Source organism: Paenibacillus marchantiae (assembly GCF_028771845.1).
In the GTDB taxonomy this organism is placed as follows: Bacteria; Bacillota; Bacilli; order Paenibacillales; family Paenibacillaceae; genus Paenibacillus; species Paenibacillus marchantiae.
Genome location: NZ_CP118270.1, coordinates 5,132,763 through 5,190,433, shown reverse-complemented (window position 1 = coordinate 5,190,433; position 57,671 = coordinate 5,132,763). Strand labels below are relative to the sequence as shown.

Genomic DNA, 57,671 nt, shown 5'->3' with positions numbered 1-57,671 from the left:
ATGTTTGGGTGAAGTGACAAGAACAAGTTTCTCATTGATGACTTTGTCCTGCGTGAGATCTGCGTGTTCTATCGGACCGGAAACAAAAGCTCCATGCAGTTCATAATGCAGAACTCCATGAAGCAGCTTTTCTGTTGGCCCTGTAACTAAAGAGAAATCAACATTCGGATATTTCAAATGATATTGCGCAAAAACGGAAGGCAGCCGGACCGCTGCAGTTGTTTCCATAGAACCGATAACCAGAGGACCTGAAGGAATGGAGCTGCTTCCTACTGCGGCTTTGGCTTCGTTAATGGTATGTAGAATCTTTTCGGCGTAACCTACTAAAACTTGTCCAGAAGGAGTAAGTGTAACTCCCTTTTTGTGACGGTAAAATAATGCGGTCTGAAGATCGGCCTCTAACTGTTGAATTTTGTTTGTAACATTGGACTGAGCATAATTTAGTTTTTTCGCTGTTTTGGAAATACTTCCTTCTTGAGCGGTTTGAATGAAAATCTCCAGTAAGTGAATATCCAAGTTGACCCTCCTTTAGAAAACAATCTATCTGAAATCATGATATGTAACATCTGATTTACGGATTATACAAGATGGATAAACTCGATGTAAACTATAAAGAATGGAATCTGAATTGATGGGGAGGAAACCTCGATGTCTATTCAATTAAACAATAAGCTCTGTGAAAGCTTCAATATTCGTTATCCAATCGTTCTTGCGGGGATGGCCGGTATTGCAAACATGGCACCCCTAGTCGCTGCGGTTTCTAATGCAGGTGGGTTAGGGACGTTAGGCGCTGCGTATATGAGTCCTGAGGAACTAAGAGGCGCCATACACGAGATTAAAAAACGGACGCAAGCACCGTTTGCCGTAAATATTTTTGCTCATGTTGGACCGGATCATTATGCGAATTTTGATGCGGTAAACGAAGAGTTGACCCCGATTCGAGAATTCTTGGGTGTGAAGCAGCGTGCTCAAGATGAAATACGTACACCCAATCATTTTGAAGAACAGTTTGACATCTTGTTGGACGAAAAAGTTCCGATTATTAGTACAACGTTTGGATTACTTTCCGAGCATCATATGCAGAAGGCAAAATCGTTAGGCATCAAAATTATGAGTAAGGTCACCACGGTAGAGGAAGCTATTCAAGCGGAGATGCGCGGATGTGATGTCATTGTTGCTCAAGGTAGTGAAGCAGGAGGGCATCGAGGAACTTTTGATGTATCATCTCAGCTCAGTGGAGCAAATATCGGAACCATGGCACTTGTCCCACAAATTGTAGATCATGTCCATATTCCAGTCCTTGCGGCAGGCGGAATTATGGATGGTAGAGGGCTGGTGGCTTCACTTGCTTTGGGAGCACAAGGGGTGCAAATGGGGACTCGTTTCTTGACATCAGTTGAGTCTGGTGCACATGAGGTATATAAACGTGCGTTGCTTGATAGCACAGAGGAAAGCACTGTAATTACAAATGCCTTTTCTGGACGGCCAGCGCGTGGCATCAAGAACGACTTTATACAGCATTGGGAAGCATCCAGTATTAAGCCGCTAACCTTTCCTACCCAAAATACATTAACTCGCGAGATCAGGAATGCTTCTGCTAAGCAAAATAATCCCGAGTATATGGCCCTTTGGGCAGGTCAGGGAACGAGAATGTTAACAGATAACCAATCTGCAAGCGATATCATTAATCAAATGGTAGAAGAAGCCAGAGCTATCATTTAGTAGTGATTATAATTTCACATCCAGCGAATAGCGATCGCGAAGTACTGACAAATGGTGGAGCTCATGTCCAGCCAAAATATAGGCGATCGATCGAGCTGAAGCAGGATTATCACTGACGATCCCTCTACAGAGCCAAGCTTCTGGTGTGAGGCGACGGAGCATAAGAATGGTTGAGCGGCGTGTGACGGCATATTCTTCGTTCAGATCGACTGCGGTATACGCATTGAAGGGTTGGCTCTGCATAAGCACGTCCTGATCGTAGCCAGGATGATTCGCTTTGTCACCTCTGGCGATGCGAAGCAGTCGGCCGCTCATGATACGTTCGTTATCCAAAAGGTGGCCGATGACCTCCTTCACGCTCCATTTGCCTTCGGCGTAACGATAGTTTGCTTGCTCCTCTGTTAATGAAGAAAGCAAAGTTTGTACGATGTTGGCCTGCTGCTCTAACTGTTCGATGATGTTCCCTTCAGGAACAAGCTGGATGTACCCTTCATAAAAAGCTGCATACTCCTCTGTAGTCGGTCTTTCAACCATGTGAATGCCTCCTTTGGGATTCATAGCTCTGGAATATATTGTAGCATATATCTTACTTCCAGCATTGAAATTGGCCCCTCCGCTTTATGGGCGGAAGGGCCGATTTCATGTGATTTGCACAGTTTTATGGTTGGGCTGTTCCACTTTCAATCCGTACGTCGTATCCCTTTTTGTTGAACAAATTTCTCCAAAATCGAAAAATCCTCAGTCACTTCTTTGAATGGTAGCGTGTCCAGCACCTGTTCCCGGTAATTCTTTTTTGCCGCTGCGCTGAGACGGGAGTCGAGTATGCTGAGTATGCCAAGATCCATTTCACTGCGAATCAAGCGTCCCGTTCCTTGCCTTAACCGGAGAAGCATATCCGGTACAAACACCTCCATGAACGAATTCTTCGTTACAGATGCCTTATATTCATAAATAGGGTCCGAAGGAACAGGGAAGGGCAGCCGGAAAATAATGACCTGTGACAGGTCAGAACCCTCGATATTCACGCCCTCCCAGAATACACCTGTACCCAGGAGCACACCTTTGCTTTTCCTGAATTCGGTGATAACACTGTCCTGGGAAGATCCTTCTTTCTGAATATGAACTGCCCATGTATATTCATCAGGCCTTGAAATCAGCTTCTTATGAATGTATTTCATGTCTTCCTTTGCTGAAAAAAGGACGATCGTTCTTCCTAGTGTTAAATCACATAGTTGAACCAATTCGTTGTAGGCTGCTTCAAGATAGTTTTCGCGCTGGTCATGGTGGTAATATGGGACTACGTTCGAGATGTACATCATGGTATGGTTGGTGTAATCAAAAGGGGAGGATTTGCGATCCATAAAATCACCCTTATAACCGAGGGACTGCGTCAAATAAGAGTATTGTTCCTCCAGCGTATCCCCGCCTTGGCACAGCGTTGCCGACGTTAGGATAACAGGCGCTTTGCCATTAAATAAAGCATACTTCAGAAATTGGCTTATATCTTTGGGACAGATGCTGATCGTGGCTACTCCCAAGGGACTGCTTGCCCATATGAGATAGTTATCCTCTATTTCAGCCAAAACATGGATGAGGGTAATAAGCCCGTTTATAGCTTCAAAAGCGTCATCAATCTCCCGTTCGTGACGGGAGGTCAAAATGGAAAGGCGAAGACTAAGATCTTTCAAATCGTTCGAGACTTGGTTTAACGGTATACCTTTGATCTCCGACACTTTTATACGGTCGCTATCCTGCTTGGCATGGTGGAGCAGATCCGCGTTTATCTGTTGGAAGATTCGTTCAATACATTTTTTTATAAGCTTGGATTGTGAGAAGAGACTTTTATCCCCGGACTGCTTCGTTAGAAGCTGTACAGTATTATCCAGAATGCGGCTGATTCCCCGATAAGTGAACTCGAGCGTTCGGGCATCTCGAACTTTTGCTTCCAGATTATGCGCTTCATCAATGACGATCAGAGCCGGCTGTTCTGAGATGATACTCTTGGTTCCTTCTTTTTTCTTCATCAAATCCCGTATGAGCAGGTCCTGGTTCACAATAATAAAATCAATCTCATGAGCCTTTGCATTTAATTTAGCTCTCATATCGTAAAACAAGCACGCATTTTTATGATGGCAACGTTCAAATTTGCAATCATTTACGGAAAAGTTGGACCATTCGGCATCACTAATTCCAGCTTTAATATCAGCTCTTTCATCAATTTCAAAATCTAAAATGCGCTGGGCAAGGGTAGACAGTGAGGAGCTCGGATCATCAGACCTGCTCCATTCCGCGGCCCTACTTCGGCACGCATACTGCCCCATACCTTTCCCAACGACAGAGCGAACTGTTGTGAAGCCCAACCTGCTACCAATGACTCTTAAATCTTTATGTATCTGTTCCGAAAGCTGAATGGAGGATGTAGCTATAATGACCGGTTTCTGGGACATTTGATTCATGAGCAGGCTCGGTATCAGGTAGCCAAAAGACTTACCGATTCCAACACCAGCTTCAATCATGGCGTTATGCCCGTAGATATAAGCATCGGCTATATCGAGAGACATTTCTTGCTGCCCGATTCGCTCTCTAAGACCAATTCGAGGGAACCGATCATAGATTCGGAAGATGGCGTTAACCAAAGATCGTTCGATTTCCTTTTTTGATTCCCGTTTATTTATCTTATAGAGATCATTTAACCAGTTCATAACGAGCGCCCCCCTTCCAAATGAAAGATCCTCTTGTAGGAATTTTTTAGTCAAACTGTAATTATCTTAGATACTGAGATAACAGTCAAGTGTTCATAAGGAAGCGGTGGAAGGTAAGCAACCAGCCAATTGGTCAGATACGAAAAAACATTGGGCCGAATAAGACGAAGACAGTAATATGAAGACAAGGAGAAGAGCGAACAGGGCACACCAGTGCTTTGTTCGCTCTTCTTAATCAACGGTTGGAATTGATTTATTGAAATTCTTATAATAAACCAAATGATCTGTCCACTCATCGTTTTCGTGTATGAAACCTTTGCGAACACATTCAAATTCCATGCCTACACTTTCCGCAAGTTTCATAGAAGGTATATTATCCATATTAATATGGGCTTCTATACGGTGGAATTTCAGTTGTTCAAATGCAATAAGAAGAGCTTCATTCACGGCTTCTTTGCCGTAGCCTTTTCTCCAATACTGATTATGGATGGTATATCCGAAGCTTGCCCATTGAAAATCCGCTCTTGCTAAAGTCGCAATATCAATCATACCCAGATGTGTACCATCTTCCTTTCTAAATACACCAAATACATAAACGGCATCTGTACGCGCTAACTCTTGATGTCGATCTACAAGATGATGAAACCAATCCGGTGTACATTCAGTCATATCCATTTTCCCTTTATCGTGGCGGTGTTGGGAGGGAAAACGGTTTTCAAATGCATTTAACCAATTTTCATAGTCGTCTTTCTTTAAAGGTCTTATTACTAACCGTTCTGTCTCTGAAATATAATCAAATTGTTCTGCATTCAATCCCAAGTGACATCTCCTCTGAATTATCTTTTTTCATTTACATCATTAAGCAATCCAAGTTTATCATAGGATACATCTGTTGAGAACAAGAACGAAAGGGACATCCATTTGATTAGAAATCACAATTAATAGGGCGGCTAGACATCTTTGCAATAAACGGTTTAATGGTAAAATAGTGAAAATGGTTCATGTTGGAGGATGCTCATGTATAAACTGATGATCGTAGAGGATGAACTGCTCATGCGGGTTGGAATTCGTTCCATGCTAAACTGGGAAGACTACAATTTCTATGTTGCGGGAGAAGCGGGGAACGGGAAGGAAGCGTTGGAACTCGCGCTAGAAGTGACCCCTGATCTAATTATTACCGATATCAAGATGCCGATCATGGATGGGTTAGAGCTCATACAAGAGGCATCTTGTTTATTGAAAACCTGTAAATATGTCATCCTGAGCAATTTTGACGAATTCCATTATGTAAAAGAGGCACTGAAGCTTGGGGCTGTAGACTACTTGATTAAAAGTGAGATTACAGAAACCTCTCTAGTTGATCTTCTTATCACCATTGAAGAGAAATTAAAAAGTGAACGTGACACTAAGACCAACGTACCATTTATGACACACGACTATTTCAAGAGCCTGAGACATCTAAAGGATAGCTTTTTCCAAGATGTTGTAAGCGGATTCATAAATGAAAAGGATATGGTTCCCAAAGCTGAAGAAATGCATTTCCGTATACGATCAGACAAGTTGGTCGTCATCCAGTTTATTGTGGACTATTACGAGGAAGCGAAGAGGAAATATGTCGAGAAGGGGGAAAAACTACTTCGATTCTCTATTCTGAATATTATGGAAGAGATCATTCCATCCAAATGGGAGAAAGAGATTTTCGTGGAAAGCTCCTCTGAATATTGGGTTATTGTCAATGTTCTTCCTGGGAGTGAGTCTGTACAAGCTGATCTAAACAAACTATGTAATAAGCTTCTGTCTTCAATCAAAGATTTTATGAATCTGTCACTCTCAGCGGGTGTAAGTACAATCGTTTCCGATTTCCATGGCATAAGACAGGCATGTCGAGAAGCGGAATTCGCCCTAAGGCAAAGTTTCTTTAAAGGCAGCAACCAGATACTGTACTACGCGGACGTGATTCAAGCTCCAGCTCGGAGAGAAGTGAATGGAATGCTCAGTCCGGAGCAAGAACGAGATTTCCTCAAATTATGGGTGAGTAAAGATAACAAAAAGGCGGAGGAATTCCTTGAAGAAATTCGCTCTGATCTGGAGGTGCAACGAGCAGATGAGAGCAGTATTCGCAAGCAATATATCATGGTGATGGAAACCATACACTCCCATCTCTCACGAGTTACTGAAAGAGGCAAGCTTTCATTTACCGAGAGATCGCCTTACGAAATCGTTTTGAGAGGAGAGTATTGGGAGGATATTCACCAAGATATGCTGGCTCATATCGCGTATTACTTTAAAACCGATTCCCAAATCATGCAGGAACGTTCCTACACAGACCTCGCCATTGAGTTAATGGACAAGTATTATGCTGAGGATATTTCGTTGCATAGTATTGCTAGCCAGATCAGTGTCAATCCTTCGTATCTTAGCCGATTGTTTAAGCAGGAAAAAGGAGAGAACTTCATCGCATACCTGACACGAGTTCGGATTGAACATGCCAAGGCTTACCTATTGAGCAGGGAACTGAGAGTATATGAAATCGCTGACAAGGTGGGCTACCATAATTACACGTACTTCAGTAAGATTTTCAAAAAATCGGTAGGATTCACTCCTGAGGAATATCGAGATCGACAGCAGGGACTCATGTAATCCGTGAATAGAGGTGCAGCATATGAAGCATGCCCGGCTCTTACCAATCAAGTACAAAATCATGGTGATATGTATAACTGTCATCATTCTTCCAGTACTTGTGATGACGATTAGTTCGTATTACTCTTCTGAGCGATTACTGGCACAGAATTATACAAATCTGCTCAACGATCTGGCCAAGCAGACGAATATTCGCATTGACGAGTTCCTAAAGGAGATTGAGAAGATCACACTGCTTGCCAGTAATGGACTTAGCGATAATTTATCCGCAACCCATGAAGGAAGCTTTCCGATCCAGGATTTCCTGCGAGAGGGTGATGAACAAAATGAGATTGCCGCATACAATATTTTGATGAATTATATCATGATGAAGGATCGCGTATTTTCCATCTACCTCTATAATTTGAACGGGGGACAAGATCTCTTCGTCAGTCCTAACCAGCCTATTGACCCGGACTTCAAAGTGGCGAACGAATTGTGGTTTAAAAAGTTCATGCATGATAATGATCGAACCATCACGTTGACAACCCGAATCGATGAGCAATTGGAGAATAAAATTCTGGCAGTGTCACACGCTCGTAAAATTCATGATGTGGCTAGCGGGGAACTGCTTGGCGTGATTGTCGTCAGCATTGATATAAAGTTCATCGAAATCGTTAATCGTAACTTGCAGGAAGGGCTACGTTCCAGGTTCATGATTGTCGATGAGAATGACAAAATTGTTTATAACGTAGATGACCGCTTAATCGGTACATTGTTCCGGGACAACGTTCGTCCTCCCGAATCATTAAATGTTGTGGTGACCAGTCCACTTAGTCAGCAGAAATGGACTACTTACTTATACATGCCTTTGGATGAGCTGACTGCCGACGGCAAAATATTAGGGCATAATCTGGTTACACTGTCCATTGTCCTGGTTCTTTTTGCTGCCATTATTTCGATTTTTCTATCTCATGTCATCACCACCCCCATCAAGAAGCTGCTGCGCAATATCTCGTTGGTCGAGAAGGGGCAGTTTGAACAAGTTGAACATATTCGTTCTCGCGATGAGATTGGGCACTTATCAGTTCGATTTAACAAGATGTCACATGAATTGAAGCGTATGGTTGAGCGGATGCAACAGGAAGAAATAGAGAAGGCAAAGGCCGAGATGCGTGCGCTTCACGACCAGATCAAGCCTCATTTTCTGTATAATACTCTGGGTTCAGTGAAATGGATCGCCTCCATGCAGCAGGCTGACAAAATCGTGGAAATGACCGATGCATTAATCTCGATGCTTCGTTATGCAACTAGATCCGATGGAACCCTCGTAACGATACGTGAAGAAATCGATAATATAGCGAATTACGTGACGATCCAGAATGTCAGGTACTACGACTGTATTCAAATGAAATATGAGATTGAGGATAGACTGCTCGATTATCGTATGCCCAAAATGATTCTGCAGCCCATTGTGGAGAATGCAATCTTTCACGGTCTGGCCGAGCTTGAAGAAGACGGAGTCATTACCATTCGGATTCAACCACGGGGCAGAGATATTGTGGTCGAAGTCTGCGATAATGGCATTGGTATGGATCAACATATGATCCAGAACTTTATGGAAGATAGGCTCGAAGCAGACAAAGGAACAGGAATTGGCCTGTCTAATGTGCAGCGGCGTATTCAACTTCATTTTGGTAAGCCTTATGGAATACAGGTGGCTAGTCGAATTGGTGAAGGTACGACTTTTACCATTCTGTTACCTGCCATCAAAGAAACACTGTAGTCATAGAAATTATCATGCACACGTTTACAATGTTAGAACGATTCCAAGTATGTTTCGTAGGTTAAACACACGCAAAGAGCTTGCAGGATTAACTGCAAGCTCTTTTGGTTATCCTTTGACACTACCGAGTACCAAACCCTTGGTAAAGTATTTCTGCAAGAACGGATAAACGAGCAAAATCGGAATGGCACCCAAGAACATTTGAGCAGCGCGTCCAGTTCTGGCGTTCATCATCGATAACAGTTGAGTGTAATCGGAGCCGGATTTCAGCATGATTTGCTCAAAGCTCTGCAGCAGGGTCTGTAGGTAGCTTTGTAATGGATAATTGGCTGGATTGTTCATATAGATAATGCCATCGAACCATGAATTCCAATGGCCGACGATACTGAACAAACCGACCGTAGCGAGAGCGGGCTTGAGGAGCGGCAGTAGAATACGAAGCAATACCTGCACAGGCCCTGCACCGTCGATGATCGCTGATTCTTCTATCTCCTCCGGCAAACCTCTAATGAAATTCATAAGAATAATCATACTAAATACGGGCAGAGCTCCGGGCAGGATCAGAGACCAAATCGAATCAATCAAGCCCATTTTGACGACCACCAGATAGGTAGGAATTAATCCTCCGCTAAATAACATGGTCACAATGAAAAATCCCATATAGATATTACGGCCCATCAATTTTTGTTTGGATTTGGATAGTGGATAGGCGGTGAGCACGATCAGAACCAGATTTACAAACGTTCCGAGAACGGTTCGTTGGATCGCCACCCAGAGAGAGGAGAAAAATGACCCTCCAGATAATGCAAATTCATAAGCCTTAGTTGTGAATTCAACTGGCCAGAACGTAACACTGCCCGCGGATACAGCCGAACTGCTACTGAATGAAACAGCCAACAGGTTGATAAATGGAAGGATACAGAGTAGGGAGATTAGAAGCAATATCATGTAGTTTAGGATATGGAACAAACGCCTGCTCATACTTTTATCATAGATTATAATGAACGTTCCTCCTTAGAAGATACGATAGCCGGCTACCCTGTAAGCCAGGAAATACGATACGGCAACGAGAACACTGGAAATGATGGATTTAAATAATCCGACAGCCGTACCAATCGAATACTGTGCCTGCTGAATTCCTAGACGGTATACATAGGTATCAATAATATCTCCAGTCTGATACACGACAGGGGAATACAGGTTATAGATTTGATCGAATCCGGCATTGAGGACGTTACCAAGTGACAACACAGTCATTAAGACAATCGTTGGCATGAGGAGGGGCAATGTGATGTAGATGGTCTGCTTCCATCGTTTGGCTCCATCAATTACCGCAGCCTCATATAGACCAGGGTCAATACTGGTCAGAGCTGCTAGATATACAACCGTGCCGAATCCGAAGCCTTTCCAGATATCACTCACGATCATCGTCCAAGGGAATATGGACGGTGTGCCCAGAAAAGAGATAGGTGCAATCCCGAATACGCCTAGAAATGTGTTGATGATGCCATCGGAGCTAAGTATATCCAGCATGATGCCAGCCATAATGACCCAAGACAGAAAGTTCGGAATATAAACCAGGGTTTGAAATGTACGTTTGACACCACTGTTCAGCACTTCGTTAAGCAGTAATGCGAAAATAACAGGCACGATAATGCCCCCGATAATCTTAAAGACGGACATATACAGTGTATTCCAGATGGTTCTTACGAAGTTTGGCTGACTAAATACATGGGAAAAATTGTCCCATCCCACCCATGGAGAGTTAAAGCCGAGACCCGGATTGTATTTTTGAAATGCAATAATAAGCCCATAAAAAGGGATGTAGCTAAAGATGAAGACCAAGACTAGGCTTGGGATCAACATGAGATGGTAGGGACTCTGCTGCTTCCATTTTCTCAGCATTCATATTCCTCCGTTCCTGGCAACCGCAATATTATTTTCCGTAGGCATCATTAACTGCCTGGGTTGCTTCATCGCCTCCGGCCGCTCGCCAATTCTGGACGACCACATCGAAATAATCGATACGTTCACTACCCATGATGATCTTGGTGAAGCCTTCCGTCAGGATATCATCCAGCGTTGTACCGTAACTTGACAGCACCTCCGGTGAAACACCCCATAGCGCCGTCTTTGTGTAGTTCTCACTATCGAGTACTTTCTTAGCCAGACCATACGCATTCTTTGGAGCACCCTGTTGCAGATAGTCACCAACTGCTCCCGGTGTTGCATTCTTCATAAACTCAACGCTGTTGTTATATTTCTGCCACATTCCCGAAGTTGTGAGTCCACTGGTATCCTCGGATTGAAGGGCTGCTGATACAGCCTCGAACTGCTCGTAATCTGAATTCGGATTAAGTACACGGAACGCCCCGACCACATGGGCAATATCATTGTCGAGCAAAGCGGATAGTGTTTCTTTGGATTCCTTACCATTGCCTTCATCAACGATATAAGCATAGTCATTCAAAATCTTAATCACTTCTTGAGGGCTCTTAAATCCCTTTTTCATGACAATATAATTGTTGTTGGCGAAGAAGATGGATTGTTTCGCTTCCTTACCATCAATGGTAGGGATGATATACGGATAAAAGATCGCGTCTTTACCCAGATTGGCTACTGTATCAACGCCAGGATTATAACCCCACCACTGGTAATAAGGCTGTACGCCCACTTTGCCGGCTACGATATCCGCGTTCATCGCATTAAAGTCTTTGATTGCAAATTCCGGATCAATGATACCTTGCTTGTACCATTCCGACCACTCAGCCAGTGCATTCTTCATCTCAGGATGGACTGAGCCATACACTAATTTCCCACTGTTATCCTCCATCCACATATCTGGATGCGCATTCCATGCAATGGCGAGCAGGTTGAGGTAATCGAGTGATTGATCTACTGCTATGCCATATCCGCCGTGCTTTTCCATAAATTTCAGTGCAATGTTCTTGATGTCTTCCACCGATTTCGGATCTTGGAGACCCAGTTCTTCTTTCCAATCGTTCCGAATCCAGATGAAATCGGGTTGTTCAATTAATCCCCAGTGCATCTGCGGTATCCCGTACAGTTTGCCGTCCTTTTTACCAGACTCATAGCTATCCGCATCCGTTTCCATATAGCCTTTGAGACGTTCTGAAGCGTGTTGTTCAAAGACATCGGTAAGGTCCATTACCATATCTGCTTCGACTAGCTGCCTTAATTGTGATGGATTAACCCTAAACACGTCGGGGAGATCATTCGATGCTATAGCCAAATTCAATTTGGTATCATACTCATCGCTGACCCAGTCTGTTTTGACATCGATATTAAACTGCTCTTTGTATCGCTTAATCCACACATTGTTTGTGATATCATCTCCCTTTGGATATTTGGCAGAAGTATATTCTGACGTTACGGTGTGGATGGTTGTTATTCCGCCCTCGTTGGCATCCGAATCGGTATTGGATGTACTTTTCTCGGTGCTGCTTCCATTTGTACAGGCGGCGACCAATAAGGTCGACAGGCATAAAGACAACATCAAAGTTTTGGTTTTCTTGTTCATTTCCTTTCCCCCTTAAGCGTCATATTTGAATACGTTTTCTTGAAAATAGTCTAAACGAGAAAGGGAGAACGGGATATAAAGGTTATTGACGAGAATCCACATGTTTTTTTACTTTTGGGTTAAAGCGGAGAAATGATAAAAGTGGGTTGTGCACTTTTTTTACTTTTCACCAAATCTTTTTTTACTCAAGGTCCAATGACGACGACCCAGATATTTTGATTCGATATTATTACATGGCAGCATTATTAACAAAAACAAATAGAATAATCTGGAATTTTGGATTAAGATATATACATCTGAACAAAAAGGAGCGAATTTCAATGACTAACAAGGTGATTGTGCTTTAGGTTCACAGAAGGATATTTGCGGCATGGGGATTCCTTTTGTGGACATTGCAGTGCGGGAAACCGTCCCATCAATGTTTACTGGAGGAGATTATTATTAACTTTAACGAAGCTGTTAACATCAACAATACGCACGTACTCGAATTAGTATCCGAGCTCTTTCATCTGGAGGGTTACAAGATTCAGCTTATTCCACCTCATGAGGGTGGGCGGAATGTCGTTTACACCTGTGAGCAAGAGGGGTATGAATCGCTAATTCTCCGAGTGTCTTTTTTGCCTGACAGAAAGCGGGAAGATTACATTGCCGAGCTGGAATATGTCCAGTATCTGTTTGATCATGGAGCCAGTGTTTCGAATGTAGTGAGTTCCAAGAAGGGCAGTCTGTTAGAAGAGATCACTTATGATCATCATACGTTTTTTGTCAGCCTGTTTAACAAGGCCAAGGGAAAGTTGCTGGTAGAAAATAATTATCAGTACCGAGAAGGTGTTCCACTTACCGAATACTATTATAATAGCGGCAAAGTTCTGGGCAAAATGCATCAGCTATCCAAAAGCTATGTACCCGTCCATCGCCGGCATCATTTTTTTGATAATTACAAAGGTGAATATATCAACAACTTGATACCTGAATCATTCTCGCTGCTTAAGGAGAAGATGTTCGAACTGCTGAATACTTTAAAAGGTTTGGATACAAACCAGGAAACATTCGGAATGATCCATTTCGATTATAACGATGGGAATTACTCGATCGATTTTGATACCGGTCAGATCACGGTGTATGATTTCGATAATTCATGCTTCGGTTGGTATATGTATGATCTAGCAGATCTATGGACACACGGTGTGGGCTGGATACAATTCGAACCTGACGCTGGTAAACGCAAAGCGTTCATGCATGATTATTTTGAAACCGCCCTCGCTGGTTATACTTCCGAAACCAAGATCGAAGATTCGATGTTGGAGAAGCTGCCTTTATTTATTCAAGTTACCCTTTTGGAGAATATCCTAGGTCAATTGGAGGAAATGCAGCATACGGGCGAAGAACCGGAGGATAACGAAGAAGTGTTGTATCTCATTAAATGTCTGGAAGAGGATATACCGTACAGGGGATTTTTCCATGACATGTATTCGAGTGAAGCACCCTTTACGTTATGAGGACCGCTGAAGTGACATACACCTGAAGCATGAATAACCAGTGACTAAACGAAGAGGCAGCCGGCATAGACCGGTTGCCTCTTCGTTTAGCTATGGCACTCTATTCAAATTTGGAAGGAGGCACGTTGTAAAATTTTTTAAATGCTTTGGAGAAGGTGAAGGGATCGGGATAGCCCAGAAATCCGGCAATTTGCTGGACCGTATATTTTTTCTCATACAGATAGTCCCGTGCCCGGTTCATCTTGATTTGATTGATGTACTGTCCTGGTGTAATGCCCAGAATTTTCTTGAACAAAGAAATGAAATATTTCTCAGAGACACCGGCGATGGCTGCAAGTTCGTTAACTCGGATGACACGGTGCAGATTCGCATCCACGTATGGAAATACGTTCTGCAGAACCTCCAGACTTCCTTCCGTTTTCCTCGGTTTTTGGTCTTTTAGAAATTCACCGTAATACAGACCTTGCCCGTGAAGCTCCAAAATTTTTGCAATGACGAGAAGCAGAGAAGCCTTCAAATAAAGTGGACTTCCGGAAGCGCCACTGTCCTGCTTGAACCTTCGATAGGACGAGGTGAACAGTGTTGATTCCTCCCGAACAAGGTTGCCAGGTACGATGCCCGGCAGTTGAAACTCGCCTAGAATTCGCTTTTGCTCGGCAATGCTGAAATCAAAGTGCATGTATATGAATCGGCACAGTTCTCCGGTCGCGGAAGCAAGATAGGGCATATCCGGATAAAAAAACACCACGTCACCCTGGTCCGCTGTATGCGCGATTCCATCAATAGTAATCTGGACGGAGCCTGCTGTAATAAACCACAGATCATAATCGGAATGAGACTTGTGCTCCATCCAATTGCTGTCGTGAGTTTGTTCCAAATAAGAGCTCATGCGAAGTGTTATATACTCCGAAAGTTCGTCCATTATACTCATATTTACTATCCCTGCATGCGTCTGATCCAACTCATCACCCCTCCACTTTATGACATCCTTCATTTTTTAATAATGTAGCAAAGGATTTATCTCTTGTTATCTATCGTACCATATGACATGTTTTGAAAACTATCACACATTCCGATTCCAGCTCACTCACCTATAATGAACTTATATCGTTACGAGGAGGGTTATTGATGAATGCTACAAACACACAGCAACCAAAGGTAGTTGTTATTGGGGCGGGCAGCCTGTTTTTCGGTCGTCAGTCCATCTGGCAGATGGTTCACTCACCATACTTGAACCAGGGAACTTTGGCTTTAGTGGATACGGACGAGGAGCGGCTCTCGAAAATGGTAACACTTGCAGAGAGGGTCGCCCGGGAGAACAATGTATCCTTAAAGATTGAGGGCTCGGTGGACCGAAGACAAGTGCTTCCGGGAGCTGACTTCGTTGTGCTTAGCTTTGCAGAGCAATCAGTCAAATATCGGGGAATTGACTGCCAAGTCTCTCTAAAGTATGGCATTCGTATGTGTTCCGGCGATACGATTGGCCCCGGCGGAATTTTTAGGGCTATGAGAGAGCTTCCGGTTATTATGGAATGCGCCAGAGACATTGAAGAGCTATGTCCTGATGCCTGGGTAATTAATTATATTAACCCGTCTACCGTTCATGGCATCGCATTACATCGCTATGCGCCGAAGCTGAAATCGTTTGCCCTGTGCGATAGTCATCATATGCCGCATAAGAAAGCCTATTACGCTGTAAGAGCTGGAATCATCGAAAAGACAGACGAGTTCACCAATGAGATCGATCAGAAATTCGATTTCCGCATCGCTGGCGTCAATCATTTCACTTGGCTGCTTAAAGCGGAATTCGAAGGGGAAAATGTGATGCCCCTAATCGCGGAAGCCATGCGCAAAATGGCAGGTGATGAGAACAACGGCGGTGATCGCGGAGCAAAAGCTATTTTTAACGATGCGATTACCTACGAACTGTATGATATTTTCGGAATCATCCCCACTTGCACGGCTCATACGAAGGAATACGTTCGGTATTGGCAAGGTCTGGGTAAGACTACAGACGCAATTCCGCCATTATCCATCTGGGAGACAGAGGACAGGTATCAGCGTCACGACGAAATGTGGCGTCAGGTGGATGACTTTCTTGCGGGGAACATCCCGATTGCCGATTACATGAGCACCTTTGGGCCAGACCATGCGACTGATATCATTGAGAACATGGTAGGGAATTTGGGGAAGAAGTTTTTCATCAATACGCTTAATAAAGGCGCGGTAACCAATATGAATGCCGATTCGTTCCTGGAAGTGCTGTGCGATGTGGGAATGGACGGAGTTAAGCCAGTTCATGTAGGCGAGATGCCGCGTGGAGTAAGAGGAATGCAAGAACTTGTACTGGATACACATGAGCTGACGGTCGAAGCTGTTCTGGAGCAGAGCTACGAGAAGCTGAGAAGGGCGATGCTCACCGATCCGCTGGTGAGTTCCATCAGTGACGCGGACAAGATCATTCATGAATTGTTGGAACTGGAACGTGATATGATTCCCGACGTCTGGTACAAGGACAGACTGCAGTATAGCTAAGGTATAGATAATGATAAAAGACCACGTTAACCCTTCTAAAGGAAACTACGTGGTCTTTGATTTTATTAATAAATCCTAGTTCATCTAAAAGATAAAGAAGTATAAAAAAAGCTTGTTGTAGAAGGGATTTATAATGGTTGGATAATAATGACATTGACATGTGCAGCTTTTTCTAAAATAATAAATGTAATTGAATACTGGTACCTTTAATTCAGTCCAGAGAGGCTGGCAAGGGCAGCGGATTTTATAATCACGCGTGAATCAGGGCATATCCCATCAGGGATGCTCTGCGTCTTCGCGCCGATTATGATGTAAAAAGAGGCTACTTGTCAGTGTGTAACTTGACGAGTAGCCTCTTTTTTCTGCTTTTTTTTGGTATCAGATACACTTTAAGCTGGAGGTATTCTGATGAGCAAACAAGATCAAGAGTTTTCATGGCAAGAGGTGCCAAAAACGCAGAGAAATCATTTTTGGAAGACGTTATCCGTAATGTTGGGTTTCACCTTCTTCTCGGCGAGTATGTTGGCAGGGGGTACGCTTGGAGTCAGTTTGACGTTCATGGAATTCATTGGCATCGTGCTTGCGGGCAATCTGGTGCTCGGTATCTATACAGGAGCACTGGCGCATATCGCTGCCAAGACAGGCCTTTCCACACATTTACTTGCTAAATATGCGTTTGGTGCGAAAGGATCGTACCTGCCATCGTTCCTGCTCGGCTTCACACAGGTCGGATGGTTCGGGGTAGGCGTGGCCATGTTCGCGATTCCGGTTGCCAAAGCAATGGATTGGAACGTGTACCTGCTGATTATCCTGTTTGGTCTTGCTATGACGGCATCAGCCATCTTCGGTATGAAATCGCTCGTCATCTTGGGTTATATCGCGGTACCGGCAATTGCCATTCTCGGCGGTTACTCCATGTTCGAAGGTGCAGGCTCGCTGGGAGGTCTGCAAGGATTGCTCGATTACACGCCGACAGAGACACTCACCGCGGCAGCAGCATTGACCATTTGTATCGGTTCATTCATTAGTGGCGGAACTTTAACGCCCGATTTTGCTCGGTTTTCCCGGACGTCCAAGCAGGCGGTTACCGCAACGGTTATTGCCTTCTTCCTTGGGAACTCGCTTATGTTCCTGTTCGGGGCAGTTGGTGCAATGGCATATAACCTGGCTGATATCTCAGAGGTCATGTTCCTGCAAGGCTTACTCATTCCTGCGATTATCGTTCTTGGACTCAATATCTGGACAACCAACGATAACGCCTTGTACGCCTCGGGATTGGGTTTTGCCAACATCACTAAAATTTCGAAAAAGTTCTTCGTCATCGTAAACGGCATTGTGGGTACAGTATTTGCCATGTGGATGTACAACAATTTCGTCAGCTTCCTGAATGTGCTGGGCGCGGCAGTACCGTCCATTGGGGCCATCATCATCGCAGACTACTTCTTCGTGAAGCGCAGAAACTATAAACCGTTTGCTGAGATGAGTTTCAAAACTGTAAACTGGGTAGCAATGGTGGCTTGGGCCATCGGCGTTGCGTTTGCTCAGTTGGCTCCAGGAGTAACACCACTGAATGCACTGATCGGTACGGCAGTGGCCTACATCGTATTGATGCTGATCGTTCCTAACAAAGAATCCATTAAAGAAAAGGGGAAAATAAATGATTATACAGAACGCAAAATTGCGGGGTAAAGAAGGTCTATGGAATATCGTTGTAAAAGACGGGAAGTTCGAACAAATTACACAGGAGCTACAAGCCACTGCAAATGAGGAAGTACTTGACGTCAACGGTTCACTTGTATTGCCACCGTTCATTGAGCCTCACATCCATCTGGATACAACGTTAACGGCTGGCGAGCCGGAGTGGAATTTGAGTGGGACGCTGTTTGAAGGCATCCAGCGTTGGTCGGAACGTAAAGCATTCTTGACACATGAAGATGTTAAAACTCGCTCCAAAACAGCACTGAAATGGCAAATGGCGCAAGGAATCCAACATGTGCGGACACATGTGGACGTTACAGACCCAACCTTGACTGCAGTCAAAGCGATGCTTGAAGTAAAAGAAGAGATGGCACCATACATCGACATTCAGCTTGTGGCTTTCCCACAGGAAGGTATTCATTCCTATCCAAACGGTGCAGAACTGCTGGAAGAGTCACTGAAAATGGGCGTTGACGTGGTCGGCGGCATTCCGCACTTCGAATTCACGAGAGAATACGGCGTCGATTCGATGAAGGTTGCTTTTGACCTTGCTGAAAAATACGACCGTTTGATAGACATCCATTGCGACGAGATCGATGACGAGCAATCCCGCTTCGTGGAAGTCGTTGCCAAGGAAGCCTACGAACGCGGACTGGGCTCTCGTACAACAGCAAGCCACACGACGGCGATGGGGTCTTATAATGACGCATATACGTACAAATTGTTCAGATTGCTGAAGATGGCTGACCTCAATTTCGTCTCCAATCCGTTGGTCAACATTCACCTGCAAGGGCGCTTCGACACGTATCCAAAAAGAAGAGGTCTGACTCGCGTCAAAGAACTGCAGGAAGCTGGTCTTAACGTGTGCTTCGGTCATGATGACATTTTCGATCCATGGTATCCGCTAGGAACGGGCAACATGCTCCAAGTACTGCATATGGGTATTCATGCTTCGCAGTTGCTGGGTTATGATCAAATCGTAAATTCGGTCGATCTCATTACGAAAAACAGCGCAAGAACGTTGCATATCGAGGATGTATACGGCATTGAAGTAGGAAAACCTGCCAACTTCATCGTTCTTGAAGCAGAGAATGAATACGAGGCTGTTCGAAAACAGGCTGGTGTACTGTACTCGTATAGAGGTGGCCGTAAAATCGCGGAAACAAAACCTCGTGACACGTCGATCATTCTTGAAGGTGGTTCGGAGAAGGTTACGTTCAATAAATAATTAAATGAAAAGTGCGATGCATCAACCATAGCCCTCGCATTAGCCAATAAATCCCCTCAGGGTGGACAGGTCCATAGAGATTCCATGATTGTGGAATCTTCCTGTACAAAAGAGGGGATTTTTGTTGTTCCGTTTTGAAAGTCGAGATAGAGACGAGAGAGAGTACCTCACAATGGAGCTGTGACGGCATTTTTTAATTTGGATACGCCTTCCTGTAATTGAACATCTGACAAATGTGCAAATGATAAATAGATACCATACTTCGTACCGTCAGACGTTGAACTGCTGACTTCTGCGTATACAACCCCTTCTGATCTAGCCGACGAACGAAAGACTTCATAAGTGGACGCATCACCTCGCCACCAGCCAAACACGTGCAGACCGGCTTCATTTTCCACCCAATCAAACCATGTTGAGAGTTGCTGGTTCAAAAGTTTGAGTAACAGATGAAATTTGCGACTGTATAAACGATTCATCCTGCGCAGATGACGCTCATATTGGCCGCTTGTCATAAATGCGGCTAATGCCCGCTGCTCGATCAGATTGACGGGTCTTGGCTCGTATAATGCCTGTGCTTTTCTAAAGGTGTCTGCCAAAGTAGGGGGGAGAACCACATAACCAAGCCGTACTTCCAAAGGCAAGGTTTTCGTGAAGCTACCCAGGTAGATTACGCGCCCCGCTTTATCCAATGTTTTCAGCGGTTCAACATGCATTCCGCGATATCGGAATTCACTATCATAATCATCCTCGACAATCATGGCATCATGACGATGTGCCCAGTCCAGCAATGTTTGTCTGCGTTCAAGGCTGAGCATTTCGCCAGTAGGGAATTGTCGGGACGGCGTGACAAACAACATACGTGCTTCCCAGTTTTGGGGAACAACGCCTTGACCATCGAGATTGGCTTCAATCAACGTTGCACCTGCAGCCAAAATGGCTTGAGAAATCCCGATATAACAAGGACTCTCCGTCACTACATGATCCCCGGGATCTGCAAGTAATTGAGTGAGTAGAGCTATAGCTTGCATAGAGCCTGCAGTCACTGCAATATGATCCGCATCGACTTGAATCCCCCGCATCCGCCGAAGGTAGGCAGCAATGGCTTCTCGCAATTTCGGCTCTCCTGTTGAACTAACAAGAGCAGAGGTTGTTTCTATGTGATGCTCTCGATTTCGTATCTCAGCATACAATCGATTGTTCCATTCATCGTAAGGGAATTTGGAGAAATCAGGCTGGTATTTGCTAAAATCAATAACTTCGTCGCTTTCTATTCTGGAATTGCTTGTTTGTGCATTGGTTTGTGAATTCCTTTGAGTTGTGTGCTGTTCAAACTGCTGAATACGATTCCCCCAGGCTGATAAGTGATGAGCGCAAGCTTTCACGGTGGACGCATCATTGCTTAAATCCAACTGATAAGCAACAAAGGTTCCTCTTCCATGCTCTGAATGAATGTAACCTTGAGCAGTCAATGTATCATAAACCTGATTCACTGTGCCTCGGGAAATGTGATACGTCGCAGCTAACTCTCTCGTAGATGGTAACTTCTCGCCATGCACCAGATTACCTTCATGAATAGCATCACGAATCGCATGATAGAGAGCCTTCATCTTGGTATATTTTCGGTTCAAATATGAACTGTAAGCTACATGAAATTGCATATGCCCTCCAGAGTTTAATTTAGAAGTGGTACAATAAAAACCGAAATTATTGGATCTTTTTAGTTGTCCATTCTCATTCTATACTAAATCATAGGTTGAAGTGAAACAATAAATTTAATTAGGAGGAATACAATCATGCAAACAGGTACAGATCGTGTAAAAAGAGGAATGGCTGAGATGCAAAAGGGCGGCGTCATCATGGACGTCATGAATGCAGAACAAGCTAAAATTGCTGAAGCAGCAGGGGCAACAGCTGTTATGGCTCTTGAACGGGTACCCTCCGATATTCGCGCAGCCGGTGGTGTAGCTCGCATGGCAGACCCAACCATCGTGGAAGAGGTTATGAAGGTTGTGTCTATTCCGGTTATGGCCAAGGCTCGTATCGGTCATTACATAGAAGCCAAAGTACTTGAATCCCTAGGTGTGGACTATCTCGATGAAAGTGAAGTTCTTACGCCTGCAGACGAAGTATTCCATATCGATAAACATGAATTCACTGTACCTTTTGTATGTGGAGCCAAAGATTTGGGAGAAGCTCTGCGTCGTATTGGCGAAGGTGCTTCGATGATTCGTACAAAAGGTGAGCCTGGAACGGGCAACATTGTTGAGGCAGTTCGTCATATGCGTCTGATTAACAGCCAGATCCGCAAAGTGAAAAACATGTCCAAGGATGAGTTGTACGCTGAAGCCAAGAATCTGGGCGTAGCTTATGAATTACTGCGCGATGTTCATGAAAATGGAAAACTTCCAGTCGTTAACTTTGCAGCAGGCGGTGTAGCCACTCCGGCAGACGCAGCACTAATGATGCATCTGGGAGCAGACGGTGTGTTTGTAGGATCAGGTATTTTCAAATCAGATAACCCTGAGAAATTCGCTCGTGCAATCGTTGAAGCTACAACACATTACACGGATTACAAACTGATTGCTGAAGTATCCAAAAACTTGGGTGCCCCTATGAAAGGCATTGAAATTTCTAAATTGGCTCCAGAAGAGCGCATGTCCAACCGCGGTTGGTAAGGCGTAAATAGAACAGTAGTTTTAAAATATTGTTATGATTCTAAACTGCGCTGTATATTGAGACTTAACTTATAAAGGGATCAGATATTTACCCATATGTATGTCAGAAAATACTTAAAATTTGGTGTTTTCGTGATATTTTAAATGTATTTGGAAGCATAAGTTTGCCATAAGTCGAAATTGTAAGCATAAAGTTGCCGTGAGTCCCCATTAGGACGACTTATGATAATTAAATATAGACAGCCGGTAAGTAATCGGCTGTCTTTTTCATTAAACTAACGAGCAGTTTAGTGCAATAAAACTTGACCAATTGTGGTACTATTATTAAAATAAATTCGAAAAGTGATGATATTATGAAATTTGTTTTGATATTTGGTCCTCAGGCAGTAGGTAAAATGACAGTGGGGCATGAACTGGAAATGATATCTGATTTAAAATTGTTTCACAACCATATGACGATAGAATTGCTGGCTCCTTATTTTGGCTTCAGTAATGAAATGTGGGGATTATCGGATAAATTTCGTCAGGATATATTTGAAGCGACCGCCGCCAGTAATATGTATGGAATGATATTCACATATGTATGGGGATTCGATTTGCAGAGAGACTGGGATTACGTCGACAAAATTTGTAAAATATTTGAGGATCAAGATGCGGATGTCTATTTTATTGAGCTTGAAGCCGATCTTGAGGAGAGAATAGAGCGTAACAAGACTCCCCATAGACTTGAACATAAACCGACAAAGAGAGATATCCTATTCTCTGAACAGGATCTAAAACAGACAATGGAGCAACATCGATTGAACTCATTAGAGGGAGAAATTAAAAAAGAAAACTATTTGAGAATAAACAATACGAAAATCAAAGCTCGTGAAGTTGCTGAAATCATAAAAAATAGATTCTTTTTATAACGATTCTTGTTAAACTAACGGGAAACGATAGCTCAATAATACCAAGAAAGCAGCTGATCAATGTGATCGGCTGCTTTTGTTCAGCTAACGGGCAGGTTAGCATAAAATAGATTATGCTATTACATTCCAGTAAGATGAAGGGTAATTAACCTGAACGAAGAGGAGGAATCAATGGAACACGAAAAATTATAATAGGGTTATGTCAATTTGTTTCTGGAGGGACCACTTTAAAATTAAGGTAATAGGGACATTATTGGACGCCGATAAGTTCGCAAGCACCAGGACCTACTTCTAATTTAGAATGGCGTGGAAAATCAAGATTATCCGATTATTTGGATATATGATTCATGTTATAAACGTTAACAAGTTTTAATTCGAGTTTTTGAGGTGATTTTCATCGAAATTTTCATCGAAGTTATAGACCATACAGAAGAAGAGGAGATCCGCATCAGGTGTCACCAAGTAGACGAAGAAATATATGAGCTCGTTAATAAAATAAAAACCGAAACGCTCATTATACTTGGTTACCATGAGGATAAGATCAGCCGCATCAAACTTAGTGATATTTATTATTTTGAAGCTGTTGACGGCAGAGTGTTTGCGTATGGTAAGAACAACGTTCATGAAGTCAAACAAAAGCTTTATGAACTTGAGGAACTATGCAGAGAAAAGCATTGTTTTCGCGCCTCCAAATCCACCGTCCTAAATATAGCTAAGATTACCAGTATTCATCCGTCGATTAGCGGCCGTTTTCAGGCATTATTGGATAACGGGGAAAAGGTAGTCATATCACGGCAGTATGTGCCCATGCTTAAACACATGCTTGGATTATAAAGGGGGACCTACATGAAGTATTTTGGCCTCATCAAAGAAATGATCAGAGATTTCTTAATTATATTCGCCTCCATCATGATAATCATCACTATATTACGGCAAATCTATACTCCTGATTCTAGTTTTGAGTTAAACACGATTTTCACAATTATGGCGTTCTCTTTTCTGGGTGCTTTAACTGGAAGCATATTATATATGCCGCATTCGATTAGCGAGAATAAAATGCGCTTGTGGGTAGTTTTTCATTTTCTCTTTCTGGAATCTGTTTTAATTTCTCTCGCTGTCATATTGAATCTCGTATACACCACTTCCGGTATATTATTATTGGCTTTGCAAATTGCCGTAGTATATGCGATCGTTCGCCTGCTGGCCTATAGGAGCGACAAAAAGGAAGCTCAAATGATTAATGAAAGATTAAAAACATTTAAAAACGAGAATTAGAAGGTATACAGAACGCAGAGTAGTACACTTCATTGCGTTGTTTTTTACAACTTAGTGGCCCTCAGCTACAGCTTATCGTTTATGCGTATACACATCCTCTACCATTTCTTATGATGAACTCATAAAAAGTTGGAGGAGGAGAGAAGACTTATGGAGATTTTAATACTTATTGTTATGTTGGTTTTTGAGCTTGCAATTGCCGTTTATTCCATTGCAACCAAGCAAAGCCAAAGCAAGATAAAGAGTTGGATGAGAATCACAACATTTATAGTATTCATAATGCTGATCTTAGGGAAAATCGTCGTATGGGAGTACACTTGGGGGCTGTTTGCAGGCTTGCTCTCTATATTAGCTTTCAAAGAAATGGTTGCACTCCTGCGCAAACAAACACATACTCCGGGTTACAAAGTTTATTCTACGATTTTAAAATTCCTTTTGCTAGCACTGACTATCGTTGTCACTCTTGTTCCGGTTTTACTTTTTCCACAGTATAAATTGCCGCAAGTGACAGGTCCATATGCAGTGGCCACCGCCATTTACAGCTATGTGGACATGAATCGTATTGAAGAATTTACGGATCGAGAAAACAATCGGTTTGTTAACGTAGAATTTTGGTACCCTGAAAAGGCAGACGGAACCTATCCTTTGCTTGTGTTCTCCCATGGAGCATTCGGTATTAAAGCAAGCAACACTTCTACCTTTACAGAACTTGCGAGCCACGGTTATGTCGTCGTTTCCATTGATCATCCTTATCATTCTTTTTATACCATTTCCAAGGATAGAAAGATTGCGACAGTTAACCCCGAGTATATGCAAGAAGTCAATAATGCAAATAAAGCAGGTTTTTATTCGCTTGGTGAGTATTTTGAGCTTACTCAAAAATGGATAACATTGCGAACTGATGATATGGATTTTGTCATGGATACTATTCTAGAACAAGCAGTGCAAAATAAAGATCCTGTATATGAGAGAATCGATATACAGAAAATAGGCGTGTTCGGTCATTCTATGGGTGGAGCGGCAAGCGTAGCACTGGGCAGAGAACGCGATGACATTGACGCAGTGGTAAATATAGATGCTCCGTTCTTTAGCGAACTTTCGTATGATGAAGCTGCGAACGAACTATCTGTAAAATCCGAAGTTTACACAATTCCGCTTCTTAACATTTATTCGGATGATGTATGGGTACAGCTGGACAGCAGCTCTTCTTATATCGCGAATAAAATTTCAAATGAAAATTTTAAAGGAGCATACACCGTTCATTTTAAAGGCGCAAAACATTTAAGTTTGACTGATCTACCTTTATTCTCTCCTATATTGGCGGACCTGTTGCAAGGTGGAAAAGCAGATATCGATAAGTATTATGCGATTGAAACTCAAAATGAACTTATCCTTCGTTTTTTTGACTCTGTGCTAAAGAATCAAGGTCAGTTTGCTCCAAAAGCGACGTATTAAGTATCTGTCGAGTTAATGAATTTAAGTAATGTGGGCAAGTAAAACAATTGTGAACACGAGATGAATTATGCGAAGGACAAAGATGGAACGATAGGAAGCAGTGTAATCTTTATATACTAGATTATTAAACTAACGAGTAACGTTAGTTTAATAATCAATGAGAAGTCTGTAGGTTTGTAGACTGTTCATTTTTCGTTGAGTTATCCATTTGTTTGTGAAGATTCCAAGTTCATACTGAAGTGCACATCACGTATTGGAAGCATGAGTTTACCAAATGGCAAACTTATGGGTTAAGTCGTACTACATGAGACTTAACCCATAAAGGGATCAGATTTTATCCATAAGTATGTCAGAAAATGCTTAGAATTTTGGTGTTTTCGTGATATTTTAAATGTAATTGTAAGCATAAGTTTGCCATAAGCCGAAATTGTAAGCATGAAGTGCCGTGAATCCCCATTAGTACGCTTATGATACAGATACAGCCATATAATCAAGTCAGCTTTCTTTTCGTTAAGCTAACGAGCGTTAGCATGGCGACGGCCCACTATCTGTTCTTCAGGCAGGTTAAGCGATAATGTAGTCTCTTTACATTTCAACAATAGGGTGCTATAATCACTTCTACACTTATAGAAATGTGGAATAACGCTTAGAAAGGAGATTATTTTCCAGTGGCTGAAAACGAATTGGAAATGGTTCAGGCGGTCAAAGTATACAAAGCTTTAGGCGAACCCACACGTTTAAAAATCGCAGTGATGTTAGCCAAAGAGAGTAATCAATGTTTTACAGCTATTGGTGAACGACTAAAAACCGTTGCTGGTTCAACATTGTCACACCACCTGAAGCAATTAACCGACTCTGGCTTAATCAATTCATCTAAAAGTGGATCATTTGTCCACTATAGTGTTAATCAGGAAGTGGCAGAGAAATTTGCGCCTTATTTGCTGGCGTAAATTTTTTTAAATATCATTTCGACATTTCTAGAAGTGAAGAACTGAAAAAGGAGCGAATGAGAATGAAAGAAAAGTCAATCATGGAACTGGGAATCACCACCTTTCTCCATACAAATCCAGAACATGGTGGTGTATCCCCGGCCGAGAGGCTACGACAAGCGATCGAGGAAATTCAATTGGCTGATCAGGTTGGGCTCGATGTATATGCTATTGGAGAACATCATCGAATCGACTATACAAGCTCATCACCGGCGGTCATTCTTGCGACTGCAGCATCTACAACTAAGCGGATTCGGCTATCTAGCGCTGTAACAGTGCTCTCTTCGGATGATCCTGTCCGTGTATATCAGGATTTCGCAACACTGGACGTTCTATCTAAAGGGCGAGCCGAGATCATGGCTGGACGTGGCTCTTTTGTTGAATCGTTTCCACTATTTGGATATGAATTAAACGACTATGAAGAGTTGTACGAAGAGAAACTTGAACTATTATTAAAAATACGAGCTAATGAAAAGGTGCAATGGAGTGGTGGACATCGTCCAGCTATAAATAATATGGGCGTATATCCCCGTGCTGAGCAGGACCCATTGCCAGTATGGATAGCCACTGGCGGCAGTCCTGAGTCGGCGGTTCGAGCTGGTAAGTTAGGACTTCCTGTTATCTTCTCGATTATCGGTGGAATGCCAGAACGTTTTGCACCATTGGTGGAGCTATATAAGGCAGCTGCCAAGAAAGCTGGACATGATCCCAGCAAGTTACAGATTGCATCCCATTCCCATGGTTTTATTGCGGAGTCGTTTGAAATAGCCGCTAAAAATTACTTTCCCGTTATGGCTGAACAGATGAATAAGATTGGACGAGAACGAGGGTGGGCACCTTACACTCGCGACACGTTCAAAGAAGCTTGCAACCTGCGTGGTGCTCTATATGTTGGAGATCCAGAATATGTGGCGGAGAAGATTCTGCTTGCACAAAAGAAATTAAGTTTGACCCGTTTCCTTATGTACGTTGATTTCAGTTCACTGTCTCATTTGGAATTGCTGCGGACGATCGAGTTTCTCGGGACAAAAGTTGCACCCATTGTTCATAAGGAGCTAGCAAGCAAATAAGAGGACTGTATGTAAGCCAATAATGTACAGCTCAATATTAAACTTTAGTTCGACAGTTCTAAAACTGAGGAAATGAATGTGAGGGATTTTATCATGAGAGATTCTTGGAAAATTTATGTTCTGGCCATGGTCAGTTTTTTGGTAGGAACATCTGAATTTGTAATCTCAGGTATATTGGATAGGGTAGCAGGCGATACCGGGGTGACACTGGCAGCAGCTGGTCAACTCATCACTGTCTATTCACTTGCTTACGCAATAGGCACTCCAATTTTGATCGCAATGACTGCAAAAATGGATCGAAGAAAGCTCATGCTGGCTGCTTTGACGCTATTTTTCATAGGAAATCTAGTCACGATTTTAACAACTGGCTTCTCTATGCTGCTAGGAGCTAGAATTATACTGGCTGTTGGCACGGGTGTATTTATGGTGGTGGCCCTGACCGTAGCTGCCAACACCGCTCAACAGGGCAAGCAAGGAAGTGCAATTGCTACAGTTCTTTTAGGCTTTAACCTTGCGCTTATTCTTGGTGTTCCACTGGGAAGAGTGATTGCTGGTTCATATGATTGGAAGCTCATTTTCACGGGGATCGGCGTGCTCAGCTTAATCGCAATGTTTGTTCTTCTATTGACAATTCCCAAGTCTAAGGGAGACACTCCTGTACCCCTACGTGAACAGCTATCCCTGCTTAAAACGCCTCGAATCGCTATCGCCTTATCTATTGGATTTTTCTGGATAATGGGTTATACAATCGTTTACACGTATATCTCCCCATTCCTTCTGAACATTACTGGAATGAGTGACCGAATGATTAGTGTTGGGCTCTTTGCATTCGGTATTGCCAGTCTTCTTGGTTCCCAAGTTGGCGGCTATGGTGCAGACAAATGGGGTATCCCTCGTACAATGATTGGCGGCTTGCTTTTCCATTCCGGAATCTTGCTTTTAATCACAGGATTCGCCCATACTTCCGTGTACCTCGTGTTTCCTTTACTTATGTTGTGGTCCTTTTTTGCCTGGTCAACAGGTCCTGTCCAACAGGTATATTTGATTGCCATGGCACCAAAAGCCTCGGGAATCGTCTTGAGCTTGAACACTTCAATCTTACAATTGGGGATGGCTGCTGGTGCCGTAATTGGGGGTATGGTAGTGGAAAACATATCGCTTCAAGCCGTTGGTTTTATTGGGGCCATCGGTGTTGCGCTTGGAGTCATTCCAGCAGTATTATCTTTATCTATGCGAAAAAAATCTGATATTAGGGTTAAAGAATAATTTAAACCAAAAGTCTGAGGTACTGGCGATTTGAACCAAGCGATAATTTCATAGTTAGAGTATATCTATGCTAGGGCCAAGATGCTACTTTTTATTGAAATCGACAGCCATCTTCAATATTCAACTAACGGGAAACGATAGCTCAATAATACCAAGAAAGCAGCTGATCAATGTGATCGGCTGCTTTTGTTCAGCTAACGGGCAGGTTAACGTAAGAAAATAAATATGGACGTGACTGAAATGGAGCTTTAAATATAGTTATACAGATTGAATTTGAAAATATTTTATAAGGGAAGAGAGACGGAGGAGAAGTTTGGTACTGTAGGAGCGATAGCGTCCGCTTTTGTCACCGGATTTCTACCGTGAATATATGGGAACAACAGGGGCCGGAAGTCGAAACATTCACTTCACTGGAGTCACATTATTTTGATTAAATTGATGGAACATCAGTATCAGTCGAGTTTTCATCATTTAAGGTTTTATTTAAGAGCAACGAATTGGGATGATTTTTAAGAAATTCTGCTTCATCTACTTTTAAAAAAATTCGTATTAGGTCCGATTTGATCTAACTTTCTTGCTATCTCAGATTCCTTAAAGATACTTTGTTCATCTGCTCGCAAGAACATGCCATGAGGTGTATATAGTTGACTAAAATACCCTTTTGCGAGTTTTGTTATACGTTACAAATAACCGTGATTATTTAAATCAGTATGGAAGTCATTTTGTGTATGGACTTATCAATGGCGGGGAATACTACGAGATTTTGGAAATTGAAAGCAAATCTGCTGAAGAACATCGGTCCATTAAAGCAGAGTTATCAGGAAAAGCATTAGTGGGAGTTATGAGTGCGTCGGCTTCCGGCTAGTGGTTGGCTTCTTTGACTTTAAAGATTTCATTTAAATGATAATTTAAACTTCCTCTAACTCGAATTGTATATTTGACGGGAATGTGCGTTTGCAGATGGGTGAATTGGAAGCATAAGTTATTTAAGCATTGAGCTTGAATGGAGTAGGAATAGATATCAAGAAAAGCCGATCAATGGATAAAATTGATCGGCTTTGTTGCGCTTTACGGTCTGAATCATGCGTTTCATCCGAATCTCGCTCTTAAACCTGTGATAAAATAGTATATTTGAGAGTGAAATTCAGCATCGATGTCGATGAAAGGCGGATGTTCAAACATGTTCAATGTTGCAATCTGTGATGACGAGGAGAACCAAAGAGAACTTGTAAAAACGATGCTTATCTCCTTATCTCTAAAAACGAATATTGATTTTCAAATTACATTATTTGCATCCGGTGAGCAGCTCGTCTCACATTATAAAAACGTTGGAGACACGTTTCATATCCTCATCATGGATGTGGAGATGAGCGGAATGAACGGAATCCAGACAGCCAAAGAAATCAGGAATATGAAGTATCTGGATGTGCAAATCATGTTTCTGACCAGCTACCCCGAGTATATGGTGGAGAGTTTTGATGTGGTTACTTTTCAATATCTGATCAAACCAATCCTGCCGGATATCTTCGAGGAGAAAATGATTAAGCTGTGCCAATATTTTATAGCGCTGGACAAAAAGTATGTACTGATTAAATCAGACTATGAAGAGCTTCTATTGAAATACGATGATATTCTCTGGATTGAGGTCATGAAGAGTTTGACGATCAAGAACAAATTAAAATTTGTGACTCAGGAAAATTCGCATGAGAGCAAAGGCATCTTATCCGGTTACGCTACCGCTTTGAAAGATCATGGTTTCTTGCAAATTCATCGCTCGATTATTATCAACCTGATGCATGTTCAGAAGTTTGCGGGTACTCAAGTCATCATGTTAAATGGTACGGAATTGCCTATAGGCCGCTCCAAAGTCAAGGAAGTCAAGGATGCTTATACCAAATATATGATCATGAGGATTCAGTGATATGGATATGTATGTATACTTGTCTGTGCTCGTCGTTCCTTTACTTATGGCATTCCAGGTGAATTTTTATTTCAATTCCGTGCTGGGCAAGTCCAGACGAAAGCCATATAGAGCAATCTATTTCATTGTATTTATCGTACTAGGGTATTTCTATTTGGTATCTTCATTTTCACCTGTCGTTTCGTCCGTTTTTGCATTGTTATTCATCTTCAGCCTGGCACAATCCTATGAAGTGGAATTCATCATAAAACTTGCTTTTACCATCCTCTATGCAGTACTGCTCACAACGGTAAATTACATTGCCGTATATATTATGAGTGCGATCGATTCCACGGATTACAGCATATGGGATCATTTCAACGTGGATTATCACTGGGTGTTCTCCAAAGTGATGTTGCTTGGTTGCAGTATCATGTTCATTGTTATCCAGATTGTGCGTTTGATTGCCAAACGGAGAAGTTTCGCTGTGCAATATCGTTATTATTTCTTGTTTCTGATCGTACCCACCATTACGATCTATCAGATCAATGTGGCCTCGACTTATAGTGAAAAAAATATATATTACGTCGTTTCCGTGCTGGGCTCTCTTTTTCTCAATGTGTTCATTGTTTATGTATTCGATAATATGGTGGAAAAGGTTCAGCTCGCACATGAAAATGTTCAACTACAGCGTCAGATGGACTATCAGGATGCCAACTATGAAAAGACAGTGCACAGTTTCAAAAACGTGAAAAGCATCATCCATGATACCAATCAGCAGTTCCTGTACATTGAAGAGTGTATCAAGCAAAACAAGCTTGATGCCGCAGGTGAGCATATTAAACTCACATTGAATAAGATTGAAGGAGCGTACCAGCGGGTGAACTCCGGCAATCTTGTTATCGATGCCCTTGTTACGAATACCATCGCCGTGGGGAAGGCAAATGGGATCAAAGTCGACACCCGTATTCAACTCCATTCACAACATCTCCATATCGATCGTTATGATCTGTGCGTTGTGCTCGGCAATATGTTGGATAATGCCATCGAAGCTTCCAAGAAAGTTAGACATGCCGAAGACAGGTATATCCTGGTTGCAATTCACTCCACGGCGTCTGCACTCGTAATCCAGATTCTAAATCATGTGGAGCAAAAATTGACTCACCTCAAGAGTGAGAAGCCCAATCCCGAGTTCCATGGGATCGGCTTAACCAATATATCGAGAATGTGCGACAAGTATGGCGGACATATGAGTATCGAGAATAATCATCGGACATTTAATAACATGGTCGTTCTTCCTTTTGACATGAACAGTCTCTGAACATACCGTTCGGGGATTGTTTTTTTCCATTCAGGGTTCGTTATCGTTCTATATGCTTCTTCCCCGATATGATGAATGTAATTATATGAGCAGTATCATAAGGGAGGAAGTTATTATCATGAAGAAACTAATCAGTATGCTATGTACGGCTGTACTTGTAGTCATTCCGATGACAGATGTCAGTGCAGAGACGAACAAGATGGGAGCGATTGAAGATCAGGCTGGGCGACTCGCCACAGAGATGGTGCAGAATTATGGTGTCACAGGTTTACAATATGCGATCATGGATGAAGGGAAGATCATTTTGTCCGACAGTGTTGGATTCCAGGATAAAGCATCCAAGACACCAGTCGACAAGAATACCATGTTTGGAATAGGCTCCGTTAGCAAAATGGTTGTCACGGCTGCCACCATGATGCTGGTGGATTCCGGTAAAGTGGATCTGGATCAGCCCCTCACTTCCTATATTAAAGATTTTGAAATGGCAGACGCCCGATATACCCAAATAACCCCGCGAATGCTCATGAACCATTCCTCCGGGCTTTATGGCACCCATTATGGAAACAGTATGTTATTTGACGATACCGATACCCGCAATCATGATGAATTACTGCTCAAACTAAAGTCAGAGAAATTGAAATCAACCCCGGGGGCCTTTTCCGTCTATTGCAATGATGGCTTTCAGTTGCTTGAGATATTGGTTGAACGTGTGAGTGGATTGAGCTACAGCGAATTTATTGCCAAGTTCATCAGTGAGCCGTTACAGCTGCAAGCAACCAAGACACCGCTTGATTCTTTTGATAGAAAACAATTGTCTGAAACATATTGGCCTACCTTTGAAACGAAACTGCCTGTTGAAAATGCCAATATCATCGGTGCAGGTGGAGTCTACTCGACTGCAGAAGAATTAAGCAAGTTCGCTGAAGTGTTGATAGGAAACAAACCGGATATTCTGTCCAAATCAGCAGCAGAGTCCATGCAAAATCATGAATATCGTCGGGGAATATGGGTGTCCGAAGAGAGAAATACCTTCAACTATGGTCTCGGATGGGATGCTGTAGCGCTAGCACCGTTCAGCGATTATGGCATTACCGCACTTGCCAAAGGTGGAGACACCATGATGTATCATGCCTCATTAATCACTATACCGGAACATGATATATCAATAGCGGTCCTATCTTCGGGCGGGTCTTCTATTTATAATCAGATGTTTGCCACTAAAGTTCTGCTGGAGGTTCTTCAGGATCAAGGCATCATCGACGAGATAGAGCCTGAACAAACTTTCTCACCACCTGTCAAAACAACGATGCCATCGGAATTAACGGCGTATTCAGGCCACTATGGTACGGTAGGTTCAACCCTTGATATAGAGGTTAAGAATGGCGAGATCGCACTTCCGGCTATGCAGGGAGGACTTATCCCGGAGCAGAATTACGTATACACGGGTGAAGGGGAATTTACGAGTAACGATGGAAGTGTGAAGGTCAGCTTCGAGAAAGAAAGCAACGACAAGGTGTATTTTAAAGTTCAGGCGAATATCACGCTGCCTGGATTAGGCCAAACGGTCATGAACACATATGATTATCAAAAATTGGAAAATAATTCGCTGGATACAGCATCGAAAGAGAAATGGAAGGCTAGAAACGGCTCGAAATATTACGCGCTGGATGAAAAGATAACGTCGATCTTCTATCTGGTGCCATCGATGCTGATCAAAAACCTGACCGTAGATGTGGAGAACGGTTATGCGAATGGCAACCAAATTGTAGATCCGGATAATGCAGAGAATGTTGCCCAGATTCCTGTGATGAACGGAAGAGATGCTTTCGATCTGCATTTCCGCACGAAGAACGAAGCGGAGTACTTAACTCAGGATGGACAGGAGTATATTGCGGAGGAAGCCATTACACCAATCTTCGGTGGGAAAAAAGGCATCACCACCATCCCTTCAAACGGTCAAGCTCGGTGGTATGCCATCGATTCCCGCTCGGCGAACAAAACGTTAACCGTGGATTCTCCGGAGAGTGGAGGTTATGCGGTATATAACGATAAAGGTGAAGCGGTTCAATTCTCGAAAGCAACCAATCAACAATCAACGCTGCTTCCCAAAGGTGGTTTTATCGTCTTTGGTGGTGAAGTGGGAGATGTTTTCAAGCTTCAACTAAAGTGATTGCATAAGGAAAAATGATTTCATTCGAAAATATCGGATCTGAGCGTAGGTTGCTCGTGATCCGATATTTTTCTTTTTGTATACGCCCAAACACAACATGATTCCCCTTCATAGGTTATATGGAATCAGCCTAATTTGTTAATGAAAATTATGTGTTTTCATAACTAAGGAGTTGGATAGATACGTGATTTCAAAAGTTAAGCTTACAGGGCGAGTGGTGTTTAAAGGTGACCCTGGATATGAAGTGGCTCGGAAGAACTGGGATCCGCATACGGACAGATTCCCTAAAGTTTTTGTGTTTGCTCAAAAAACACAGGATGTAGCCAATGCCATAAGATGGGCACGTCAAAATAAGGTCCCTATTCGTCCGAGAAGTGGGAGGCACGCTTTAGAGCCCAACCTATCACAAGTCAATGGTGGTATTGTCATCGACGTTAGCGAAATGAAGAGAATCAAATTAAACAAAAAAAGCGGAACGGCCGTCGTGGAGACAGGTAATCGGGTAGGAAGAATCGTGGATACGTTGGCTCGACAAGGATATATGGCCCCATTTGGTGACAGTCCAACGGTTGGAATTGGTGGAATAACACCTGGTGGTGGAATTGGTCCACTGCAAAGGACAACGGGTCTCATCTGTGATAATCTAATCGAGCTCGAAATGGTTGACGCTAAAGGGCGGATTATTCGGGCGAACAAAAAGAAAAATTCCGATCTTCTGTGGGCTACACGTGGCGGCGGAGGCGGTAACTTCGGTGTATACACTAAATATAAATTCAAGGTGCGGCGCTCTCCAGCCAAAGCTACTGTATTTAGTATCACATGGCCATGGAATCAGTTCGAAAAAGTCGTGAAGAAATGGCAAGTATGGGCGCCTAATGCCAGTACCAAGCTGGGAAGTGAATTAAGTGTGGGTCCCAAAAAAGGCGGCAATGTTAGCATGATAGGGGTATACCTCGGTTCGAAGAGTGAAGCCCTCCGTCAGTTGGAACCCATTCTTAGCGTAGGAACGCCTACCAAAAAAAGCATTCTGTACCTGCCATACAGGGCAGCCACGAAGTTTTTGCTAGCCCCAGATCCTGTGCTCACTCAAAGGTACAGCAACCAGTTTTCCAGTGGCTTTGGTAGACAGCCATTCCCGGATAAAGCCTTCAAAGTCATGCGTGAGTTTCTGGAAAATGCAGAGGAAGGTACACCAGCCGGTTTCTATTTCCTTAACTGGGGCGGTGCTGTAAGTCGAGTCGCTCCTCAAGCCACTGCGTTTTATTGGCGAAAAGCTGAATTTTATGTAGAATGGAACAGCTCATGGGTGAAGCCATCGCGTGCAGCTAAAAATATTGCTTTGACTCGGAACACAAGAAAGAAATTGCAACCTTATATTGTTGGGTCGTACATTAACGTACCAGACCAAGGTATTAAAAATCCAGGGCCGACCTATTATGGAAAGAACTACGCCAGATTGAGAAAAGTAAAAGCGAAATATGATCCGAAAAATGTGTTTAATAACCCGCAAAGTATTCCGCCAGCTAAATTAAAATAGGGTACGATTTCCAAACCGTTAATTCTGAAAAGAGTTAACGGTTTTTTTGACCTTTCTAATCGTTGTATTTACTATTTATTGTAGAGTAAGATGTAAAAAATAATATTTATACTGCAACGGGGTTCAGGCAATTTATTTCAAGGAGGTAAAAGATGGGTTACACTTCGTCGATTGAAGCGGCATTAAAGGTGAAGCGCCCTAAATATACCGCTATAGCGGCGGGGCGACGTCATACCATTGGTCTTAGATCTGACGGAACGGTGACGGCAGTGGGTGATCATAAAGTTGGACAATGTGATGTAAACGGTTGGCGCGATATGGTGGCGGTAGCTGCTGGTAATGTTCACATGGCAACGAACACGGGTAATGCGCATACCATCGGCCTAACGTCTCGGGGCACTGTAGTGGCTGTGGGTTGGAATATACACGATCAATGCGAAGTCAACGACTGGCACGATATTGTAGCAATTGCTGCGGGGTGGCGTCGTACCGTTGGTCTTAAATCGGACGGCACAGTGATTGCAGTGGGACGAAATAATGAAGGCGAATGCGATGTAAGCAGCTGGCGTGATATGGTGGCGGTAGCGGCGGGTGACTGGCATACCGTCGGACTTAAATCAGACGGAACGGTGACGATTGTGGGCAATAATCAGTATGGCCAATGTGAAGTAAGCGGTTGGAGCGACATTGTCGAAGTAGCGGCAGGGTATCTTCATACCGTGGGGCTTACATCGGACGGTAAGGCGGTTGCCGTGGGTAGGAATAAACATGGCCAATGCGATACAAGCGACTGGGGTAATATTACGGCGATAGCGGTAGGAAGTAATCATACCATTGGCCTTAAATCGGATGGTACGGTTGTGGCTGTGGGGTTGAATAAGCATGAACAGTGCAATGTAGGGGGCTGGTGTGATATTGTGGCGGTAGCTGCGGGTTGTGCTCATACTCTTGGCATTAAATCAGACGGCACGGTGGTGGCTGTGGGGGATAATGAATATGGTCAATGTGATGTAAGCAGTTGGCGTGGCTAATTAACTATGGACGGGGGAATTGAATTGAAACGGATTGCGGTATATTGTGGTGCAAGTAAAGGTAACAATGCCATTTACGAGAAAGCTGCCGTTCAGATAGGTAACTGGATTGTTGACCAGGAACATGAACTAGTCTATGGTGGCGGAAAAGCAGGATTAATGGGAGTACTCGCTGATACTGTGATTCAACGTAGTGGCATTGTTACTGGGGTTATACCCACCTTTTTGCAAGCGAGAGAACTGGCCCATGAGCAGCTTAACAAAATCATTATTGTGTCTAATATGCATGAGAGAAAAGCTAAAATGATTGAACTTGCAGACTGCTATATTGCAATTCCAGGTGGACCAGGGACACTTGAAGAAATTACAGAGGTCATTTCGTGGGGGAGAATTGGGCAGCATGTCAATCCATGCATCTTCTACAATGTGAACGGATATTATGATCTGATTGGCCAATTCTATGACAAAATGGTCGAAGAAGGTTTCTTAACGAAAACAGATAGACAAAAGATACTTGTTACAGATTCTTTAGACGAAATTAACACTTTTATAAGTACTTATGTACCGCCTGATATTCGTCAATACAATTAATGTTTAATATCAGCGGCAATGTAACGAACGGATGAGTAGAAGGTTCGAAGACGGCACGTTCCGACTGGCACAATCGGTTAGGGCTCCATTGAAAGTCGCTATTATAGCGGCTTTTTTTGTTTTATCTGGATGTGCTACTAGAAACGGAAGATCTCGAGGGCATGGATAGTTGATCTGTCGTGGAAATTTCACCAATGGAATGTGGGGCTCTATAAATCGGAACTTCTTTATATGATAATAGTTATCATTCTCATTTACGTAGTTCGACATTTGCTGTATACTGACAATGACTATGATACATAATGGCCAAAAAGAAAAAGGAAAAGGGAGAGATTTTGAATGTTTTTACGAGTGAAAAAAGGAGCAATCCTTTGTTTAATTACTGCACTTGTTTTTGTGCTTGCAGCTTGCTCCAGTAGTAATGGCAGCAGCAAAGATGCAAACACTAGCTCACAGGGAGCAGTGACGGATACCGCTACGAATGCTTCAACAGATGAGCAAAAAACGGATGCGGATGCTACAGGCGCAGCTCAAACAACGTACCCATTTGTTGTGTCAAACTATACAACTGAAAACGGCACCTGGGTGGCAAAGGAACAAACCTTTGATAAGGCACCTGAACGAGTAGTTGCCAATACACAAGGTGCAGCAGAGTTATTGATTCGTCTTGGTTTGACTGACAAGATTGTTGGCGTAGCGGCGTTGTTTGGCAATGTACCTGATGATATTGCTGAAGATTTCAAAAAAATTCCTGTGTTATCTGAAGGTTATGTAGGTAAAGAAGTGACCATAGGTGCTTCACCTGATCTGGTTATGGGGCGTGGGGGATTGTTTGAAGATGCTGATTGGGGCGTTGGCACTGTAAACAGTCTGAATGAGATGAATATCAAAACATTTGTACAAAGTACCAGTGTTACTGACGCAAAATTAGATAATCTATATCAGGATATCACTGAGCTAGGTAAAATATTTAACGTACAAACGAATGCAGCGGCATATATCGATCAGCTCAAAGCACGGGAGAAAGCGTTATCGGCTCGAGCAAGCGCTGAAACGATCAATTATGCATCTTTCTTTGATAATGGTGATGGAACCATTGGAGTGTACAACGGAAATGGAGACACATTTATTGAAAGTGCAATGTCATTAATCAATATGCATAATATGCTGATTAACGAAGAAGGCACCCTCAGTTTGGAGAAGCTAATCGAGATCAATCCAGATGCCATGATTATTTCGAAATATGCCGGCGGTATTGATCCAGAACAAACGATTGAAAAGCTGCTAGCCAACAAGCAATTGCAAAGTATTAACGCGATTAAAAACAAGAAAATTTACGTTATCGATTTCAACAACTTCTGGGGTTACGGCGATTCTATCTTCACAGGAGTTGAAGCACTTGCAGATGATCTGAACTTGTAAGGGCACATGCGCTTGCTTGATTACCATGATCCGATAAATATCATGTTTATTTTAACGGCAGAACAGTAATTTACTGGGCTGTCGTTTTCATTTTAATATGATCAAAGTATCGAAACAGGATAAGGCCCTTCCTCTTCATATTCGGGAAGAGAAGGGCTTGTCCGCATTAATGATTAATGAAGGATGTTTTTATTGGCAGAAGACCCAGATTATTGTGTTTCCTCTTTCACATCGGCCACTTTTATCACGGGATAGGTTTGAACTGCATGGTCCAAAGTTTGTTTCTCCATCAGTTTCCCATCCAAGATAACGGCTGAGATGCTTGTCGTATTTCGGATATCCTCTAACGGATTCTTATCAAGAATTACGAGATCGGCAAGTTTTCCTTTTTCTACGGTGCCCAGTTCCTGCTCTCTTTCCAAATATCGTGCCGGATTCAACGTTGCTGACTGCAAGGCCTGGAGTGGGGTGAGGCCGCTTTTAACTAGCAATTCAAGTTCATCGTGCAAGGAAATGCCGTATATAAAGTTAGTCATTTCGTAACTGGAATCGGTGCCTGCAAGCATAGGCACGCCAGCATCATTTAACTTTTTGACCATGCCCGGCGTTAGGGAATTGATGGCCTCCATTAATTCCGTTTGTTCGGGAGGGGTTGCGCGAATCACTTCGGCCCATTGCTTCTGCACGGCCGTCGGTACGTATTTGGACCGCGGATCGATTTCGGTTTTGGCCATATTCAAATAGGTAACCATGGTCGGTACAGGCCAGACACCTTTTTCTTTGAATTTGCGGAACAGCTTGTTAGCCTTTACTGAATCATAAGATTGGGAAGCCGCGACCTCTGCGAGCGAATAACCAAGCAAATCACTCATGTCGGCATGTTTGAAAAGTTCATCCTCGATGCTCGAAGTGGCAATAAACAACCCGTGTAGGTGCTCTATGCTCTTAAATCCTAGCTGAACGGCTTCGCTGGCTCGAACCTCTACCGGCAAATGACCGACAACTGGCAAACCGTATTTTTGGGCTTCATCCATGACTGCTAGAAACAGAGGACGCGGCAACCAAGAGTACACTTTGATATGATCCGCGCCTTTTGCCACATTGAGACGTACAGCTTCCCGCGCTTGTTCCTCTGTGCTCAGGTAGAACATGTGTGGGGCTTCGTCAGCAGGACCTCCATTTAGAGTCGAACCTGCATAGAATAGACGTGGTGCAGGCATTCCGGCTTGAATACTCGTTTTCCATATATCGACGTTTGTCAGCGCCGCGCCCATCTCCCTTACTCCGGTTACACCATTAGCCAGAAAGAGAGGAAAAGCGTCTTTATAGTTATCTTCCAGATGGACATGCATGTCCCACAGACCGGGAATGATGTATTGGGCCTTAGCATTCCGTACTTGCGCGTAATCGGGAATGGCCGTTTGACTGCTACTTCCAATGTAACTGATCTTGTTATCCTTAATGATAATGGTCTGATCGCTGGCTAACTTTCCGGACCTTACATCTACAATCGTCGCATGCTCAAGCGCTAACGTCTGCCTTGTCGCAGGTTCAATGCTTGCATAACCGGTACCTGTAGCGCATGCTAACACAATCCAAAATGCCATGAACCCTACTATGTACTTCTTGAAGCTGCCCAATTCTCTCGTTAAACTCATTATTGTCCTCCTCATAGATATGAATGATATCAACCAATATATCTTCATTCTAGAGTGTGAATCCTGATTTTTTATTAATTCATTCTTACAAAAATCTTACGGTTGAAAGGGAAGAGGAAGCAGTAGCCTTTTTTATTTTTAGCCTTGTCAAATTAACAAATCCTGAATAATCTAACACATACCACAAAAGAGGGGGAAGAAACATGAGCGAAGTTGGATATGGAAATGTAGGCGGACTTGGTGGAGGATACGGTGGCTTCACGTCCGTTGGTGCAATTCTGGTATTGTTTATTCTGTTGGTTATCATCTCCAAAGCATTCTTAGTTTAATATTAAGCTTAGAATTTCCGCTGGCTTTCGCTGGCGGTTTTTTTTGTTATGTAAAGGTCAACAAAAGCAATTTAAATAGGGAACGTTGTGTCATGAGTAACTGACATAAAGTTCCCTATTATGATCCTACATTTCTCGCTTATACTACGGTGATCGTTCCATAATACATGTACATGCCACAATTGAAGTTGTACGTTCCAGGTTTCAGATCTTTTAGGGTAATGAAGTTATCTCCTTTTTCTAGATACACATCTATTCCTAAATCTTTAGACTGAACACTTCTTATACATGTATAACCTGAATGTTTTATAAAATTTATTTTCGTCGGAACGCCAGCTTTTACTTTAATATTTTCTTGACTAAAACCATCTGATTTTACGTCGACAGAAACAATCTGATATCCTGAATTTTCTTGAACAGAATTAGCTTGCTCACTCTGTGATTCTTGTGATTTAATTGCCGATGTATCATTCGGTTGAAATTGGTAAAATAACGTTGCACCCACAGCTACAATTCCAAAAGCTACAGTGAGTATACCTCCAATAAACGGCACACCAATTCCACTTTTATTTGTTTTAGCGCTATTATCCGTTTCTTGATTCGACAATTGAAGAGCAACGCTCAAAATAAAAATGAATAGGATGTCAACAAATATCATCATGATATAGGAAGGACCAATCATTACCCCGAGCATTGCGCCCATCATGCCACCCATGATTCCTGCCAACATACCATCCAAAGTTGCCAATATACTGATAGGTTTGCCTGTGAAGTATCCGGCTCCTAAGCCAAACAATATGGCGGCAATGGATGGGACTGTTAAATCACGAGGAAACACAATGCCTAATTGTACACCAAGTACAAGGCTGGACATCATGCCAATGGTCATAGCGATCATCATGCCAGGCATACCTGTAAGTCTTTCTTTTCGCTTATACGTTTTAAGAACAATGAATGCTGTAAACAGTACGACCATAACTATACTTAATATCGCTAATAACACAATCTTATTCCTCCTAATATCCATACAGTAATGATGGTAGTTATCTACTCATAACATTACGATCAAGATCATTCATCTCACTCATGTACTAATATATCAGAATTATCATAAGAACGTGACTATTGTCACAGACAAGTCAAAGGATTGTCGTAATAGTATGAAGATAAATTGACATTTTGTTGATATCTCTTTCTATAATCTATGTTTAGTTCTTAGTTAGAGTATGGTCTAACCTAAATATAAGTTTCACTCTATATCAAAAAAATCAAGTGTCATTTTGGCCATTTCTTCTTTTGACTCCGTACAACCGCGTATTATCCACTTTTTTAATATGCTCCATAACCCCGCAGCCACCATCGTTCTCATATAATCTTTTTCTATTTCGCTATGGTACTCATGCTTAGTACCTATGATATGCTCCATCGCTTCCAAGTAAAGAACGTATTGGTCGTTAAGAAGTCCAAATAATTGATTTTCGATTAAAATGTGCAGAAAAACGTTATGTTTCTCCCAAAATGTGAAATAGGCAAGGGGCATTTCATGAGGCCCTAAGTTTTTATCACTAATATATTCAAAAAAATCCTGAAACATTAAATCAATGATTTCGACGAGTACAGATTCCTTGGATGTGAAGTTGCGGTAAAAGGTTTTTCTTACTAGACCGGCTTTATCACACATCTCTGTTATCGTGATTGCGCTATAGGGTTTTTCCTGTAAAAGTTCAATTAAAGCATCACATAACCATTTCTTTGATCGTTGAGCAATAGGATTAACGCGAGTAGACATGTCACAAATCACCTCTAATGTGTAACCTCTGTCACACGTATTGACTGCTTTATAGACATCCAATTATAATCGAACCCAACAAGTTACACAAGTGTGACACTAATGGGAAGCGGAGGAATTTAGGATGAACAAGGTAGTGACTTTAGCACATACCTATGAAGATTACAAAAGATTAGGGATTAATAAAGAACCTGCCAATTGGGAAGATGGTATGAGAACAGATGGTCAAGCAGGTAGTTATGAGTGGTGGTATTTTGACGCCGAATTTACAGATGGTACTAAGATTGTGGTCGTGTTCTACACGAAGTATGAGTTCGACCTCAAAGGTGAGGCATGCCCAACAATAAGGTTTGATCTGACGATGCCGGATGGTAGAAACATTTCGAAAAAAATATCCGAAGAGAAAGGTAGTACAATCCGCGCTTCCAAAGAAACATGTGATGTGAAAATTGATAGAAGTAGTATCCAATACTCCAATGGGGATTATATAATCCATTTCGTTGACGATGACATTGAATATCGCTGTACCATGAAATCTATCGTGCCCATGTGGAGACCTAAAACAGGACATATATTTTTTGGAGAAAAACAAAAGGACTTCTTTGCATGGTTCGTTGCCCAGCCTTCTGCCGATCTGGAGGCCGTACTTACTGTAAATGGACAACGCCGTGAATTAGTTGGTAACGGATATCACGATCATAATTGGGGAAACGCAGAAATGAACAAGCTCATCAACCATTGGTACTGGTGCCGTGCTAATATTGGACCGTATACCGTGATATCTTGCGATATCATTGCGGAGAAAAAGTATGGTTATACACGCATGCCTATCATCATGATTGCTAAAGACGGTGTGATTCTGGAAGATCGTGAGGAGAACACGAGGATAGAACGAACGGATACGATTAAGCATCCCTTTACAAAGAAATTCATGGATAACCAATTGAAATTTATTCAGTCCTCTGGCAATAACACTTCTTATCAAATTGAGTATCATCGGGAAGCGGATATCGTTGCAAGTTCTCTATTGGAGGGCATGAAGCTTTCTTTACCGATGCGTGTGGCTGTAAAAGTCTTGAAAATAAATCCAACATACGTTCGTAGTATAGGGACAGTTAAGTTGACCGTCAATGAGAATGGGAAGCAAGAGGTACATCAGCAGGAAGGTCTCTGGGAACAGATGTTTTTTAGCAACATCAAAGACGCTATTATTTGTGAATAACAGGAGGGAAAAGAGTCCTATGAAAGTGCTTATTATATTTGACCATCCTTACACAGCTAATTCTTCTGAGAATGTTCCTCATCATAGAAGCTATTCAGCAGCATTATTGGCTTCGGTTACTAGAGGGCTTCAATCCAGTGGACACAATGTAGATCTCATTGACTTGCACGCAGATGGATTTAATCCTGTGATGTCAGGGGCAGAACTCTCGGCGTGGAGACAAAAGAAAACCCTTGATCCTCTGGTAAAAGATTATCAAAAAAGATTGCTTGCAGCGGATCATATAATCTTTATTTTCCCAATATGGTGGGAAGCGATGCCTGCATCAACGAAAGGCTTTTTGGATAAAGTGTTTGCCAAAGGAATCATTTATGAGGAACCTAAAAAAGGTAGGCCCTTTGTTAGCCAGTTAAAAAAGCTTAAGGGAGTATCGCTATTAACAGTAATGGCCACTCCAGGGTTCTTCTATAGATGGATATTTGGTAATCCCATAACTAAAATACTATTTCGTGGTACATTTCGGAAAATGGGGTTTCACAAGTTGAAATGGTATAACTATGCTGGTATGGATGGTCGTACACTAGAAGTTAGAACGAAAGCATTAGAAAAAACAGAGAAGCGCTTTGCATCATTCTAGTCGATAACTCGAAATTTATTTGCAAATTGCAAGTAATGATGATGAACATGAGCAAAAAAACACTTTATTTCCTATGCACAGGCAACTCGTGTCGGAGCCAAATGGCTGAAGGTTGGGCTAAGAAATACCTGAGTGAGGACTGGAACATTTATAGCGCAGGAATCGAAGCACACGGTTTGAATCCAAAAGCTGTGGAAGCGATGAACGAAGTAGGTATTGATATTTCGAGCCAAACTCCGGACATCATTGACTCCGAGCTACTGAACAGTGCAGATTTCGTCGTCACATTATGCGGGGATGCGGCAGATAAATGTCCAATGACCCCTCTACAAGTGAAGCGAGAACACTGGGGATTCGATGATCCCGCGAAAGCACAAGGTACAGAAGAAGAGAGATGGGCTGTATTCCAAAGGGTTCGTGACCAGATTGGGGAGCGCATGAAGACGTTCGCTGAAACAGGCAGATAACACAAACAGAGCTTTCCTGCAACTTAACATTATGGATCCAATACTTAGAGGGAGCAATAGCTGAGCGGGAATGGATTAAGAAGATTTAGAAAGCTTCGAATAACCACACCGTGATTATACCGTGGGAACCCAAAGAAGCCGTTAGTTATGACAGTTTAAAGAAGTGGACTGAAGTCTAGAGAGTGATGTGGTGGCAAGAGATTAACGCGAGTCATTAATGGAGGTTCAAACTGCTGTTAAACATAACGCAAAAAGCAAAGGGTACCACCGCTGGTCTGAACAGATCAGCGGCTTTTTTATTACATTTTAAATTCATGGGCAAGAATAGGATGCATAGACCATAGCTAATGATGTGGTCTCATACGTTTCTCTCCAAATCGGTTAACTATGAGCCTGGCGATAAGCTTTTGGCGTCATATTGTAAGTCACTCCGAATTTTTGATAAAACGAATTCAGGTTGCTGATTTGAACCTTCTCTGCAATTTCTTGAATCGATAATGAAGTATTAGCCAAGTAATAACAAGCTAACTTCAATTTCAAAGAAACCTGAAGTTCTTTGAAATTCTTTCCCGATTTTTCCTTGATAAGATAAGAAAGGTATTTCGGATGATAACCAAACTGTTTGGATAATGACGTTAAGGTGCAGTTCAAATATTCCTTTTCAATATAACGCAGGATATCCACTATATTGCCTGAAGAATCGTTGGATAACTGAATTTTCTGATTTTCGGAATCATCCTGATATATACGCAGTAGCTCTGTAAAAATAATCACCAGATACGAATTGATAATCTCACTTGAGTACATACGCAAGTCATAATACTCACAAAGCAAATCGGCAAACAAACGTTTAATTTTATGGTTACCTTTAGTACGGAAGATCAGAAAGTTATCATGATTTTGACTGTTGGATATGGCTGAAAGGATTAGGTTGGATACAATGCTTTGTTTAGCTAATCGGCTGAGGAAATTACTTGATAAAAATTGGTCACTCATACTGATATTGATGACAAGATCGTTTTCCCCGATCTTGTTCTTCATACGAATAACGTCTTTATCAAAAACACAAACATCACCCTCCTTTAACGTTATGGTTTTATCATCCACCACATACGTGCATTCTCCTGAGTATATATAGTTCATATTGACATTGGTATGAACGTAAAGAGGAACGCTAGTAAAGCGAGAGTCCTTACTAATGGCGATTCCGGTTTCAATGACATTTAGAGGTTTAAAGCGATAGACCATATGCCCCCGGACATCTACCTGAATCATATCTTGGTAGATCGGGCTTACCGCATCCGGATTAGCCAAATACTTTTTTTCACTATCGGTGTATGATTTTAGAAAAAAATCCAATTGGTTATAGTCCATATCACTCAACCTTACCTTTTGATATAGTATAGCTTTCTTTATGATATTGTTACCGCTTCCAAAGCCTTTTACAATTTAAGTGTATCACTGGTCATACATTTTCCGCAAATTGAAAAGTGATATTAAGTCAGGGAATAGGGGGAAGAAGATATGGACTACAAGCGTACAGGAAGTAACATCATAAAAGAAATCGGGGGCAGAGAGAATGTCAACCAGTTAACGCATTGCGCTACAAGATTACGTTTTACACTTCAAGATTCAGCTAAGGCAGATCAAGAGAAGATGAAGGCGATTCCTGGTGTCCTTGGTGTGGTTAACAGTGGTGGACAGTTCCAGGTTATCGTAGGACAAGAGGTGGCGCGAATATACAATGAGATCGTTCCATTGTTAAGCGATAACACTTCTGACCAGGAAGAGATCAAAACCGAAGATTCAAACGTCTCTGCAAGAAAAGAGTCTGTCATTTCGCGTTTGTTGGGTACGATTTCTGGGATTTTCACGCCCATACTGCCTGCTATCACTGGGGCTGCAATGCTCAAAACGCTTCTCATCATTTTAACGATGACTCATCTTATGTCCAAAGAAACACAAACCTATGCCATTCTTAACTTTGTTACAGATGCGGCTTTTTATTTCCTGCCGGTTATGCTGGCATTCTCGGCAGCAAACAAATTTAAGATGAATCCAATGATGGCTGTGTCCTTAGGCGGCGTTCTATTACACCCGAGTTTTGTGGCTATGGTAGAAGCCAAAGACCCTGTTTACTTTTTGGGGATACCCGTATCCTTGGTAAGCTATGGTTCATCCGTTATCCCGATTATTTTGGTGATTTGGGCTGCTTCTTATGTTGAACGGTTTGCGGATCGGGTAACCCCAAAATCAGTTCGTTTCTTTATGAAGCCGTTAATCACATTACTTGTAATGGCACCGGTTGCCCTAATTTTTATAGCTCCACTAGGTAACATCGTTGGAACATATGTTGCAGTGGGAATCAATTTTTTGAATAACCATCTCGTGTGGATTTTACCTTTCATTTTTGGTATTTTCGGGCCGGTATTTATCATGCTGGGTATGCATTACGCTGTTACCATACCCATTGTCATTCAATCCATTACAACCTATGGGTTCGATATGATTGGCGCCGGATTTCTGGTAGCTAACGTTGCACAAGGCGCAGCTGCATTTGCGGTGGCCAGACACGTCAAGAATGATCCGGATTTTAAAGTATTGGCTAATTCCGCAGCTTTTACCGCTCTCCTCGGCGTAACAGAGCCTGCCATTTACGGGGTGAATCTCAAACTGAAAAAACCATTTTATGCCGTACTGGTTGCCGGAGGAATTAGTGGATTATTTGTTGGCCTTATGGGAGTTAAGAGACTGGCGCTTGCACCGACTGGATTACTGACTCTGCCCATTTTTGCAGATCCAAATCATGCGATGAATCTTGTGTATGCAATTATCGGCGCCGTCATCAGTTTTGTACTGTCCTACTTCCTAACAACCGTACTGTTGAAAAAATCTAAACATTAGAATTACAATCTTACTTTTTGTTATTTTTATTTGATCTTTTGACATTGTTCGATCACCTTAAGTCTTTATATGATAAGGATGAGGGTTCTGGTTAAACCCCATTCAAAAATAGAAAAATGTAAATATTGATTGGAGGATATGAATATGAGAACAGGGTTTTCGGAAGATTTCTTATGGGGCGGGGCAATTTCAGCATCCCAAGCGGACGGTGCCTATGACGTGGGCGGAAAAGGTTTGGATACCCAAGACTTGCGTTATTTTGACAGCAACTGGACCAAAGAGGAGCGTGACCATCATCGTAACATCAACATGACTGGTGAGCGGTTCAAGCAAGCATTATTGGACAAAGATATGACCCATTACCCATTTCGCTGGGGAATTGATTTTTACAGCAACTATAAAGAGGATTTAAGATTGATGGAAGAATTAGGATTAAAAATCTTCCGGACATCCATTAACTGGGCTCGGATCTTCCCTAACGGTGATGATGCAGAGCCCAATGAGACAGGGATACAGTTTTACATTGATTTGTTTGATGAATGTCGCAAAAGAGGAATGAAAGTCTTTGCCACAATCCTGCATTACAATATTCCGGTTAACTTGGTTACGAAATACGGCGGCTGGAAAAACCGGCAAACCATCGAATTTTACTTGCGATATGCCAGAGTGCTGTTCGAAAGACTGGGAGATCGGGTGGATTATTGGCTGCCATTCAATGAGATCAATGCCGGCAAGTTTAACCCCTATAACGGTGTGTACTTGATAAAAGATCAGGAAGAAGACTATGAAAATGCAATTTACCAATGTCTACATCACCAATTCATAGCGAATGCCCTAACCGTTAAGCTGGCGCACGAGATCCTCCCGGGCTCTAAGGTAGGCGGCATGATTGCCCGTTTCACGACTTATCCTGCGACCTGTAAGCCGGAAGACGTAATGCAGTCTATTTTAGATGAACAATATGCCAACTATTTTTATACGGATATTATGGCGCGAGGCAAGTATCCCGCTTATATGGAACGTTACTTTAATGACAACGACATCAATATCCATAAAGAAGCGGATGACGATAATATTTTGCGGGAATACACTGTTGATTTCCTGAGTTTTTCTTACTATATGTCCATGGTAGCGACAACCGATAAAAACTGGGATCGAACCGGCGGGAACCTAGTGACAGGAAACAAAAATCCGTATCTAAAAGCAAGTGATTGGGGCTGGCAAATTGACCCGATTGGTCTGAGGGTTTCTTTAAACCAAATGTACGATCGTTATCAACTGCCCATCTTCATTGCGGAAAATGGAATAGGTGCCCTTGATGAATTGAATGAAGGCGAAATTCATGATTCTTACCGAATTGACTATCTCAAGGAACATTTCAAACAAATGAAAGAGGCTATTATTGATGGAGTTGAATTAATCGGCTACACGATGTGGGGGATTATTGATATTGTTTCCTGTGGTACGATCGAAATGAGGAAGCGTTACGGTGTAATCTACGTTGACCGGGATGACCGTGGACAGGGTACGAATAAACGGTATAAAAAGGATTCTTTTTATTGGTATCAAAATTGTATCAAAAGTAACGGTGAGCATTTAGAAGATTGAAGACAGTAATGGGATTAGAGGCAGACTTCTGCAAAGGAAAAGAGGAAACAACATGTTTGGATTTAAAAGAAAACAAGAACATACAATGGAGATTTTTTCCCCAATTCAAGGTACAACTCGTTCTTTGGATGAGGTAGAAGACGAAGCTTTTTCCAGCAGAGCGTTGGGCGACGGATTTGCAGTTGAACCTTCCGAAGGAAAAGTGACAGCGCCATTTTCGGGTAAGATTGCCCATATCATGGAGAAGAGCAAGCATGCACTCATTCTTGAGCACGATTCTGGTGTTCAAATTCTAATTCATGTCGGCATGAACACGGTATCTTTAAAAGGTGAAGGATTTACTGCTCATGTACAAACCGGAGATCGTGTCGTACAAGGTCAAGTGCTGCTTGAGTTTGATATTCCTTTAATCAAGAAGGCTGGATATGAACTATTGAGTCCAGTTATTGTTCCAAACGGCCAAGAAATAGTGAAAGAGGTACAGGTTTTAGGCAAGGGAGCAGACTTGATGATTGAGGTTAAGTATTGAAACCCAAGAAAAACTCTCTACAAGGAATTATACTTTCTTAAGAAGTAATCCAAACATTTTTTAAGTTTAAGAAACCTGTAGCCTATTAAACGGCTAAAGGTTTCTTATCGTTTAGTGGTTAAATGATGTGGTTCTCCATAATACTAATAGGACAAGCATGGACTTGATGAAGCTCTTTAGGTAGAGGAGGGGAAAGTAAGTTTTTATATCATATTTCTAATGATCGTTCGGTTTTTCTACCTGTAATAAAAGTGATGGCCCGTAGCCCAAAAAAGCTAATCACTAGTTTGATGGTTAATTCCATAAACATATTTATCTAACCTCCCCAATGAACAAATCATTGATAATATATACCCGGTCTATTGGATTGAAAACATACATAACATGTAAGTTTAGAGAAAAGAAAATGGAGCCTGCTATCCTTAAGATAGTAGGCCCCTAGTTATTATATTTCTTTGATATTGTCTGTATTTTTTTTGATCAAATGCTTTTAATTAATTTACTGCGGTTTTAGTTTTAGTGTTACCCTGCTGATTTTTTAAAGCCTCGACAGGTTCATCACTTACTTCCGCACGTTTAATGAAGAAAACTAATATTAATGCAACAATGTTAATTCCAAGTGCGATATAGAATGAATATTGAATTCCGGCTAGTAACGCTTCTTGGGTTAATAAAGCTTTATTGGCTGCTGTCAAAGTTGTTGGATCAACACCAGTCATTAAATCTTCAGCTTTTGTTTTTGTCACCGAGTTCATAATCGTAATCAGAATAGCCGTACCAATCGAACCGGACACTTGCTGAGCTGTATTGTTGACAGCTGTACCATGTGGATTTAAGCGTGTTGGCAATTGATTTAGGCCGTTTGTCATAATAGGCATCATCACCATTGCCATACCAAACATACGCAGAGTGTACACAAGGATAATATAAGTGTGAGTCGAGTCGATTTGTAGGTTTGCCAACATGTACGTTGAGATCGCTGTAATCGTAAGTCCGATTACGCCAAGAACACGTGGGCCGTATTTATCAAATAGTCTACCTGTAATAGGTGACATAATCCCCATGATTATCGCACCAGGCAACATCATTAAACCTGAATCAAGTGGTGTAATACCTCTTACGTTTTGTACGTATGCCGGTGTTAAAATCATTCCGGAGAACATCGCCACTGCGTTTACAATCGCAATAACAGAGCCAAGGGCAAACATCGGATACTTGTAAACCCGTAAATCCAATAATGGCGTCTCCATTTTCAATTGACGGACAACGAAGGAGATCAGAGCAATAGCTCCGACGATTAAAGTGATTAAGACAACTTGATCTGTCCAGCCATCTGAACTTGCAGAACTAAACCCATATAACAAACCACCAAAACCAATGGAAGATAATATGATCGAGAAATAGTCCAGTGTTGCATTTTTGTTTTGCTGCATTATATTTTTGGATTTCCAAATCCCTAATAGTAAACTAATGACGGCTAACGGTAAAATCATTTCGAAAAGCAAGCGCCAGTCATAATATTCTACAATGAAACCTGATAATGTTGGCCCGATTGCAGGGGCTGTAATCATAACTAATCCGAAAATACCCATTGCTGTTCCGCGTTTTTCGCGTGGGAAACTTACCAGCATAATATTCATTAACAGTGGTCCCATTACTGAAGAGCCTGCTGCTTGAACCATTCTTCCTGTAAGCAATATGCCAAAGTTTGGTGCAACGGCTGCTATGGCCGTACCTAAAGTGAAGATGGTCATGGAAGTAATAAACAAACTTCTATTGGAGAAACGTGTTAATAAAAATGCTGACGCCGGAATCAATATACCACTGACCAGCATATAGCCAGTAGAAAGCCACTGGATCGTGGAATAATCTTTAATGTTCAAATCCACCATGATGGATGGCAGCGCTACATTTAAGAGCGAGTTATTTAGAAATGAAACAAATGCACCAATAAAAAGAATCGCAATCATTAAATAGGGTGGTTTTTTTTCTTGTAAAGCTGAATCCATATATGTCTTTTCTCCTTTTTTACACTTCATTTAATCCCTTAGTCGTTTAAATATTTGTGTATAAACATCTATTTATTTAAATTTTTTTAAATCCTTTTTTCAGCAGTTCCATCTGCTCACCATAATTTTTTAAAGCTTCATCATAGGTTAAATCTTTTACGAATATTTGAATAAGGTTATCAAAGGTTACAGCTATAATGATTTTTAAAATATGCTGCAATTCTCGGTCCCCTTGTATATTTAAAGTTTCCGTATTCATTAACCCAATGATAGGTAAAAGATGGCTATCCCGATTTTCTTCATAAATGTTCTTCGTAAATGTTTTTTCCGTTTTATAATTCATATTTAAAAAGGCATTTCTAAAAAAGTTTTTGTGTTCTTGATTGGTGTGATTCTGAATCATAAATTGAAATGAATCGATAAAAGCTTCGAATATATCTCCGTTGTTCTCCTTTAAAGCTGCGATAAATCGGTCACTATTTTTTTGTGAGGACTGGTTCAACAGGTAATAATACAGATCCTCTTTTTCCTCAAAGTATTGATAAAAACTTCCTCTAGAGATCCCCGCGTCTTTGATGATATTGGCAATAGATGCTTCGTGTAATGGAACTCGAGAAAATTCCCTTTTAGCACATTGAATTAACGTGTCCTGTTTATCTTTCGATAAGTGAAAAAATGTTTTTTTGGGCAAATATGATCCTCCAATCCTAATAAGTGACACCGTGTCACAATTGCTGATTAATGAATTATATATGACACTTGTGTCACAAGTCAACAATAAAAATGACACAGTGTCATATGTGGAAAAGGCACCTCATGATGCATGGGCTCGGAATCCGACGTTTCGTATAAAAATTCAACCTTGGAACTGGAAACACCGCAATAATCGGCTATTCCCACATTGAGCAGGAGTATGAGTTAACGGCTACGAGTGGGGATTAAAGCCCGCATTTCCGTGACTAGCGTGGACGTTTACGATTCCTACTTTATTGAAATTATAAAGGTATTTCAATAAAGTTGAAGAATACCCTATTAGAGATAGAATATTAATTTTAGAAGGGGAATGAAATGATTAAACGGCTTAGTAAGAATATACCGATATGGTTTCTTTTTGTAGGGATAGTGGTATTTATTCTATTGTGTATTAATTTTATTGAAATGAATACTAGAATTAATATGCTTGCATTGGTAATTTTAAATATTGCTAATACAATTCGATTGTGGAAGAATGAACGTCAGTCAGCAATGATGTTTTTATTGCTGGGTGTTTTGTGTACGTTCTTTCTTATCAGGTCTTTAATTTTATATTGATTCCGAAGATTGGGAATTATTCATTCATAATATAAGGGTAGTTAAAAAAGCCGATAAACACAACAGCTTCTGTGTGTTTATCGGCTTTCTTATGATGTTCCTTTTCTTAGTAACTCTCCGGCCAATTGTAAAAATTGTGCTTTGGTTAATTCTTTGTCCCCAAAGCTGGAAAGTGTGTAATATGCATCTTGCTCTTCATTGTACCAGTTTAGGTAATGATAACTTACGGCATTTTTTTTCATATTGTTATAGACAACTTCCGTTCCGGCGACTAAAATTTTGTCCGTTGAATTCTCTTTCTCCTGCTCTACAACCATATTTCCTCCATTCATGAGGATGACAGAAATTCCGATATGGGCCTTTCCTTTTGAATATATTCCGCTAATGCTTAAAGGCTCTGACCATGGTACGGTCTTCATGAACACCTTTTGCCCTGAAGAAGATTTGGCAGCTTGAACTCTAAGATCACTATATACTTTCTGGTAATAGGAGTCTTTCTTTTGCACATCAATTGTTGGAAACTTTGGGTTTATCTTTCCGTACTCGAAGGAATAGCCCATGGCGGTTAGAGGCAGGTTAGGAGCTCCTGTACGTTTGATTTCCTTCAAGAAGTCGGAGTACGAAGTGATTTGCTGTTCTTTATACTCAAAACGTAGTCCAAGCTCTGTAATTTCTGAAATTCTGTCGCTTTTCACAAAAAAAGCGATTAATTCCCCCGGCTTAGCAAAGTCCTGTACCTGGGCAGCAGAATAATCATATACGTTTGCCGTGCCAGTAGCAGGTTCATCCGAAGCAACATGTTGGACCTTAACGACCCCGTCACGAGTAATGAGCTGGATGTATTCCGAAGCGGCATAAGCGCTGACTGAGATTAGCAAAATGAGGGCGAGCATACCACCCATTGCAACTGTGCTTCTCGTTGTTTTTTTCAAGACCGAATGACGGCGGCCTTCAATTAAAGAGATTCTGCGCATTACCTGGCAGGTGACGTCGATTTCAGGCATCCTCTCGTTGCTCAATGCTTGTTTTAAATCTTGGTATTCATGGGCAACTCTGTTTCGTTCCAAACGAATTCCTCCTTCAATTTCATGGATTTCCGAATCTTCTGCTGGATCCGTTTCATTCTCTTTACAAGCGCATTAGGGTTGACCTTCAAAATGGTGCCGATCTCCGCGAAAGTCTTGTCTTCAAACACCCGAAGTATAAGCAAGTTTCGTTCCTCCAGTGATAATCGAGACAGTGCTGCAGCCCATAGAGGCTTGTACAATATATTATCCAGCTCCTGTTCGTAGCTTATTACAACGGATTCTAAGGAAATAATCTTCAATACATTAAGATAAATACGGCGTCTTCGCAGCAGATTCAGGCAATGATGATAGGCGATCCGATACAGCCAAGCCGAAAAATGATTCTCTTTCTTGTATTGATGCAGCGATTGATAGGCTTTGACCAATACATCCTGTACGGCGTCTTCAGCGTCTTGTCTGTTGCCCAGCAAACGGTAGCAATAGCGGAAAATCGGCTGTTGAAATATCTTGATGATCGCTTCATATTCGTTTGTATTTCCTTGTTGAATGTTGGAGATAAGCGTTTCCACTTCTTCTGAGTTAATGTATTCCTGCGGCGATGCCAACACCTCCTTGACCTTTTATCCCTATAACACTTGAAGACAAAGAAAAGTGCCTCCGAAAAATGATTTTGTTTTCTTATATTTATTCTAGATTTTAGTGGGGAAAAAACGTTAAATTCGTGTATAAGCCGAGCGGCTTAAGTCATATAAACAGAGGACGACACATTGTGGAGAGAAGCCATTCTATTAGTATGATCGGATTTAGTATGGAGATGTTTATTTTAGCCATGGGTGTTATATAACATATTGATGGGACATAGTAAACGTGATTGATATGTTTTCATTCGAGAATTGTTACTTAAACTGAATTACACTAGCTGGGACTAAAACTCGATAAAACTGTTGGGATTGTTGTTTTAATGAAGGTCGACTTAGTTAGAAGAGAAGTAGGGGGCGACATGGAAGAACGCACCGATTTTTGAAGTGGACGTATTAAATAAACCCCTATATGTTAGATGTGACTAACAGATTGGGGAGAGTAAGAGGGGGAAATCAGCTTCTAGATATAAGGAATATTTTTATGTATCCTCAGGTATTAATTTTAGGATTAACATATTAAAAGAAATACTTTACTTAATTGATTATTGATTGAATACGTTCAGCTGCCTTATAAATTTGTTGGTTAAAATTTTATAGGGCCATGAGCATAAGATGAAAATATTTTGACATCTCAATTCAAATATCGTAATATTACGATATAACGATTCAGGAGGGGTATTTTTGAATACAGAAGCTTTTGATAGCACTAATTTAAAACAGTTCGATGAACCTGCTAATTTACTGAAAGCTCTATCACATCCGATTCGTCTGTGCATTGTGCGCGGGTTGATGCGAAAAAAGAAATGTAATGTTTCATATATGCAGGAGTGTCTAGATCTTCCCCAATCAACAGTTTCCCAGCATTTGCAGAAGCTACGCAGTGCAGGTATTGTAACGACTGAGCGCAATGGCCTTGAAGTAAATTATGTGCTTGCCGACCAACGGATTGAACAGATGATACCTATTTTGTTTGGAGAGGAAGATTGTGAATCATGAGTAAAAAAGTACTGATTGTGGGCGGAGTAGCGGGTGGTGCATCAGCAGCTGCCCGTCTGCGCCGCCTGGATGAACATGCCGAAATTATCATATTTGAAAAAGGACCCTATATATCGTTTGCCAATTGCGGCTTACCTTATTATATTGGTGGCTCGATCGAGGATCGAGAGCGTTTGCTAGTACAAACTCCCAAAGGTATGGTCGATCGATTTAATATTGATGTGCGTACACGAAGTGAGGTCGTCGCTATTGATCCGCATACTCGTACAGTTCAGGTACAAAGCCAGGAGCGCGGTCAATATGAAGAAAGCTATGACGAATTGATTTTGTCACCAGGTGCCAAGCCAATTATTCCCGATCTGCCGGGTACGGATAATCCACTGATTTATACAGTGCGCAGCATTCCAGATATTGATCGCATCAAGAAGCAAATTAATTCATCTAACAACGCATTATCGATTGTTATAGGCGGAGGATTTATTGGTGTTGAAATGGCAGAAAATTTGAAGGAAGCCGGATTGGATGTAACGTTGGTAGAGAGTAATGATCAGCTGCTCACCCCATTTGATGCTGAGCTGGCAGCAGCCTTGGCACAGGAAATGGAGCAAAATGGGGTAAAGCTGCTGTTTTCCAAGCGTGTACAGGGCTTTCGTTCACTTGAGCATGGCATTGGTGTTGAACTATCTGATGGTCATGTTCTGACAGCTGACCTGGTTATTCTTGCGATAGGAGTAACTCCAGATACAGCTTTTCTGAGAAATAGCGGAGTTTCCCTAGGAACACGTGGACATATTATGGTCAACGAAGCACTCGAAAGCAGTGTGCCACATATCTATGCTGTTGGCGATGCCATCGAAGTAACTGAAACCATTCATGGCACAAAGACAGCTATTCCGCTTGCTGGACCTGCCAACAAACAGGGACGAATTGTTGCAGATCGAATCGCCGGACTAAGTTCCATCTACAAAGGAACACAAGGAACGGTAATTATTAAAGTGTTTGGAATGACCGGAGCAACTACAGGTAGTAATGAGAAAACACTAAAACGTCTCGGCATCGATTATCGAACTGTAATTGTGCATCCTGCATCTCATGCATCGTATTATCCTGGTTCCAGCGCGATTACTCTTAAACTGCTGTTTACTCCCGTAGGTAAAATTTTAGGTGCACAAGCAATTGGTTATGACGGTGTGGATAAACGGATTGATGACATAGCTGTAGCCATTCATTTTGGGGGTCACATCAGTGATTTATCAGAGCTTGAGTTGAGTTACGCGCCACCGTATTCCTCTGCGAAAGATCCAGTTAATATGGCTGGTTATGCAGCTGAAAATATTACGGCTGGACGTGTTGAAACGTTCACCTATGATCAGCTAACTGAACGTCAGCCGGAGCAGTCGATATTGCTGGATGTACGCAGTGAGCTGGAGCATCGCAATGGGAATATTCCGGACTCCATAAATATTTCAGTGGATGAGCTTCGTCAGCGATTAGATGAATTAGACTCAACCAAAGATATTTGGGTATACTGCCAGGTTGGTCTGCGTGGATATACAGCTTCGCAGATTTTGCGTCAGCATGGCTTTAATGTGAAAAATCT

General features: G+C 42.0%; 48 protein-coding genes (2 of these 48 cut by a window edge). 31 read left to right on the top strand and 17 right to left on the bottom strand.

Features of this window, described 5'->3' with window-relative positions; all coding sequences use genetic code 11:
* Positions 1-516: the 5' portion of a LysR family transcriptional regulator gene (locus PTQ21_RS23275; RefSeq protein ID WP_274567322.1), read on the bottom strand. The gene continues 360 nt to the left of window position 1, outside the view; the window shows 516 of its 876 coding nt (coding positions 1-516); its start codon is at positions 514-516; its stop codon lies beyond the left edge, outside the window.
* A gap of 132 nt (positions 517-648) precedes the next feature.
* Between PTQ21_RS23275 and PTQ21_RS23270 the strand changes: the two genes are divergently transcribed.
* Entirely contained in the window at positions 649-1,722 is a 1,074-nt protein-coding gene (locus tag PTQ21_RS23270; RefSeq protein WP_274567321.1) for an NAD(P)H-dependent flavin oxidoreductase, read from the top strand.
* A 6-nt stretch (positions 1,723-1,728) separates the two neighbouring features.
* On the opposite strand, the gene PTQ21_RS23265 is transcribed toward PTQ21_RS23270, so the two are convergent.
* The 3 genes from PTQ21_RS23265 to PTQ21_RS23255 all read right to left on the bottom strand — a co-directional run bounded on the left by PTQ21_RS23265 (position 1,729) and on the right by PTQ21_RS23255 (position 5,243).
* Positions 1,729-2,256: a DinB family protein gene (locus PTQ21_RS23265; RefSeq protein ID WP_274567320.1), complete on the bottom strand. Its 528-nt coding sequence runs from the start codon at positions 2,254-2,256 to the stop codon at positions 1,729-1,731.
* A 146-nt stretch (positions 2,257-2,402) separates the two neighbouring features.
* Positions 2,403-4,424, bottom strand: coding sequence for an ATP-dependent DNA helicase (locus PTQ21_RS23260; RefSeq protein WP_274567318.1), 2,022 nt, complete (start codon positions 4,422-4,424; stop codon positions 2,403-2,405).
* Positions 4,425-4,655: 231 nt separating this feature from the next.
* Complete coding sequence (locus tag PTQ21_RS23255; protein ID WP_072733177.1) at positions 4,656-5,243, bottom strand: GNAT family N-acetyltransferase; 588 nt, start codon at positions 5,241-5,243, stop codon at positions 4,656-4,658.
* 198 nt (positions 5,244-5,441) lie between these two features.
* On the opposite strand from PTQ21_RS23255, the gene PTQ21_RS23250 reads away from it, so the two are divergent.
* Positions 5,442-7,064: a helix-turn-helix domain-containing protein gene (locus PTQ21_RS23250; protein WP_177031139.1), complete on the top strand. Its 1,623-nt coding sequence runs from the start codon at positions 5,442-5,444 to the stop codon at positions 7,062-7,064.
* 22 nt (positions 7,065-7,086) lie between these two features.
* Positions 7,087-8,829 (top strand): cache domain-containing sensor histidine kinase, encoded by a 1,743-nt coding sequence (locus PTQ21_RS23245; protein ID WP_274570556.1) that lies wholly within the window; start codon positions 7,087-7,089, stop codon positions 8,827-8,829.
* Positions 8,830-8,937: 108 nt separating this feature from the next.
* On the opposite strand, the gene PTQ21_RS23240 is transcribed toward PTQ21_RS23245, so the two are convergent.
* The 3 genes from PTQ21_RS23240 to PTQ21_RS23230 all read right to left on the bottom strand — a co-directional run bounded on the left by PTQ21_RS23240 (position 8,938) and on the right by PTQ21_RS23230 (position 12,370).
* Positions 8,938-9,777, bottom strand: a complete 840-nt coding sequence (locus PTQ21_RS23240) for a carbohydrate ABC transporter permease (protein WP_420800342.1) — start codon at positions 9,775-9,777, stop codon at positions 8,938-8,940.
* A 66-nt stretch (positions 9,778-9,843) separates the two neighbouring features.
* Entirely contained in the window at positions 9,844-10,734 is an 891-nt protein-coding gene (locus PTQ21_RS23235; RefSeq protein WP_063562660.1) for an ABC transporter permease, read from the bottom strand.
* A gap of 31 nt (positions 10,735-10,765) precedes the next feature.
* Positions 10,766-12,370: a type 2 periplasmic-binding domain-containing protein gene (locus tag PTQ21_RS23230; protein WP_274567317.1), complete on the bottom strand. Its 1,605-nt coding sequence runs from the start codon at positions 12,368-12,370 to the stop codon at positions 10,766-10,768.
* Between the two features lie 383 nt (positions 12,371-12,753).
* Here PTQ21_RS23230 and PTQ21_RS23225 point away from each other — a divergent pair, with 383 nt between their 5' ends.
* Complete coding sequence (locus PTQ21_RS23225) at positions 12,754-13,869, top strand: phosphotransferase enzyme family protein (protein WP_274567316.1); 1,116 nt, start codon at positions 12,754-12,756, stop codon at positions 13,867-13,869.
* Positions 13,870-13,969: 100 nt separating this feature from the next.
* Here PTQ21_RS23225 and PTQ21_RS23220 read toward each other — a convergent pair whose 3' ends face one another.
* The gene (locus PTQ21_RS23220; RefSeq protein WP_177031164.1) at positions 13,970-14,800 is read right to left on the bottom strand and encodes an AraC family transcriptional regulator; all 831 of its coding nucleotides are present in this window, start codon (positions 14,798-14,800) and stop codon (positions 13,970-13,972) included.
* A gap of 197 nt (positions 14,801-14,997) precedes the next feature.
* Here PTQ21_RS23220 and PTQ21_RS23215 point away from each other — a divergent pair, with 197 nt between their 5' ends.
* The 3 genes from PTQ21_RS23215 to PTQ21_RS23205 all read left to right on the top strand — a co-directional run bounded on the left by PTQ21_RS23215 (position 14,998) and on the right by PTQ21_RS23205 (position 19,330).
* Positions 14,998-16,404 carry a family 4 glycosyl hydrolase gene (locus PTQ21_RS23215; RefSeq protein WP_274567315.1) on the top strand — a complete coding sequence of 469 codons (1,407 nt, stop codon included), beginning with the start codon at positions 14,998-15,000 and terminating at the stop codon, positions 16,402-16,404.
* Positions 16,405-16,812: 408 nt separating this feature from the next.
* Positions 16,813-18,093, top strand: coding sequence for a cytosine permease (codB, locus tag PTQ21_RS23210; RefSeq protein ID WP_090806903.1), 1,281 nt, complete (start codon positions 16,813-16,815; stop codon positions 18,091-18,093).
* Positions 18,062-19,330, top strand: a complete 1,269-nt coding sequence (locus tag PTQ21_RS23205; RefSeq protein ID WP_063562655.1) for a cytosine deaminase — start codon at positions 18,062-18,064, stop codon at positions 19,328-19,330. The genes codB and PTQ21_RS23205 overlap by 32 nt, the downstream gene beginning before the upstream one ends.
* Positions 19,331-19,497: 167 nt before the next feature.
* On the opposite strand, the gene pdxR is transcribed toward PTQ21_RS23205, so the two are convergent.
* Positions 19,498-20,988 (bottom strand): MocR-like pyridoxine biosynthesis transcription factor PdxR, encoded by a 1,491-nt coding sequence (gene pdxR / locus PTQ21_RS23200; protein ID WP_090950916.1) that lies wholly within the window; start codon positions 20,986-20,988, stop codon positions 19,498-19,500.
* Positions 20,989-21,120: 132 nt separating this feature from the next.
* Between pdxR and pdxS the strand changes: the two genes are divergently transcribed.
* The 15 genes from pdxS (at position 21,121) to PTQ21_RS23125 (ending at position 38,943) form a co-directional block, all read left to right on the top strand.
* Positions 21,121-22,005: a pyridoxal 5'-phosphate synthase lyase subunit PdxS gene (gene pdxS / locus PTQ21_RS23195; RefSeq protein WP_211754044.1), complete on the top strand. Its 885-nt coding sequence runs from the start codon at positions 21,121-21,123 to the stop codon at positions 22,003-22,005.
* A gap of 353 nt (positions 22,006-22,358) precedes the next feature.
* Positions 22,359-22,916 carry a DEAD/DEAH box helicase family protein gene (locus tag PTQ21_RS23190; protein ID WP_274567310.1) on the top strand — a complete coding sequence of 186 codons (558 nt, stop codon included), beginning with the start codon at positions 22,359-22,361 and terminating at the stop codon, positions 22,914-22,916.
* Positions 22,917-23,303: 387 nt separating this feature from the next.
* Positions 23,304-23,750 carry a LytTR family DNA-binding domain-containing protein gene (locus tag PTQ21_RS23185; protein WP_197521386.1) on the top strand — a complete coding sequence of 149 codons (447 nt, stop codon included), beginning with the start codon at positions 23,304-23,306 and terminating at the stop codon, positions 23,748-23,750.
* 12 nt (positions 23,751-23,762) lie between these two features.
* Positions 23,763-24,191, top strand: a complete 429-nt coding sequence (locus PTQ21_RS23180; RefSeq protein WP_064637450.1) for a DUF3021 family protein — start codon at positions 23,763-23,765, stop codon at positions 24,189-24,191.
* 150 nt (positions 24,192-24,341) lie between these two features.
* Positions 24,342-25,646, top strand: a complete 1,305-nt coding sequence (locus tag PTQ21_RS23175; protein ID WP_274567307.1) for an alpha/beta hydrolase family protein — start codon at positions 24,342-24,344, stop codon at positions 25,644-25,646.
* Between the two features lie 668 nt (positions 25,647-26,314).
* The gene (locus PTQ21_RS23170) at positions 26,315-26,596 is read left to right on the top strand and encodes an ArsR/SmtB family transcription factor (protein WP_082935040.1); all 282 of its coding nucleotides are present in this window, start codon (positions 26,315-26,317) and stop codon (positions 26,594-26,596) included.
* Between the two features lie 62 nt (positions 26,597-26,658).
* Positions 26,659-27,705 carry an LLM class flavin-dependent oxidoreductase gene (locus PTQ21_RS23165; RefSeq protein ID WP_274567305.1) on the top strand — a complete coding sequence of 349 codons (1,047 nt, stop codon included), beginning with the start codon at positions 26,659-26,661 and terminating at the stop codon, positions 27,703-27,705.
* Positions 27,706-27,798: 93 nt separating this feature from the next.
* Complete coding sequence (locus tag PTQ21_RS23160) at positions 27,799-28,971, top strand: MFS transporter (RefSeq protein WP_274567303.1); 1,173 nt, start codon at positions 27,799-27,801, stop codon at positions 28,969-28,971.
* Positions 28,972-30,151: 1,180 nt separating this feature from the next.
* Positions 30,152-30,892 carry a LytR/AlgR family response regulator transcription factor gene (locus PTQ21_RS23155; RefSeq protein WP_063562652.1) on the top strand — a complete coding sequence of 247 codons (741 nt, stop codon included), beginning with the start codon at positions 30,152-30,154 and terminating at the stop codon, positions 30,890-30,892.
* A gap of 1 nt (position 30,893) precedes the next feature.
* The gene (locus tag PTQ21_RS23150) at positions 30,894-32,192 is read left to right on the top strand and encodes an ATP-binding protein (RefSeq protein WP_063562651.1); all 1,299 of its coding nucleotides are present in this window, start codon (positions 30,894-30,896) and stop codon (positions 32,190-32,192) included.
* Positions 32,193-32,310: 118 nt separating this feature from the next.
* Complete coding sequence (locus PTQ21_RS23145; protein WP_274567302.1) at positions 32,311-34,362, top strand: serine hydrolase domain-containing protein; 2,052 nt, start codon at positions 32,311-32,313, stop codon at positions 34,360-34,362.
* A 184-nt stretch (positions 34,363-34,546) separates the two neighbouring features.
* Complete coding sequence (locus tag PTQ21_RS23140; RefSeq protein ID WP_072733169.1) at positions 34,547-35,899, top strand: FAD-binding oxidoreductase; 1,353 nt, start codon at positions 34,547-34,549, stop codon at positions 35,897-35,899.
* Between the two features lie 152 nt (positions 35,900-36,051).
* Entirely contained in the window at positions 36,052-36,930 is an 879-nt protein-coding gene (locus PTQ21_RS23135) for an RCC1 domain-containing protein (RefSeq protein ID WP_274567301.1), read from the top strand.
* A gap of 6 nt (positions 36,931-36,936) precedes the next feature.
* On the top strand, positions 36,937-37,521 hold the full coding sequence (locus tag PTQ21_RS23130; protein ID WP_072733167.1) for an LOG family protein: 585 nt from the start codon (positions 36,937-36,939) through the stop codon (positions 37,519-37,521).
* A 339-nt stretch (positions 37,522-37,860) separates the two neighbouring features.
* Positions 37,861-38,943, top strand: coding sequence for an ABC transporter substrate-binding protein (locus PTQ21_RS23125; RefSeq protein ID WP_274567299.1), 1,083 nt, complete (start codon positions 37,861-37,863; stop codon positions 38,941-38,943).
* A gap of 209 nt (positions 38,944-39,152) precedes the next feature.
* Here the strand turns inward: PTQ21_RS23125 and PTQ21_RS23120 are convergent, their stop codons facing one another.
* Positions 39,153-40,601 (bottom strand): amidohydrolase family protein, encoded by a 1,449-nt coding sequence (locus PTQ21_RS23120; protein ID WP_274567297.1) that lies wholly within the window; start codon positions 40,599-40,601, stop codon positions 39,153-39,155.
* Between the two features lie 203 nt (positions 40,602-40,804).
* Here PTQ21_RS23120 and PTQ21_RS23115 point away from each other — a divergent pair, with 203 nt between their 5' ends.
* On the top strand, positions 40,805-40,930 hold the full coding sequence (locus PTQ21_RS23115; RefSeq protein WP_063562644.1) for a hypothetical protein: 126 nt from the start codon (positions 40,805-40,807) through the stop codon (positions 40,928-40,930).
* Between the two features lie 139 nt (positions 40,931-41,069).
* On the opposite strand, the gene PTQ21_RS23110 is transcribed toward PTQ21_RS23115, so the two are convergent.
* Positions 41,070-41,933, bottom strand: coding sequence for a cupredoxin domain-containing protein (locus tag PTQ21_RS23110; RefSeq protein WP_274567293.1), 864 nt, complete (start codon positions 41,931-41,933; stop codon positions 41,070-41,072).
* Positions 41,934-42,179: 246 nt separating this feature from the next.
* On the bottom strand, positions 42,180-42,719 hold the full coding sequence (locus PTQ21_RS23105; protein ID WP_090806881.1) for a TetR/AcrR family transcriptional regulator: 540 nt from the start codon (positions 42,717-42,719) through the stop codon (positions 42,180-42,182).
* 124 nt (positions 42,720-42,843) lie between these two features.
* Here PTQ21_RS23105 and PTQ21_RS23100 point away from each other — a divergent pair, with 124 nt between their 5' ends.
* The 3 genes from PTQ21_RS23100 to arsC are packed head-to-tail and all read left to right on the top strand — an operon-like array spanning position 42,844 to position 45,045.
* Positions 42,844-43,941: a lipocalin-like domain-containing protein gene (locus PTQ21_RS23100; protein ID WP_090806879.1), complete on the top strand. Its 1,098-nt coding sequence runs from the start codon at positions 42,844-42,846 to the stop codon at positions 43,939-43,941.
* Positions 43,942-43,960: 19 nt separating this feature from the next.
* Positions 43,961-44,578, top strand: a complete 618-nt coding sequence (locus PTQ21_RS23095) for an NAD(P)H-dependent oxidoreductase (RefSeq protein WP_079693805.1) — start codon at positions 43,961-43,963, stop codon at positions 44,576-44,578.
* Positions 44,579-44,625: 47 nt separating this feature from the next.
* Positions 44,626-45,045, top strand: a complete 420-nt coding sequence (gene arsC / locus PTQ21_RS23090) for an arsenate reductase (thioredoxin) (protein ID WP_274567291.1) — start codon at positions 44,626-44,628, stop codon at positions 45,043-45,045.
* A 381-nt stretch (positions 45,046-45,426) separates the two neighbouring features.
* On the opposite strand, the gene PTQ21_RS23085 is transcribed toward arsC, so the two are convergent.
* On the bottom strand, positions 45,427-46,419 hold the full coding sequence (locus PTQ21_RS23085) for an AraC family transcriptional regulator (protein WP_079693803.1): 993 nt from the start codon (positions 46,417-46,419) through the stop codon (positions 45,427-45,429).
* 150 nt (positions 46,420-46,569) lie between these two features.
* Between PTQ21_RS23085 and PTQ21_RS23080 the strand changes: the two genes are divergently transcribed.
* The 3 genes from PTQ21_RS23080 (at position 46,570) to PTQ21_RS23070 (ending at position 50,086) form a co-directional block, all read left to right on the top strand.
* Positions 46,570-47,949 (top strand): PTS transporter subunit EIIC, encoded by a 1,380-nt coding sequence (locus PTQ21_RS23080; RefSeq protein WP_274567289.1) that lies wholly within the window; start codon positions 46,570-46,572, stop codon positions 47,947-47,949.
* A gap of 144 nt (positions 47,950-48,093) precedes the next feature.
* The gene (locus tag PTQ21_RS23075; RefSeq protein ID WP_274567288.1) at positions 48,094-49,557 is read left to right on the top strand and encodes a glycoside hydrolase family 1 protein; all 1,464 of its coding nucleotides are present in this window, start codon (positions 48,094-48,096) and stop codon (positions 49,555-49,557) included.
* Between the two features lie 52 nt (positions 49,558-49,609).
* Positions 49,610-50,086, top strand: coding sequence for a PTS sugar transporter subunit IIA (locus PTQ21_RS23070; RefSeq protein ID WP_274567286.1), 477 nt, complete (start codon positions 49,610-49,612; stop codon positions 50,084-50,086).
* A 494-nt stretch (positions 50,087-50,580) separates the two neighbouring features.
* Here the strand turns inward: PTQ21_RS23070 and PTQ21_RS23065 are convergent, their stop codons facing one another.
* From PTQ21_RS23065 to PTQ21_RS23050, 4 genes are all read right to left on the bottom strand, one after another.
* Positions 50,581-52,095, bottom strand: coding sequence for a DHA2 family efflux MFS transporter permease subunit (locus tag PTQ21_RS23065; RefSeq protein WP_063562635.1), 1,515 nt, complete (start codon positions 52,093-52,095; stop codon positions 50,581-50,583).
* Between the two features lie 76 nt (positions 52,096-52,171).
* Complete coding sequence (locus PTQ21_RS23060; RefSeq protein ID WP_063562634.1) at positions 52,172-52,786, bottom strand: TetR/AcrR family transcriptional regulator; 615 nt, start codon at positions 52,784-52,786, stop codon at positions 52,172-52,174.
* A gap of 709 nt (positions 52,787-53,495) precedes the next feature.
* Positions 53,496-54,473: a hypothetical protein gene (locus tag PTQ21_RS23055; protein WP_269056486.1), complete on the bottom strand. Its 978-nt coding sequence runs from the start codon at positions 54,471-54,473 to the stop codon at positions 53,496-53,498.
* Positions 54,434-55,042, bottom strand: a complete 609-nt coding sequence (locus PTQ21_RS23050) for an RNA polymerase sigma factor (RefSeq protein ID WP_240321261.1) — start codon at positions 55,040-55,042, stop codon at positions 54,434-54,436. Before PTQ21_RS23050 ends, PTQ21_RS23055 begins: the two co-directional genes overlap by 40 nt.
* 714 nt (positions 55,043-55,756) lie before the next feature.
* Between PTQ21_RS23050 and PTQ21_RS23045 the strand changes: the two genes are divergently transcribed.
* Positions 55,757-56,071, top strand: coding sequence for an ArsR/SmtB family transcription factor (locus tag PTQ21_RS23045; protein WP_064637503.1), 315 nt, complete (start codon positions 55,757-55,759; stop codon positions 56,069-56,071).
* On the top strand, positions 56,068-57,671 hold the 5' portion of the coding sequence (locus tag PTQ21_RS23040) for an FAD-dependent oxidoreductase (RefSeq protein WP_274567285.1). 895 nt of this gene lie beyond the right edge of the window; 1,604 of the gene's 2,499 nt are visible here — the first part of the coding sequence; the start codon lies at positions 56,068-56,070; the stop codon falls past the right edge of the window. The genes PTQ21_RS23045 and PTQ21_RS23040 overlap by 4 nt, the downstream gene beginning before the upstream one ends.

Coding starts and splice junctions, on each gene's coding strand:
- PTQ21_RS23270 (WP_274567321.1), top strand. CDS start 649: ATGTCTATTCAATTAAACAATAAGCTCTGTGAAAGCTTCAATATTCGT.
- PTQ21_RS23265 (WP_274567320.1), bottom strand. CDS start 2,256: ATGGTTGAAAGACCGACTACAGAGGAGTATGCAGCTTTTTATGAAGGG.
- PTQ21_RS23260 (WP_274567318.1), bottom strand. CDS start 4,424: ATGAACTGGTTAAATGATCTCTATAAGATAAATAAACGGGAATCAAAA.
- PTQ21_RS23250 (WP_177031139.1), top strand. CDS start 5,442: ATGTATAAACTGATGATCGTAGAGGATGAACTGCTCATGCGGGTTGGA.
- PTQ21_RS23245 (WP_274570556.1), top strand. CDS start 7,087: ATGAAGCATGCCCGGCTCTTACCAATCAAGTACAAAATCATGGTGATA.
- PTQ21_RS23240 (WP_420800342.1), bottom strand. CDS start 9,777: ATGATATTGCTTCTAATCTCCCTACTCTGTATCCTTCCATTTATCAAC.
- PTQ21_RS23235 (WP_063562660.1), bottom strand. CDS start 10,734: ATGCTGAGAAAATGGAAGCAGCAGAGTCCCTACCATCTCATGTTGATC.
- PTQ21_RS23230 (WP_274567317.1), bottom strand. CDS start 12,370: ATGAACAAGAAAACCAAAACTTTGATGTTGTCTTTATGCCTGTCGACC.
- PTQ21_RS23220 (WP_177031164.1), bottom strand. CDS start 14,800: ATGAGTATAATGGACGAACTTTCGGAGTATATAACACTTCGCATGAGC.
- PTQ21_RS23215 (WP_274567315.1), top strand. CDS start 14,998: ATGAATGCTACAAACACACAGCAACCAAAGGTAGTTGTTATTGGGGCG.
- codB (WP_090806903.1), top strand. CDS start 16,813: ATGAGCAAACAAGATCAAGAGTTTTCATGGCAAGAGGTGCCAAAAACG.
- PTQ21_RS23205 (WP_063562655.1), top strand. CDS start 18,062: ATGATTATACAGAACGCAAAATTGCGGGGTAAAGAAGGTCTATGGAAT.
- pdxR (WP_090950916.1), bottom strand. CDS start 20,988: ATGCAATTTCATGTAGCTTACAGTTCATATTTGAACCGAAAATATACC.
- PTQ21_RS23190 (WP_274567310.1), top strand. CDS start 22,359: ATGAAATTTGTTTTGATATTTGGTCCTCAGGCAGTAGGTAAAATGACA.
- PTQ21_RS23180 (WP_064637450.1), top strand. CDS start 23,763: ATGAAGTATTTTGGCCTCATCAAAGAAATGATCAGAGATTTCTTAATT.
- PTQ21_RS23175 (WP_274567307.1), top strand. CDS start 24,342: ATGGAGATTTTAATACTTATTGTTATGTTGGTTTTTGAGCTTGCAATT.
- PTQ21_RS23165 (WP_274567305.1), top strand. CDS start 26,659: ATGAAAGAAAAGTCAATCATGGAACTGGGAATCACCACCTTTCTCCAT.
- PTQ21_RS23160 (WP_274567303.1), top strand. CDS start 27,799: ATGAGAGATTCTTGGAAAATTTATGTTCTGGCCATGGTCAGTTTTTTG.
- PTQ21_RS23155 (WP_063562652.1), top strand. CDS start 30,152: ATGTTCAATGTTGCAATCTGTGATGACGAGGAGAACCAAAGAGAACTT.
- PTQ21_RS23150 (WP_063562651.1), top strand. CDS start 30,894: ATGGATATGTATGTATACTTGTCTGTGCTCGTCGTTCCTTTACTTATG.
- PTQ21_RS23145 (WP_274567302.1), top strand. CDS start 32,311: ATGAAGAAACTAATCAGTATGCTATGTACGGCTGTACTTGTAGTCATT.
- PTQ21_RS23135 (WP_274567301.1), top strand. CDS start 36,052: ATGGGTTACACTTCGTCGATTGAAGCGGCATTAAAGGTGAAGCGCCCT.
- PTQ21_RS23130 (WP_072733167.1), top strand. CDS start 36,937: ATGGACGGGGGAATTGAATTGAAACGGATTGCGGTATATTGTGGTGCA.
- PTQ21_RS23125 (WP_274567299.1), top strand. CDS start 37,861: ATGTTTTTACGAGTGAAAAAAGGAGCAATCCTTTGTTTAATTACTGCA.
- PTQ21_RS23120 (WP_274567297.1), bottom strand. CDS start 40,601: ATGAGTTTAACGAGAGAATTGGGCAGCTTCAAGAAGTACATAGTAGGG.
- PTQ21_RS23115 (WP_063562644.1), top strand. CDS start 40,805: ATGAGCGAAGTTGGATATGGAAATGTAGGCGGACTTGGTGGAGGATAC.
- PTQ21_RS23105 (WP_090806881.1), bottom strand. CDS start 42,719: ATGTCTACTCGCGTTAATCCTATTGCTCAACGATCAAAGAAATGGTTA.
- PTQ21_RS23100 (WP_090806879.1), top strand. CDS start 42,844: ATGAACAAGGTAGTGACTTTAGCACATACCTATGAAGATTACAAAAGA.
- PTQ21_RS23095 (WP_079693805.1), top strand. CDS start 43,961: ATGAAAGTGCTTATTATATTTGACCATCCTTACACAGCTAATTCTTCT.
- arsC (WP_274567291.1), top strand. CDS start 44,626: ATGAGCAAAAAAACACTTTATTTCCTATGCACAGGCAACTCGTGTCGG.
- PTQ21_RS23085 (WP_079693803.1), bottom strand. CDS start 46,419: ATGGACTATAACCAATTGGATTTTTTTCTAAAATCATACACCGATAGT.
- PTQ21_RS23080 (WP_274567289.1), top strand. CDS start 46,570: ATGGACTACAAGCGTACAGGAAGTAACATCATAAAAGAAATCGGGGGC.
- PTQ21_RS23075 (WP_274567288.1), top strand. CDS start 48,094: ATGAGAACAGGGTTTTCGGAAGATTTCTTATGGGGCGGGGCAATTTCA.
- PTQ21_RS23070 (WP_274567286.1), top strand. CDS start 49,610: ATGTTTGGATTTAAAAGAAAACAAGAACATACAATGGAGATTTTTTCC.
- PTQ21_RS23065 (WP_063562635.1), bottom strand. CDS start 52,095: ATGGATTCAGCTTTACAAGAAAAAAAACCACCCTATTTAATGATTGCG.